This is a genomic window from Erwinia rhapontici, assembly GCF_012271765.1.
Taxonomy (GTDB): Bacteria; Pseudomonadota; Gammaproteobacteria; order Enterobacterales; family Enterobacteriaceae; genus Erwinia; species Erwinia rhapontici.
The window spans coordinates 115,343-172,807 of sequence record NZ_VRKO01000018.1 but is presented as its reverse complement, the minus strand read 5'-3'; the positions used below and the strand labels follow the sequence as shown (position 1 = coordinate 172,807).

Genomic DNA, 57,465 nt, shown 5'->3' with positions numbered 1-57,465 from the left:
GATACAAAGCGATAGCGTGATGTAATTTCCCTCGTCTCAATCCCCGTCCACTGTGAGAACAGCATCAGGAAATCATTGGCTGAGCGCGGCGTAGTAATCATCTGATGACGACTGTCGTTACTTGAGCTGATAAACATCGGCACCTCAAAGTTCTGACGATATTTATCATCGTGAGTCAGATACTCGTTACGCGTCCCTTTCTCTTTCAATGCCAGGCCGTGATCGGAAAAATAGATCATCGAAAAAGTCAGGCCGCTGCTGTGTAACTGCTCCCAGAGCTGCTGCAGGAAACCATCGGTCTGCGTCATGCTGTACAGATAACATGAGGTTTCCAGCGAATGCAGACGTTCGACAAAGCGACCACGCGTGCGATCACAGGCCTTCGGATGCGAGCCGACAAGGTGATACACCAGTAAGCGAGGACGATCGACCGGACGTGCCAGTGCACCTGGCGTAAAACTCAGCAGGTCTTCATCCCGCGTGTTTTTATCCGCTTCAAAGTCGCCGCTTTTAAGGAAATGCACATTTTTGGCTCGCTGAGCAATGCTGGCAATCGGCGTATCATATTGACCAATCTGGCCCTGGTTCGACATCCACCAGGTATCAAAACCAGCGCGGTTAGCGAGAGTAATGATATTGTTCTGGTATTCAGGGTTACCGTCCACCACCTGATTAAGCGTCAAGCCCAGCGATTTCTGAGTGGAAGAGGCCGCCGAGGTATAGCGGGTGAAAAACTGGCCGTTAAGCTGGCTGGCAAAAGGCGTATTATCCCAGTGCCCGCCAAAGGCACCCAGCGCATCACGACGCGCGCTTTCCCCAATGACCACCACATAAATCTGCTGCTGGGGTTTGACGCTTAACACATGCCAGTCGTCTTTCAGCGTGGCCAGCTGGTTCATCCGGTCGATCTCTTTATCGACAGAAAACTTACTCTCCAGCGTATCTTTCACAAAGCGCACCAGTGGGAAACCGGTATCCTTCAGATTAAACACCCCGCCCGTCAGCTGATTCATCACTGGCTGTGTCACCCACGCCACCAGTACGAAAGCGAGGCAGGCACTTTCCGCGTGCCACCAGCGCTGTTTTTCCAGTGGTTTACGCCTGAGCGCCAGCAGCCCGGCGGCCAGAATGGCCATGCCAATAAAATAATCATGCAGTGGGAAGATCAGCATTATTTCACTGGCTTCTTCCACATTGGTCGCGTGCAGTGCCAGCAGGGTATTAAAATTGGGTGGGCCATAAACCTGACCAAAAGGGTAATAGAACCCGGCCATCAGTACACCGACGGCAATCAGCGTTTTCTGTGTCTTCGGGGCAACCGCCGCCAGCAGCACCAGCAGTGCCGTAAAGGCCAGACTGTATAAACCGCTTAACGGGTAACCGAATGCCAGATTAATCAGAACGGATAAAAGTAAATACAGCCCAACGTACGGGCTAACCCAGGCACGATAACGGCCTGCTGTAGCAGTTTTAATTAATGTCAGATTCATTATTGGTTCTTATTAGGGAAAGCTATAGCGACCATTCAGTTCGACGCTGAAGTGGCAAACTGCCTGATACAACTCGTAAGATCATGGGGGAAGGGGTGGGGTGGAGCCCGATCGGCCTGCATTCTTTACGAAAGGCTGGCACGATAATCGCTGTTTTGCCGAAAGGCAACCAGCATCATCAATAAGTTCTGTGAAGTGACAAACAAAATAGTCGGAACAAGGGCTGAGTGGTTAAGAAGCCTGACGGGCAGGCTTCGAATTCACCAGCATTTCCAGCAGCATCAGTCGGAGTGTAAACGGCGAACGGCAAAAGAGTTTTAATAGCAGTGGTGTTTTCATCTGATGTCCCTCCGGTCAATCAGGATATGCGCGAATTATCATCAGGTATAGCACAGGCTATACCCTATAGCCATAGCTAATACGCTAAATTTTGTGCTTGCCTGCGGTTCGTTTACAATGTGGCACACAACAGACCGCTGCCTGCTATAATGCAGCGGTTGATAAGAAGAGGAAGCTGAATGAGTCGTCGCGCAAAAGTGGCAGTGCCCGCGCCACTGAAAGATATTGAAGAGCATGTCGAGGGTTTCCGTCAGGTACGTGAAGCGCACCGTCGTGAATTAATCGATGACTATGTAGAGCTGATTTCTGACCTGATCCGTGAGTTTGGTGAAGCCCGCCAGGTGGATATGGCTGCTCGCCTGGGCGTGTCGCAGCCAACGGTGGCAAAAATGCTTAAACGTCTCGCCACAGGCGGGCTGGTTGAACAGGTACCTTACCGGGGCGTTTTCCTGACACCGGAAGGGGAAAAACTGGCTGAAGAGAGCCGCGAGCGTCACCATATTGTTGAAACCTTCCTGCTGGCACTGGGTATCAGCCCGGATACCGCACGCCGCGATGCGGAAGGGATTGAGCATCACGTCAGCGATGAAACGCTGGCCATCTTTAAAAAATTTAGCGAAAGTCGTTAATCACCTTCTTCCCCCATCACTGGCGTTGCCTGCGACAGCCCTGAAGAACCTTACCCCATCCAGGGACGGTCGGGCGTATGCTGATGCAGCGTCAGGGATAAAGGGGATATCACAGGGCGCGCCAGCATGACTTCTCTGCTCAGACCTTTTTTGCACGATCGTTTTTTGCATCTGTTGGTGGTTCTGGGGCTGCTGCTGGCCTGTTTTGTGCCTTTCCGCCTGGCAGAACTGCCTGGTGCCGTAGACTGGCCCACCATTATCACGCTGAGCGGCTTGCTGATGCTGACCAAAGGCATTGAGGCCAGCGGTTATTTTGATGTGCTCGGGCGTCGTCTGGTGCAGGGCTTTCGCCACCAGCGCCAGTTGGCGCTGTTTCTGGTGGCTGCTGCCGCACTGCTCTCAACGTTCCTGACCAACGACGTTGCTCTGTTTATTTTGGTGCCGCTGACGCTCTCTCTGCGAAAGTATTCCGCGCTGCCGATTGCCCGGTTAATTATCTTTGAAGCCCTGGCGGTGAACGCGGGTTCGCTGCTTACCCCCATCGGTAATCCGCAAAATATCCTGCTGTGGCGCCACGGTGAGGCAGGCTTTGCCGGTTTTATCTGGCAGATGTTACCGCTGGCCGGATGGCTGGTGCTCAGCCTGCTGTTACTGACCGCCTGCTGTTTCCGCGCGAAGAAGATTGAGCAGCATCAGACGTCAGAGGATGCCCCCTGGCAGCGCCGGTTGCTGTTCGCCAGCGCGCTGCTTTATCTGCTGTTTATTACGGCGCTGGAACTGGATATCGCCGTCTGGGGGCTGGTGCTGGTGTTTGCTACCTTCCTTGTGCTGGCGCGTCGCATCCTGTTAAGCATCGACTGGAGCCTGCTGGTGGTGTTTATTGTGATGTTTATCGATGTCTTCCTGCTGACAAAGCTGCCGCTGGTACAGTCCACCCTGCATCTGGCCGGGCAGCTTCCGGCTGGCGGGCAGTTTTTGCTGGCTGCGGGGCTGTCGCAGGTGATCAGTAATGTCCCTGCCACCATCCTGCTGCTCAGCAGCCTGCCGCCGTCGGTGCTGCTGGCCTGGGCGGTGAATATTGGTGGGTTTGGCTTGCTGCCAGGCTCGCTGGCCAACCTGATCGCGCTGCGCATGGCAAAAGATCGCGCTATCTGGTGGCACTTCCACCTCTATTCCCTGCCGATGCTGGTGTGGGCGTTAGTCAGTGGCTGGGGGCTCTATTTGTTTATTCATGCGAACTGACGTCAGGCAATTCCGGATTTGTCAGGAAACCCTGGCATTTGTCAATTTTGGCCCTATGGTTATACCAGACTGAATCATTGCGCTCGCTGAACCCGGGCGCACTCACCGACGGATACTATGGCTAATCAAACCTCCTCTGCACCTGATGATGAATCCCAGCATCAGTCTGATGCTGCGCAAAATGAAGAAACTCCACGCCAACGCCCCGGTAAAAAGCCTCTGGTTATTCTGGCGATAGTGGTTGTCGTGATGATTATCGTGGCGCTGTGGTTCTGGCTGACCACGCGCAATATTGAAACCACCGATGATGCTTTCACTGAAGCGGATGCGGTGACCATTGCGCCGAAAGCCTCTGGCTATGTCACCGAGCTGCGGGTTAAAGATAACCAGCGAGTGAAGAAGGGCGATCTGCTGGTAGTGATCGATCCGCGTGATACCACTGCCCAGCGCGATCAGGCGAAAGCGCAGCTCGGCCTGGCTCAGGCACAGCTGCATCAGGCGCAGGCTCAACTGGAACTGGCACGGGTACAGTACCCGGCACAGAAAGACCAGGCGCTGGCACAGCTCGCCAGTGCGCAGGCCAATTATATGAATGCTCAGGCTGACGATAAGCGCCAGCGTGGCGTCGACCCGCGTGCCACGTCACAGCGCAATATCGATACAGCAAACGCCCAGTTACGCAGTGCCAGAGCTGAACTGGCGAATGCCCAGGCGCAGGTTGAAGTCGCTTCTCAGGTGGCTTTGCAGATCCGTCAGCAGGAAACCAATGTTGAAGCGCGGCAGAGCCAGGTTGAACAGGCACAGGCACAGCTCAATACCGCGAATCTGAATCTCTCTTATACCGAAGTCCGTGCCCCTTACGACGGTTTTGTCACCAAACGTAATGTACAGGTGGGGACGCTGGTGCAGGCTGGCTCGTCGCTGTTCTCACTGGTATCACCGGACGTATGGATTGTGGCTAACTTTAAAGAGTCGCAGCTGGCACGGATGAAACCGGGCGACAGAGTGGAGATTGGTGTCGATGCCTGGCCGGACCTCAAGCTGGAGGGACATGTCGACAGCGTACAGATGGGCAGTGGTTCCCGCTTCTCTGCTTTCCCTTCTGAGAATGCTACTGGCAACTACGTGAAAATCGTGCAGCGCGTGCCGGTGAAAATCGTGATTGATAAAGGGCTGGATCCGAACCATCCGCTTCCGATTGGTCTGTCGGTTGAACCTAAGGTCACGCTGGAATGAATCCCGGCCAGAACTGGAAGCCCGCCAGTAACCCCTGGCTGGTCGCGATGACCGTGACGCTGGCGGTGTTCATGGAGATCCTTGACACCACCATCGTTAACGTTGCCCTGCCGCATGTAGCCGGATCGCTCTCGGCCAGTTATGACGAATCCACCTGGGTGCTGACCTCCTATCTGGTGGCCAACGGCATTGTGCTGCCGATTTCAGCCTTCCTGAGCCGCCTGTTGGGCCGTAAGCAGTTTTTTCTGATCTGTATTGTGATGTTTACCGTCTGCTCATTCCTGTGCGGCATTGCGACTGAACTGTGGCAGATCATTCTGTTCCGCGTATTACAGGGATTCTTCGGCGGCGGGTTACAGCCTGTGCAGCAGTCTGTGCTGCTGGATTATTTTAAACCTGAGGATCGCGGTAAGGCGTTTGGTCTCTCCTCCATCGCGATTATTGTGGCACCGGTACTGGGTCCGACGCTGGGCGGCTGGATCACCGACAACTACAGCTGGCGCTGGGTATTCTTTATCAATATCCCGGTGGGGATCCTCAGCGTGCTGGCGATTTATCAGTTGCTGGAGGATCCGCCGTGGGAGCGTAAATGGGCGAAGGGCAAGCTGCGGGTCGATTACATCGGCATCAGCCTGATTACGCTGGGTCTGGGCTGTTTACAAGTGATGATGGACCGGGGAGAAGATGAAGACTGGTTCCAGTCGGGGTTTATCGTTACCTTCGCGCTGTTGGCGCTGACCGGGATTGTCGGAGCGATTTACTGGTTGCTGTATGCCAAAAAGCCGGTGGTCGATCTGCACGTGCTGAAAGATCGTAACTTTGCGGTGGCCTGCCTGCTGATGGCGGGTATGGCTGCCATCCTGTATGGCAGTTCGGTGGTTATCCCTCAACTGGCACAGCAGGACCTGGGGTATACCGCCACGCTCTCGGGGCTGGTGTTGTCGCCCGGGGCGGTGCTGATTGTGCTGTCGATCCCGCTGGTGCTGAAGCTGATGCCCATCGTGCAGACGCGTCTGCTGATTGCCTTTGGCTTTGCATTGCTCGGGGTGTCGTTTATCTACTCATCGACCCTGACGCCGGATATCGACTTCACCACGCTGGTCATCATGCGCAGTTTCCAGACCATTGGCCTCGGCTTCCTGTTTGTACCGCTGACCACCATCGCGTTTGTCACTATTCCGCAGCGGCTGAATGCCGATGCCTCGGCGCTGTTTACCATGTTTCGTAATGTGGCGGGATCGATTGGTATTTCGCTATCGACGGCGATGATCACCGAACGCTCCCAGGCGCGTAGCGCGCAACTGGTACATAACATGACCCCACTCAATGAGCCGTTTAACCTGACGGTTGAGCGTTGGGCCCAGGGCGTCAGGGACTATGTGCATATGGCGGGTGACCCGGTGACCATCGCCACCGGGCAGTTGTATAAACAGATGATCGTGCAGGCGCGTTTCCTCGCCTATATCGATGTTTTTATGGGCCTCAGTATTGTTGCCCTGGTCCTTATTCCATTTTGTCTGTTACTGGCGCCTATCAAGAGCCAGGGCAGTGCAGGAGCACACTGACATGAACGTTCCTCCTTCTTTTTTGCGTTCGCGCAGTGGTGGGCTGATAGCCGTTGCACTGATGCTCAGTGGCTGTGCCGTTGGCCCGGATTACCAGGCGCCGAAGCCCGCCACACCGGAGCGTTTTAACAGTATGCAGCCGGACGGTATCTCCGCGCCGCTGGCGGCAGCGACTAACCCGAACTGGTGGAAGTCATTTAACGATCCGCAGTTGGACAGCCTGATCGCACGTGCCATTAAAGGCAATTTATCCCTGCAGCAGGCGGTACTGCGTATCGCTGGCGCACGTCAGCAGCTGAACCAGGCACGCGGTGCCTGGGCACCTTCTGTGAACGGTAACGCCCGTTTTACCCGCCAACAGTTGGGCATTAAAGGCGAATTGGAGTCCGAAGGGGTCTACGACCAGATTGACCAGGCGGGAAGCGAAACCGATTTAAAACCGGCGCTAGACAGCCTGTCTAAGCCGGTCGGGCTGTATCAGGGCAGTTTTGACGCTTCGTGGGAGCTGGATCTGTGGGGCAAAGTGCGTCGTCAGGTCGAAATGGCCGATGCGCAGCAGCAACAATCGGTAGAAAACCGTAATGATGCGCTGGTGTCACTGGAGGCCGAAGTGGCGCGGGCTTACCTGCAGCTGCGGGGCGCGCAAGCCATTACCCGTACCCTGCAAACACAGATTGACGTGGCGGAGCAGACACTGGAGCTGACGCAGAGCCAGCAGCGTAATGGGCTGGCACCGCAGACCAATGTGGAGAACTCCCGCGCCCAGGTGAATTCACTGCGCGCTCAACTGCCGCAGTATCAGGCGCAGATCCACCAGGCGATGAACGGTCTGGCCGTGCTGACGGGCAGAGTCCCCGGCGCACTGGATGCGGAGTTAATGACCGCCAAACCGCTGCCGGCTCTGCCGAAAGCGGTGCCGGTCGGCGTACCGTCTGAGCTGGCGCGTCGTCGCCCGGATGTGCGTGAAGCGGAAGCCAGCCTGCACGCGGCGACCGCCAATATTGGTGTTTCTGTGGCGCAGCTATTCCCCAGTCTGTCACTGACCGGGCAGTTTGGCATGCGTAACAGCGATGCCAGCTATCTGGATAACTGGAGCAGCCATTTCTACAGCTACGGACCGTCCGTCACCATCCCGATCTTCCAGGGGGGGCGGCTGGTATCCAGTGTGAAGCTGGCCCGTGCGCAGCAGGCGAGCGCGGCGCTGGGTTATCGTCAGACGGTGCTGACGGCGTTGCAGGATGTGGAAAATGCGCTGGTCAGCTATCGCAGTGACCAGCAGCAGGTGGAAGGGCTGGATGACACTGTGGCGGCGTTACAGCGTGCCTTTACGCTGGCCAGCGACAGCTATCGCCAGGGGATCTCGACCTTTATTGAGGCGCTGGATGCACAGCGTCAGCTGGCGCAGGCGCAACAGCAGGCGGAACAGGCACGGGTACAGAGCACGCTTGACCTGGTCGCGCTGTATAAAGCGCTGGGCGGCGGCTGGGAAGCGTATCAAAACGTGAACATGCCGGATTATTCGGTATTTGGCCCCGCAGAAAACCCACAGTAAGTTTTTATCTTTCTAAAAAAACGCGGCTCTCATCAGGGGCCGCGTTTTTTTGGTTTGAATCTCATCGCCTTTTTTCCTCAAAAAATGCAAGAAATGAGAGTTTACTCCATTTCACTCTTTTAACCTGTGTAAGCCATAACGATGGAATTCCTGTTTATTTTCATTATGTTTGACCATAAATGAGAGGCCTGTTCTGCGAAAAGAGAGTTTTTTATGATTCTATGATAATTGATTATCATTTTCTTAATTTGTTGTAATTAATGGAATTTATGAAAGAGATTTACGAGATTATCTGTTTTTTGGTTTGATATTTTCCTATCATTTCTTTATTTCAAATGAAATGAATAATGATTATTTCATTCTGGATGAAATGTTCTCAAATATTTTTTTCGCCAATTAGATCACATTAATACAACGTCATTGGCATGTTTATGTGATGGGTGTCGCAATTAAAATGAAATAATGCGATGTAACGCTCAAAATTTAATTTTCATTGTTAATTGAAATGAAAGAAATAGTCTAAATTAAGGTTCAGAGGCGGTGAACGGTTGAGCAAAATAATGATTTACCCCCCTGCACCCTACTAACCAGGTCGATGAGAGGTCACTGTAGTCACCATGGCAAAAGAACAATATTTAACACCTAACCGGGCATCAGGGCCCAACAGCAACACCAAAACAGAACCCTTTGTTAAGGTGATTGCGTTGGTTGCCACCCTCGGCGGATTACTCTTCGGTTATGACACCGGGGTTATCTCCGGCGCGCTGTTGTTTATGGGCGACGAATTACACCTTACTCCCTTCACTACCGGACTGGTCACCAGTTCACTGCTGTTTGGTGCAGCCTTCGGCGCACTGTTTTCCGGGCATTTCGCGGCTTCTGCCGGGCGTAAAAAGATCATTATCATTTTGGCGATTATTTTCGCTGTCGGCGCAATGGGCACCGCCCTTGCGCCAAACGTGGAATGGATGATCTTCTTCCGACTGGTGTTAGGAGTTGCCGTTGGTGGTGCATCCGCCACTGTGCCGATCTACATTGCAGAGATCGCCCCCGCGAATAAGCGTGGGCAACTGGTGACGATTCAGGAACTGATGATTGTCTCCGGCCAGATGCTGGCTTATATCTCGAATGCCGGATTTAACGCCGCGTGGGGTGGCCATGAAACCTGGCGCTGGATGCTGGCCGTGGCCACCATTCCTGCGGTACTGCTATGGTTTGGCATGATGTTTATGCCGGATACGCCACGCTGGTATGCGATGAAAGGGCGACTCGCGGAAGCGCGTAAAGTGCTGGAACGTACCCGCGCCAAAGAGGACGTTGACTGGGAACTGGAGGAGATCACTGAGACTCTGGAGGATGAGGACAAAGCCCAGACGCGAGCCAGCGTGCGTGAGCTGAAAAAACCCTGGCTGTTTAAGCTGTTCCTGATCGGTATCGGTGTAGCGGTGATCCAGCAAACCTCCGGTGTAAACACTATTATGTACTATGCACCGACGATGCTAAAAGCGGTGGGAATGAGTACGGATGCAGCGTTGTTTGCCACCATCGCTAACGGGGCTATCTCGGTGCTGATGACCTTCGTCGGTATCTGGCTGTTGGGTAAAATTGGCCGACGAACGATGGTCAAAATCGGCCAGTTTGGCTGTACCGCTTGCCTGTTCTTTATCGGTGCCGTCAGCTATTTCATGCCTGAGACCATCAACGGTCAGGTGGATATGCTACGCAGCTACATGGTTCTATTGGGAATGCTGATGTTCCTGAGCTTTCAGCAGGGGGCTTTATCGCCCGTCACCTGGCTGTTGCTGTCAGAGATCTTCCCAACAAGGCTGCGCGGTGTCTTTATGGGCGGTGCGGTCTTTGCCATGTGGATTGCCAACTTCCTGATATCTCTCGCCTTCCCGATGTTACTCGCCAGTGTGGGGCTGTCAGGTGCGTTCTTTATCTTTGGCTTAATTGGTATTGTCGGGGCGGTATTCGTTATCAAATGCATCCCGGAAACACGCAATCGCAGTCTTGAGCAGATAGAACATTATCTGCATGACTGGCTCAGTAACGAGGAAGAGAGCAAAGCATTAACTGCGTCGAAACGTAAAGCAGAAAGTCATTAACCGCCAGGGCCGGGTTTCTTCCCGGCCCTGATGTTCCCCCTCTCCAGGATTTCCCGCTGTATGCCCCGCGCCTTTTTTTTGGCATAATGCGCGCTGACTCACATACTCACATTAAAAATTAAAGGCTATCTCTGTGCTAGTTTCCAGCAACGTCACCATGCAGTTTGGCAGTAAGCCGCTGTTCGAAAACATCTCTGTCAAATTTGGCGGCGGCAACCGCTATGGCCTGATTGGCGCCAACGGCAGCGGCAAATCCACCTTTATGAAAATTCTGGGCGGCGATCTGGTGCCCTCTGGCGGCAACGTTGCTCTTGATCCGAACGAACGCCTGGGTAAATTACGCCAGGATCAGTTCGCCTTTGAACAGTATTCGGTGCTGGATACTGTGATCATGGGTCACGGCGAGCTGTGGGCGGTGAAAGAAAAGCGCGATGCGATCTATGCGCTGCCGGAAATGAGCGAAGAAGACGGCTACAAAGTCGCCGATCTCGAAGAGAAGTATGGCGAGATGGATGGCTACACTGCGGAAGCGCGTGCTGGTGAACTGTTGCTGGGCGTGGGGATTCCGCTGGAACAGCATTACGGCCCGATGAGCGAAGTGGCTCCCGGCTGGAAACTGCGTGTGCTGTTGGCACAGGCGCTGTTCTCTAACCCAGAAATTCTGCTGCTTGACGAACCAACGAACAACCTGGACATCGATACTATTCGCTGGCTGGAGCAGGTGCTGAACGAGCGTAACAGCACCATGATCATCATTTCGCATGACCGTCACTTCCTGAATATGGTGTGTACGCACATGGCGGATCTGGATTACGGCGAACTGCGCGTCTATCCGGGTAACTACGATGAGTATATGACCGCGGCCACCCAGGCACGTGAGCGTCTGCTGTCGGATAACGCCAAGAAGAAAGCGCAGATCAACGAACTGCAATCCTTCGTGAGCCGTTTTAGCGCCAACGCCTCTAAATCTCGTCAGGCAACGTCACGCGCCAAGCAGATTGATAAAATCAAGCTGGACGAAGTCAAAGCCTCCAGCCGTCAGAACCCGTTTATCCGTTTCGAGCAGGACAAGAAGCTGTTCCGTAACGCATTAACACTGGAAGCGGTGACCAAAGGTTTCGACAATGGTCCCCTGTTTAAGAACGTCAACATGCTGCTGGAAGTGGGCGAAAAGCTGGCGATTCTGGGGCCAAACGGTATCGGTAAAACCACGCTGCTGAAAACCCTGATCGGTGAACTGCTGCCAGAAAACGGTACGGTGAAATGGTCTGAAAACGCGCAGATTGGTTACTACGCGCAGGACCATGCCCATGACTTTGCCGACGACCTTACCGTGTTTGACTGGATGAGCCAGTGGAAGCAGGACGGTGATGACGAGCAGGCCGTACGCGGTATTCTCGGCCGCCTGCTGTTCAGCCAGGACGATATTAAGAAGCCTGCGAAGGTGCTGTCCGGTGGTGAAAAGGGCCGTATGCTGTTTGGTAAGCTGATGATGCAGAAGCCTAATGTGCTGATCATGGATGAGCCAACCAACCACCTTGATATGGAGTCCATCGAAGCGCTGAACATGGCGCTGGAAATGTACGAAGGTACGTTGATCTTCGTGTCTCACGACCGTGAATTCGTCAGTTCGCTGGCGACCCGCGTGATTGAAATGACACCAGGCAAAATCAACGACTTTACCGGTGACTACGAAGATTACCTGCGTAGCCAGGGTATCGTTTAAGGCCCAGTGGCTGCGGGCTGACCGAAACAGAAGGTCAGCCCCTAAGGAAGACCCGCACGGGATGACCATTTTTCCGGTCACCTCCACGCCAAACCCGTAGGGGTCGACCATTTGTTTCGGTCGACCCGTGCCAGGGTTAGCACGATTTATCAGGTCTCTGCCTCAGATTGATTTTCCGCTACCCGGTTTTTCCCCGCCTTTTTCGCTGCATAAAGCGCTTTATCCGCCTCCGCAATCAGTGCCAGACTGATATCAACATTGCGTTCTGCGTTTACCACATGCACTCCCACGCTGATGGTGACCACATTCCCCGTTTTTTCGGCATGCTGATGAGGAATAGCAAGGTTGGCGATGGCCGCGATGGCCTGATGAGCAAAGCGCAGCGCGGCAGCACGATCCGCCCCTGGCATCACCACCGCAAACTCTTCCCCCCCATAGCGCGCAACCAGATCCTCGGGTCTGCGCGGTAAATGCGCCAGCGTATCACCCACCTGTTTCAGGCAGTCATCACCTGCCAGATGCCCGTAGCTATCATTAAACAGCTTGAAGTTGTCGACATCTATCATCAGCAGCGCCAGCGGACTGTGCAGTTTTACCGACCGTTCCGCACTGCGCTGCAGATAGAGATCAAACTGCCGCCGGTTAGCTAACCCGGTCAGGCTGTCCACCAGCGCCAGCGTCTGCAGAGTCCGGTTCATTGAGGTCAGCCTGTCGCGCACCAGGGACAGCTCCTGCTGATTTTTCAGGTTAAGTGAAATATGGCGCAGCACCAGGAATCCGAGCAGGGCGATCACCAGCAGCAGAATGCTGCAGAGCGTAATAAAGATGCTGATATCGGAGAACCACACTTCCAGCAGATGGTTTTTGTCGTAGCCTGCGGCCACAACCAGCGGATACCGTTTCAGGCTGGAGTAACCAAACACCCGTTCGATGCCATCCAGCGTAGAGCCATAAATGGCGGTACCGCTGGTCGCATTTTTGAGCAGGCTGGTAAACAGCGGGCCGCCGGCAATATTGCGATTAATGGTGTCATCGGAGAAAGGACGAACGTACAGAATTGTGCCGTCTTTCAGCATCAGCGCCAGCACATCGTGCTGGCCGAGGTTGTAGTAGCTGTACGCCTGCTTGAAGTAGCTCAGCCTGACGCTGGCCAGCAGCACACCCCGAAAAGAACCATCGTAATTATCCAGGCGCATGGACACTGGGATAATGAGATCCCCGGTCGTTCTGCTGCGGATCACTTTGCCAATGTGCACCTGCGTGCTGCTGTTCTGCTGGTGATAAAGATAATATTCGCGGTCGCTATTATTGGCACGTTTGGGGATATTGCCATCTGAGGTCACCAGCCAGCGGCCCTGGGCGTCAAAGATAAACAGACCATGCAACTGTGGCAGACTGGCTTTACGATTGGTCAGGATCTCACGCAGGTACTCGGTCTGATCGTCGCGCAGGCCGATCAGAGATATGCGGTCACGCAGATCCTGTAATGTCAGATCAACCTGTAAGAAGGTATCTTCCGCCTGGCGGGAAAGGGACTGGGAGAGATTACGCGCATCATCCTTCGAGGTGGAAATCATGCGGTTCCACGAGCTCCACACAATCCAGCTGTTAATCGCAATCACCGCTGTGACAATCACCAATAGAAAAATAATCATCATCTGGCGCAATGATGATTTTTCACTCGCGCTTATCCCACTTTGCTCATCAGTCATGTGCTAATCAATCCTTTACGCATCCAGGCATCTCCCCTAACTATAGTGCTGCTTGACGATGCCACAGACTTCACAATCCGGATCTTTAGCCAGCGTCATACTTCGGAACTGCAAGGTCATTGCGTCATACAACAGCAGTTTCCCTGCCACCGGGCTGCCGTATTGGGTCAGGACACGGATCGCCTCCATCGCTTGCAATGAACCGATCACGCCCACCAATGGCGCCATCACACCCGCTTCCACACAGCTCAGGGTCGCTGTACCAAACAGGCGGCTAACGCAGCGGTAACAGGGTTCATCGTGGCCCCAGGTGAAGACGCTGATCTGGCCTTCCATGCGGATCGCCGCACCGGATACCAGCGGAATTTTGCGCGCATGGCACAACCGGTTGAGCTGTTCACGCGTTTCCAGGTTATCGCAACAGTCCACCACCAGGTGATGCGCGGCGATCTGATCGCCCAGCGGTTGATCGTCCAGCCGGTCGTTGATGGCCTCAAGGGATATCAGGGAATTGATGGCCGCCAGCCGCAGACGTGCTGAGTCCACCTTTGCCATACCGACCTGCGCTTCGCCGTGCAGGATTTGACGTTGCAGATTCGACACCGACACGTGGTCGAAATCGAGCAGTGTCAGATGACCCACACCGGCCGAAGCGAGGTACTGGCTGGCGCTACAGCCCAGCCCGCCCAGCCCGACCACCAGCACCCGGGCAGCCTTCAGTCGCTCCTGTCCGTCAAAATCGAAGCCGCGCAGCACGATCTGGCGATTGTAGCGCAGCATCTCTTCATCATTCAGTTCGGGGAACATATCAGCCTTCCAACAGGGAATTGAACGGTTCGACTTCCACCCATTCTCCCACGTCGACGTTGCCGCGATCCCGTTCCAGAACAATAAAGCAGTTAGCCTGTTGGAAGGAACTGAAGATATGTGAGCCCTGATGGCCGGTGGTGGCTACCTCCAGCTCGCCTTGCCCATTACGCTGCAAAATACCGCGCTGAAAGTCGAGGCGGCCGGGGGATTTCTTGAGAAAGCTGGCGCTCCGCACCCGCTGACGTGGCGGCAATGCCGGGCCTGCCTGCCCCGTCAGCTTCGCCAGTAATGGCTGCACCAGCTGGTAAAAGGTCACCACCGCCGAGACCGGATTGCCAGGCAGACCGCAGAACCAGCTGTTCGGCAGGCGACCGAAAGCAAAGGGCTTACCGGGTTTCATTGCCAGCTTCCAGAAGCCGATTTCACCCAGTTCTTCCAGCATCTGCCGGGTGTAATCCGCTGCACCCACCGATACGCCGCCGCTGCTGATCACCACATCCGCACGACTATCGGCCTCAATAAAGGCAGCACGCAGCGCAGCCGGGTCATCACGGATAATCCCGAGATCGATCACCTCGCAGCCGAGTTTGTTCAGCATCAGCTGCACGGCGAAGCGGTTAGTATCGTATATCTGGCCCGCAGCCAGCGGCTGACCCACCGGCTGTAACTCATCGCCGGTGGAGAACAGGGCAACCCGTAGCTTACGCAGCACCGCGACCTGGGCAATGCCCAGCGAGGCGAGCAGCGGCAGTTCGGCCGCACCCAGTTTTATTCCCGCCTCCAGTACCTGGGTTCCCTGGCGGATATCTTCACCCACCCGGCGGATATTTTGCCCGGCACTGACGTCGGCAGTGATGCGGATGGTCTCACCTTCCTGCTCAGTCTGTTCCTGCATCACTACCGCGTCACAGCCCACAGGCAGCGGCGCACCGGTCATAATTCGAATGCAGGTCCCGGCAGGCCAGTTGCCATTGAACGGGCTACCGGCAAAAGCTCTCCCCGCCACGGGCAGCGCGCATCCCGCGGTGAGATCGGCCATGCGCAGGGCATAACCGTCCATGGCGGAATTGTCGAACGGGGGCACATCGATGGGGGAGATCACCGCGTTGGCGGTAATACGGCCAGCGGCATCCGGTAAAGCCACGGTGTCATGTTGCTGAACAGGGATCACGCGCGCCAGCAACGTGCTGATTGCATCATCAAGCGAGATTAACCCCGCAGTGAAAGCTTCCATTGAGTTATTTCTCCAGGATTCGGGCAAAAAACTGATGGGATCATTATGGCGTGAATCGGTCGCAGGGTCACGTTTGCCCGCCTGCGTAAGCCATAACCGTCTATAAAGTTTATCTTAGAATTAATGGTTATTATCAGGGTGCGAACTTTCTGCTTTACATCGCTATATTGCCTGCCTATAGTCAAAAACTGCTTTTTTTCGACAAATATATTCTAACTCAGTGTTTTTCATGCTGATTTGGCACACAGGGTAAAATGAATTATGGCCATAGCGACGATTGCAATTCACGGTGGTGCAGGAGCTATCGCGCGTGCCAGCATGGATGCAGAGAAAGAGCTGCTCTATCGCCAGGCGCTGTTGCAGATCGTTGCCAGCGGGCAGGCATTGCTGGCGGCGGGGTGCAGTGCACTGGATGTGGTGACCGAGGCAGTGCGCCAGCTGGAAGAGTGTTCACTGTTTAATGCCGGGGTCGGCTCAGTCTTTACGCATGAAGGCACGCATGAGCTGGATGCCAGCGTCATGGATGGCCGCACGCGAGAAGCCGGGGCTGTGGCGGGTGTTACCCGCGTGCGTAATCCGGTGCTGGCGGCACGCACGGTGCTGGAAAACAGTCCTCATGTGTTGTTTATCGGCCAGGGTGCGGAATCGTTTGCGGCATCACATGGCCTCGAAATGGTCGAAAATGCGTTTTTCTCCACGCCAGAGCGCCGTGCACAGCTTGAGCGCGCCATCGCCACACAACAAACTCTGTTGGATCACGATGGTGATGCGTCCGGCGAACCGCTGGATCCTGATCGCAAGTTTGGCACGGTGGGGGCGGTTGCCCTCGACCAGGCGGGCAATCTTGCAGCGGCAACCTCTACGGGCGGCATGACTAACAAGCAGGTGGGTCGTGTCGGTGACTCCCCCTTACCCGGCGCAGGATGCTACGCCAGCGACAGCGTGGCCGTCTCCTGTACGGGCACCGGGGAAGTATTTATGCGCACGCTGGCGGCCTATGATATCGCCGCACTGATGACGTACGGCGGTCTGTCGTTACAACAGGCCAGTGACAAAGTGATCCACGAAAACATTCCCGCACTGGGCGGCAGCGGTGGGCTGATTGCTATCGACGCTGCTGGCAACGTGGTGCTGCCGTTTAACAGCGAAGGCATGTATCGCGCTTATGCCGTGGTGGGTGAACGGCCAGTGGTCGCCATTTATCGGGAGGAGCCCTGATGAGTGAGTTACCCCATCAGGATGATGTGGTGCTGTCGGTAAGCGACCTCAGCGTCAGCTTCCAGCATGAAGGCCAGCGTATTCAGGCCGTCAATAACCTGTCACTGGAGGTCCGCCGTGGCGAAACACTGGCGATTGTTGGTGAGTCCGGTTCCGGTAAATCGGTCACCTCTCTGGCCCTGATGCGGCTGGTGGAGCAGGGCGGCGGGCAAATTGACAACGGGGAGATGTGGCTACGTCGTCGCAATCATCAGTTGGTCAATCTGGCCACACAGTCGCCGTCGCAGTTGCGCACCCTGCGCGGTGCCGATATGGCGATGATTTTCCAGGAGCCGATGACCTCGCTGAACCCGGTATTCCCGGTGGGTGAGCAGATTGCCGAATCCATTCGTCTCCATCAGGGCAAAAACCACGCCGGGGCCCTGGCCGAGGCGCAGCGGATGCTCGACCTCGTGCGTATCCCTGAAGCAAAAAATGTGCTGGCGCGCTATCCGCATCAGCTTTCTGGCGGGATGCGTCAGCGTGTGATGATCGCGATGGCGCTCTCCTGCCGTCCTGCGCTGTTGATTGCCGATGAACCCACTACCGCGCTGGATGTGACCATTCAGGCACAAATACTCCAGCTGATCCGCGTGCTGCAAAAAGAGATGCAAATGGGGGTGATCTTTATCACTCACGATATGGGCGTGGTGGCCGAGATGGCCGACCGCGTTCAGGTCATGTATCGCGGTGATGTGGTGGAAACCGGCAGCGTCGAGGCGATCTTCAGTCACCCTCAACAGCCCTATACGCGTGCGCTGCTGGCAGCCGTACCGAAACTGGGGGCGATGACCGGGCGTCACTGGCCAGCCAAATTCCCGTTGGTCAGTGAAGGTGAATCCGTGGCAGAGCAGCCGCAGGATACGGTAAACCCGCAGGATACGCCGATTCTTCAGGTGCGCGACCTGGTGACGCGTTTTGATATTCGTGGCGGCCTGCTCAACCGGGTACAGCGGCGTGTGCATGCGGTGGAGAAGGTGAGCTTTGATCTGCGCCCCGGCGAAACGCTGGCGCTGGTGGGAGAGTCCGGCTGCGGCAAGTCCACCACCGGGCGTTCGCTGCTGCGGCTGGTTGAAAGCCAGGGCGGCAGCATCACCTTCAACGGCCAGCGCATCGATAATCTTGCAGGGAGCGCGCTGTCGCATCTGCGACGTGATATTCAGTTTATTTTCCAGGACCCTTATGCGTCGCTCGACCCGCGCCTGACGGTGGGGTTTTCGATCATGGAACCGCTGCTGGTGCACGGCATTGCCCGTGGGCGGGAGGCCGAGCAGCGCGTGGCCGCCCTGTTAGAGCGCGTCGGCCTGCTGCCTGAACACGCCCAGCGCTATCCCCATGAATTTTCCGGCGGGCAGCGACAACGCATCTGTATTGCCCGCGCGCTGGCGCTTAATCCGAAAGTCGTGATCGCCGATGAAGCGGTTTCCGCGCTGGATGTGTCGATCCAGGCACAGATTATTAATTTGATGCTCGATTTGCAGCGTGAATTTGGCATTGCGTTTCTGTTTATCTCGCACGATATGGCGGTGGTGGAACGAATCAGCCACCGTGTGGCGGTGATGTTCCTTGGGCAGATTGTGGAAATCGGTCCGCGCCAGGCGGTGTTCGAACATCCCCAGCATCCTTACACCCGTAAGCTGATGGCCGCTGTACCGGTGGCCGACCCTGCGCACCGGAGACGTGAACGCGCACTGCTCGTTGATGAAATACCCAGCCCAATCCACGCCCTCGGTGATGAGCCGGATGTGGCACCGCTGGTAGAGGTGAGCGCCGGGCATTACGTGGCGCGCCATGCCATAAATCGCAGCTAGAACCTGTTTACTCCAGAGTAGAACGACAATAAGGGATGACATGATGAATCACTACACGCGTAAATTGCTGTTAACTGCTGGACTGCTCGGCAGCGTTGTTGCACTGCCTGCCTGGGCGGCGAAAGATGTCACCATTGCAGTCGCCTCAAACTTCACCACCCTGGACCCGTACGACGCGAATGACACGCTGTCGCAGGCCGTGGCAAAGTCGTTTTATCAGGGGTTGTTTGGCTTTGATAAAGAGATGAAGCTGGAAAACGTGCTGGCAGAAAGTTACCAGGCCAGCCCGGATGGACTGAGCTATACCATCAAACTAAAAACCGGTGTTAACTTCCAGGATGGCACCCCGTTTAATGCTGAAGCGGTAAAAGCCAACCTCGACCGTGCCAGTAACCCGGACAATCATCTCAAGCGGTATAACCTGTTTAAAACCATCGCCAGCACCGAAGTGGTGGACGCTAACACGGTAAAAATCACGCTTAAGCAACCGTTCTCTGCCTTTATCAACACCCTGGCTAGCCCGGCAGCGGCGATGATCTCCCCGGATGCGCTGAAGAAATACGGTAAGGATATCGGCTTCCACCCGGTCGGCACCGGTCCTTACGAGTTCGTCACCTGGAATCAGACTGATTTTGTGAAAGTGAAGAAGTTTGCGGGTTACTGGAAAGCGGGCTATCCGAAGCTGGACAGCATTACCTGGCGCCCGGTCGTGGATAACAACACCCGTTCCGCGATGCTGCAAACGGGCGAAGCCAACTTTGCTTTCCCTATCCCGTTTGAGCAGGCGAAACTGCTGGAGAAAAACAGCAAACTGGATCTGGTGACCTCGCCATCGATCATGCAGCGTTACATCAGCTTTAACGTGACGCAGAAGCCGTTTGATAACCCGAAAGTGCGTGAAGCGATCAACTACGCGATTAACCGTGAGGCGCTGGCGAAAGTGGCCTTCGCCGGTTATGCCACCCCGGCAACCGGTATTGTACCGCCGTCGATCCAGTACTCACAAAGCTACCCGGCCCCGGAATACAACCCGGCTAAAGCGCGTGAACTGTTGAAGGAAGCGGGCTATCCGAACGGCTTTACTACCGCACTGTGGTCTTCGCATAATCACAGCACTGCGCAGAAGGTGTTGCAATTCACCCAGCAGCAGCTGGCACAGGTGGGCATCAAAGTGGAACTGACGGCGATGGATGCCGGTCAGCGTGCGGCACAGGTTGAAGATAAAGGCCAGAAAGAGAGCGGCGTGCGCATGTTCTACACTGGCTGGTCTGCCTCTACCGGGGAAGCCAACTGGGCCTTAACGCCGCTGTTCGCCACGCAGTCCTGGCCGCCAACCATCTTTAACACCGCTTTCTACAGCAACACACAGGTGGATAAAGATCTGGCTGATGCGCTGAATACGACTGATGGCGAGAAAAAAGCCGCGCTGTACAAAGATGCGCAGGACCGTATCTGGAAAGATCAGCCGTGGGCACCGCTGGTTGTGGAAAAGCTGGTTTCGGCGAACACCAAAAACCTGACCGGGTTCTATGTGATGCCGGATACCTCGTTCAGCTTTGACGATGCTGACCTGAAGTAATGGACTAACGCGCCTCCCGTCAGGGAGGCGCAGGGTACAAGATGCTTAACTATTTTCTCAAACGCTTACTGGGGCTGATCCCCACGCTGCTGATCGTGGCGGTGCTGGTGTTCCTGTTTGTTCACCTGCTGCCCGGCGATCCGGCGCGACTGATTGCCGGGCGCGAAGCCGATGCCGATGTGGTGGCGATGGTGCGCCAGCAACTGGGGCTGGATTTGCCTTTGCCGCAGCAGTTCTGGCAGTACATCACCCATGCCGTGCGCGGGGATTTTGGCATCTCGATGGTGTCGAAACGCCCGGTCTCGGAAGAGATCGCCCAACGCTTTCTGCCGACGCTGTGGCTGACCCTGAGCAGCATGGTGTGGTCAGTGATTTTTGGTATGGCCATTGGCATTGTCTCTGCCGTATGGCGCAACCGCTGGCCGGACAGGCTGGGGATGACGCTGGCGGTTTCAGGGATCTCTTTCCCGGCGTTTGCGCTGGGCATCCTGCTGATGCAGGTTTTTTCCGTGGAGCTTGGCTGGCTGCCGACCGTCGGCGCCGATAGCTGGCAACACTATATTTTACCCTCCATTACCCTCGGCGCTGCCGTAGCGGCGGTGATGGCACGCTTTACCCGAGCCTCTTTCGTTGAGGTGATGCAGGAAGACTATATGCGTACCGCACGCGCTAAGGGCGTGCGTGAATCGGTGGTGGTGATCAAACACGGCCTGCGCAATGCGATGATCCCGGTGGTCACGATGATGGGCCTGCAATTTGGCTTCCTGCTGGGGGGCTCCATCGTGGTCGAGGTGGTGTTTAACTGGCCAGGGCTGGGGCGGCTGCTGGTGGATTCGGTGGAAATGCGTGATTACCCGGTTATTCAGGCCGAAGTGCTGCTGTTTTCGCTGGAGTTTATCTTGATTAACCTGGTGGTCGATATGCTGTATGCCGCGATCAACCCCGCCATTCGCTACAAGTAAGGATGCATGATGATTAACTGGCGACGTAACGCCGTACTCTCAGCGCTGCCGGGTATCAGTCCCAATCGCGTCCGTACCCCGTGGCGTGAGTTCTGGCGGCGTTTTCGTCGCCAGCATGTGGCGATGATTGCCGCTGTTTTTGTGCTGCTGCTGATCCTGATTGCGCTGTTTGCACCGCTTCTCGCCCCGTTCGATGCCGAGAACTTTTTTGATTACGATCGGCTGAATGAAGGGCCGTCGCTGGTCCACTGGTTTGGCGTGGATGCGCTGGGGCGTGATATTTTCAGTCGCGTGCTGCTGGGTAGCCGGCTATCACTGGTCGCGGGTTTCTTCTCGGTAGCGGTGGGTGCCGCGATAGGCACGCTGCTGGGGCTGTTAGCCGGTTACTACGAAGGCTGGTGGGACCGCATCATTATGCGTATCTGCGATGTGCTGTTCGCGTTTCCCGGCATTCTGCTGGCGATCGCCGTGGTGGCGGTGATGGGCAACGGCATGTCGAATGTGATTCTGGCGGTGGCGATATTCAGTATTCCGGCCTTTGCCCGCCTTGTCCGCGGCAATACGCTGGTGCTGAAGCATTTGACGTATATTGAGTCGGCACGCAGTATCGGCGCATCGGATCTGACTATCATCCTGCGGCACATTCTGCCGGGGACGCTGTCGTCGATTGTGGTTTATTTCACTATGCGTATTGGTACTTCAATCATTTCGGCAGCCAGCCTGTCATTTCTTGGGCTGGGCGCGCAGCCGCCGACCCCGGAGTGGGGGGCGATGCTCAATGAGGCTCAGGCTGATATGGTGCTGGCACCGCACGTGGCGATTTTCCCCAGTCTGGCGATTTTCCTGACCGTGCTCGCCTTTAATCTGCTGGGGGATGGCCTGCGGGATGCGCTGGATCCGAAGCTAAAAACCTGACGCTGACCGCAGTCAGATCAACTATTTTGCTTATCCCGCTGGTGAAAGGTCAGGCGCGCTCTATGCTTGAATAACCTTCACTGAGCAAGGAATTTGGCAATGCAGAATTTGCGTCTCCCTCTGGTCGCCGGGCTGGCAACGTTGTGTCTTGTGCTGGCCGGCTGTTCGTCAAAAGTAGCTGATACCACACAATATTCCGGTTTTTTGCCGGATTATTCCCGCCTGAAAGCATCGGAGTCTCCCAGCGGTCATGAAACGTTGCGCTGGGTTTCACCTGATTTTAAACTGTCTGATTATCGCGGCATTTATTACACCCCGGTGGTCTATTACCCGGCAGCAAAACCGACTGCCCGCGTCAGCCAACCCACGCTGGACCAGGTGCGCAGTTATCTCGACCAGCAGCTGAAAAGTGCGGTTGGGCAGCGTAAAGCGCTGGTGAATCAGTCCGGCCCCGGCACGCTGATCATGAAAACGGCGATCACGGCGGTGAATGCCGAAAATCAGGATATGAAGTTCTATGAAGTGGTGCCGGTGGCGGCGGTCGTTGCCAGCACGATGGCGGCCTCCGGGCATCGTACTCAGAACAGTGTGCTGTTCCTGGAAACGCAGTTGCTGGATGCGAAAACCGGCAAACCGGTGGTGGAAGTGGTCCGCAAGGCTTACGGAAAAACCGTGCCTAACAGCAATGCACCGATCAATCTGAGCGAGCTGAAAAGCGGTATCGATGAGATGGTACGGGACGTTGTGACTTTCCCTGCGCAGTAAAGTACTCGTTGTTGGCCGACCGCAACACTCGGTCGGCCACTTTTATCTTGATGCTGTAACGGGTGAACTTTCTGCCCGGATTTAACGGATCATGCTTTGTAACTGACCGGCGGTTTTCATCAGATCCATGACTAACGGCTGGAGTTTTTGCTGAATGGCATTGTACTGATCCAGAGCTTTCTGGTCGGTAAACTGCACGATATTCCCGGATACGGTGACTTTGTCTCCCTGCTGTTTCAACAGATCCACCTGGCTCACCAGCAGCGTCAGCACCTCCGGGACCTGCGTGGCAACCTGCAACGCCGCATCACTCGGTGCAACAATCACTTTAGCCCACACCTGGTCATAAACCGCCTTCAGATCGTCCGGCTGTTTCAGCGCGGCATGTTTGCTTTCGCTATCCGCACGCAGCTTCTCCAGCACCGGTTTCCAGGCGGCACTTTGATCGGCCATTTTTTTGAGGTCATCGCGCTTAGCCATCAGGTTGCTGACGGTATTCACACCCCTGAACTGGGCAAAAACTTCGCCCAGGGAGGCGCTGAACACGTTGCTCATCCCCTTGTGATAATCCGTCAGTAACGCATAGTCGCTGGCATAGGGGCCGAATGCTTTGGTCTCCTCGTCCGTCAGGGTAGGGACGGCAACCTGCGATTTTGCCAGCACGCGTGTTTGCAGGAATTCAATAAATGCCTTGCGCTGTTCTGGCTCTTTGTCGCCGCAGCCGCTTAATGTCAGCAGCAGGGCCATCATGATCAACGGTAGCAGTAAAAAACGGATGAAACCCGTCTGTGGTAATCGTGAAGTCATCAGACATATCCCTTGTAGTATTGAAAAAATAGCCCGGGGAATATAGCGCACTGAACCGGATAATTCGGCAATTATTGGTAATTTAACTACGTTTAATTAACAAATAGCGATAAGGAGCATAACGATGAGAGGTTGCCTGGCGGCGTTAACGATGGTGTCAGCGTTATTACTCAGCCCAGCGATACGGGCTGAAAAAGTCCATGCTGAGGTGCTACAGGATGGGTTGGATCATCCCTGGTCGCTGGCCTTTCTACCGGATAACCAGGGGATGTTGATCACCGAACGTTCCGGCCAGTTACGCCGCTGGCAGGCCGGAGCGGGGCTGTCTGAACCGATTGGTGGTGTGCCTGAGGTCTGGGCGCAGCGCCAGGGCGGATTGCTGGATGTGGTACTGGCACCTGATTTCTCCAGCAGCCGCCGCGTCTGGCTCAGTTATACCGTCGCCGGGCAGGACGGCCGCGCCGGAGCGGCAGTTGGCTATGGCCGGCTCAGCGAGGATCATCGCCAGCTGAGTGACTTCCGCGAAGTGCTGCGGCAGCAGGGGATGTCAACCGGTGCCAATCTGGGGACACGCCTGGCCTTTGACCGCAGCGGCCATCTGTTTATCGCTTTTGGTGATAATTTCCAGGCTGAAAAAGCGCAGGATTTGTCGGCTCTGCAAGGCAAGATTGTTCGTCTTAACGCCGATGGCTCTGTTCCGGCCGATAATCCACTGACCACTAAAGCAGGGGCTCGGCCTGAAATCTGGAGCTGGGGGATGCGTAATCCGCAGGGACTTGCCCTGAATCCGGCCAGCGGTGAAATCTGGGAGAGTGAACACGGTCCGCGTGGCGGCGATGAAGTGAATATCCCACACCGGGGCAATAATTACGGCTGGCCGCTGGCGACATGGGGGATTGATTACAGTGGTGAAAAAGTCCCCGGCTCGAAAGGAGGCCGCGTGGCGGGAACCGAGCAACCCGTCTGGTACTGGAAAGTTTCTCCGGCGATTAGCGGCATGGCGTTTTACAGCGGCACACGCTTCCCACAGTGGAAAGATTCACTGTTTATCGGTGCACTGAAAGAGAAAAACCTGATCCGCCTGAGCCTTAATGGCAATCGGGTTGAAGGGCAGGAACGTCTGCTGGCCGACCGTGGTGAGCGTATTCGTGATGTACGGGCCGGGCCGGATGGCTGGCTGTATGTGCTGACTGACGAGGCGAATGGCAAACTGCTGAAGGTGGGGTTGCAGCCTTAAGCAACAAAGCAGGGCTGACCGGAAACGATCAGCCCTGAACGTTACCGAAGCCAGTGACAGATTTCCCAGCCGCGCTGCTGAGCCAGCAGGCTTAGCGGTTCCGCAGGGTTAATAACCCAGGCATGGTCCGCATGTTCCAGCATCGGCAGGTCGTTGATGGAATCACTGTAAGCCCAGGTGCGGGAATAGGTCGGCGTTTGCGCCTGTAGCAACCAGTCGTTCAGACGGCTGACTTTGCCCTCTTTATAGGTCATGGTGCCATAGGTCTGGCCGCTGTAGCGGTCATCAACGATCTCCACGCCAATCGCCAGTGCACCGCACGCGCCCAACTGTTCTGCGATCGGTGTAACCAGATGTTCACCACTGGCCGAGATAACAATGACGGTATCGCCACGTTCCTGATGCCAGCGCATTCGCTCGCGGGCGGCAGGGTAGACGCGTGGCAGGATGTCTCGCTGAATAAAGCGGCGGATCCAGCCGGATACCGTGGCGGCTGACATCCCAGCCAGCGGGGAGAGTGTGGTATGCATATAGGCTTCCATCGACAGCGAGCCTTGATAGTATTGTTCCATCAGAGCCCGCTCTTCATCGATCAGAGCGGCAGGGGCAAATCCCTGGGAAACCAGCCAGCGCAGCCACAGGCCGGTACTGTCTTCACAAATCAGTGTTTCATCAAGATCAAACAGCGCTAAATCCATCGTCGTGACTCCTCTTGCAGACTTTTCTCAGATTAGCGGATTTTTGTGACAGGCTTAACTGTTCGCCGATAATTCGGATTTACGCCCGTTTTACACTTTGTGAAAATGACGCTAAATTGTGCCTTATTGCAGGCAAAATCAGCCATATTGAATAAACTGTAGAAATCTTTACGGTAAAATTGTTCTTTTTCAGGATGTAACACCTTAGTGTAGGGCGGTTAGTCTCCTGGCTTTAATTTTAATCATTGTCTTTCAAATGGATACCTGGTCACGACATGAAGAATATTTCCCTGTCATCCCGTGTTTTTACACTGGCTACCACCTCCACGCTGTTGCTATTAACACTGTCCCCCGCCAGGGCAGAGCAGGCACCTGCCGCCCCACAGATTGAGGCGAAAGCCTGGGTGCTGATGGATTATAACAGCGGTAAAGTGCTTACCGAATCTAATGCCGATCAGCGCCTTGACCCGGCCAGCCTGACGAAAATGATGGCAAGCTATGTTACCGGGCAGGCTCTGAAAGCAGGCAAAATCAGCAACGATGATATGGTGACCGTTGGCAAAGACGCGTGGGCCACCGGTAACCCGGTATTGCAGGGGTCATCCCTTATGTTCCTGAAACCCGGCGACCGTATCCCGGTTTCAGAGCTGAATAAAGGCATTGTGATCCAGTCCGGTAACGATGCCAGTATTGCCCTGGCCGATCATGTGGCGGGCAGCCAGGATTCGTTTGTTGGCTTGATGAATAACTACGTGAAGGCGCTGGGGCTGCAAAATACCCATTTCAAAACAGTGCACGGGCTGGATTCCTCCGGTCAGTACAGCACTGCTCGCGATATGGCGCTGATCGGCCAGGCGTTGATTCGCGATGTGCCGGAAGAGTATGCCCTGCACAAAGAGAAAGAATTTACCTTCAATAAGATTCGCCAGCACAACCGCAACCGCCTGCTGTGGAGTACCAATTTGCACGTTGACGGTATCAAGACGGGTCATACGTCCGGTGCCGGCAACAACCTGGTGGCTTCCGCGACGGACGGCGATATGCGCCTGATCTCCGTGGTGCTGGGTGCGGCTACCGATGCGATTCGTTTCCGCGAAAGTGAAAAGCTGCTGACCTGGGGCTTCCGTTTTTTTGAGACCATCACGCCGATTAAAGCGGGGAACGCATTTGCCACCCAGCGCGTCTGGTTTGGCGACCGGAAAGAGGTCAGTCTTGGTGTGGCGAAGGATGCTTCAATTACGCTGCCAAGAGGGCAGATGAAAAATCTGAAGGCCAGTTTCACACTGACCCAACCGCAGCTGACGGCGCCGCTGGCTAAGCATCAGGTCGTTGGGACAATTGACTTCCAGTTGGATGGCAAATCGATTGAGCAACGCCCGCTTGTGGTGCTGGAGGAAGTGAAAGAGGGGGGATTCTTTAGCCGCATGTGGGACTTCGTGATGATGAAGATGAATAGCTGGTTTGGTAGCTGGTTCGCGTAAATCGTCAACGTATTGGGCAAGGCGTGCCTTGCCCCTACATACGACTTCGGGATTTTACAGGGCGAGGTGTGCAAAGCGGTAGGGGTCAGGCATGACTGACCCTGTGAACATCAGATCAGGTCATACGCCACGGCGGAAATTGCCACCAGGCCTACCAGCACGACAAACACATTGCTCAGCTTGCCGCTGTATTTGCGCATCGCCGGGACTTTGTTAATCGCGTACATCGGCATCAGGAACAACAGCACGGCGATGATGGGGCCACCCAGGCTCTCAATCAGGCCGAGAATGCTTGGATCGAGTGTTGCCACAATCCAGGTCGTCACCAGCATAAACAGCGCGGTAAAGCGGTTCAGTTTATGCTCGGCAATGGTTTTACCCCGGCTGCGCAGCATCTTATTCACCGTACCATTAAAGCCTTCACGTGCACCCAGATAGTGGCCCAGGAAGGATTTGGTAATGGCCACCATCGCAATAATTGGTGCCAGCCACGCCATCAGCGGGGTGTCAAAGTGGTTCGCCAGATAAGACAGAATAGAGATGTTCTGGGACTTGGCTTCCGCCAGGTTTTCCGGTGTCAGGCTCAATACACAGCTGAACACGAAGAACATCACGGTAAGCACCATCATGATATGGCTGCGTGCCAGAATGCGTGAGCATTTTGGTTCAGCCTGGTCGCCGTACTCTTCGCGTTTGGCAACGGCAAAGGCAGAGATAATCGGTGAGTGGTTGAAGGAGAACACCATGACCGGGATGGCCAGCCACAAAGTCATCATCAGACCTTTTCCGCTGCCACTCAGGCTGACGTTGTCGAAGATTGCGCTGCTCCAGTGTGGGATCAGGTATAACGCCAGCAGCATCAGTACCAGAACAAACGGATAAACCAGCACGCTCATCGTTTTGACGATGATCTCTTTACCAAAACGCACAATCGTCATCAGACCGACAATCAGAATCAGAGACAGCAGCGCACGTGGCGGTGCCTGAATCTGCAACTGGTGAGTCATGAAGCTTTCCACGGTATTGGTGATCGCCACGCTGTAGACCAGCAGGATCGGATAGATGGCAAAGAAGTAGAGCAGGGTGATCAGCTTACCGGCACCCACGCCAAAATGTTCTTCAACCACTTCAGTAATATCTTCGCCCGGATTACGGCCAGACAAGACGAAGCGGCAGAGTCCACGGTGAGCAAAATAGGTCATCGGGAAGGCCAGTACGGCCATGATGATCAACGGGATCAGGCCACCAATTCCGGCATTGATTGGCAGAAACAGTACGCCCGCACCAATCGCCGTACCATAAAGGCCGAGCATCCACATAGTGTCAGTTTTACGCCACGCGCTGGCATCCTGCGTTGCTTCGGGGCTCAACACCGCCGTTTGGGATGTGTCCATGATTTCTCCAGGGTTGAAATGTTAAAACAATTAACTAAATCGTATTCCTTCCGCGATATCAGAATTAACCCCTGATTACGGCTTTAATTAATTACTCTGATTTTATGGCGCACACTCTACCACTAGAAAAAATAGAAGAAAGCACTGTCTTTGGGGTTACCGGTGATCGAAATCACATTTCCATCACCTTTTTTAGTGTGAACATCTGTAGGGTGGGTTTTTGAAGGGGTTATTGACCAGGTAATGAGTGTTTAAACAGGTATTTACACTGATTTTTATCATTTTGGTATGGTGAAATAGTGAGCGTAGGCGGCGAAAATATCAGCTTTGTTTTTCGTAATTTTTTAATTATCAATGGGTTGTATTTTTTTTAGTGGAGTGGTTTGCGGTTAATTTAAGCGCCTTGCGCAACACGCATAATATCTGGGAGATAGGTTGATGATGTTGCGCAATAAGCAAAAAGTGATTTGCATGAAATAGCCGTGCATTTTTTAAAAAAACAGGGAGAGGTGTGATCTGCATCAAAGTAAAAGAGCCTGAATAATCAGGCCCATCATGTTGGATTAATCGCGTACCCATCCTTTACTGATGGGGAAGGCAAACAACGCCCGATAGAGAGAAGAGAGGCGGGGTAGCAATGTCGCGCCAAACAACTGCCAGAATATTTGCGCAAACAGGCAGGAGAGCAGTCCCACCAGCATGCCACCCAGCATATCCAGCGGCCAGTGTACGCCCAGATAAACGCGCGACCACGCAATGGCTGCGCCAGTCACCATCAAAATCGCGCCTGACCACAGGCGGTGCCAGCAGATAAAGGCAATGGCAAAGGTAAAGATCACCGTACCGTGATCGCTGGGGTAAGAGTCATCCGGCGCATGTGACAGGAACTGATGCCCCAGACCAATAGCAAAAGGGCGCGGGTGTGGGAAGAGTTGCGCCAGGCACCAGGAAATCGCAAGGGCGTAAAGCAGTGCTATGCCGGTTTTAACCACCAGCACACGTTGTGAAGTGAGCTGGCTGCGAGGCCCCCACAGCCACAGGCCCACGATCAGCAGGGGAACAATGGCGATCACATCGCGGGCAATAAAGGTGGCCAGGTCGATCAGCCATTCGGGTGACGCCGCGTTGGCATTGACCCAAAGAAACAGTGCCCGGTTCAGCTCTTCCATCATGTTGATTTCCTCGTCTTGTTAAGCAGATACGTTACGCATCCGAAAGTCACACATTGCGTCAGCCAGACCCACCATGCTGCCCACAGGTTGTGGGAGAGAAAGTGGGCGCCGCGCATAATCTGTCCAAAGCCCATCACCATGCCAACGGCCAGGGCTGCCCACCAGCAGGCCCAGGCCAGGCGTGTGCGTTGTGGGTAGAACAGAAAAAACAGCGCCAGGGCACTGAAGCCGCTGGATGCATGGCCGCCGGGGAAACAGCGTCCCGGCCCGCTGTTCACCGGGACAGCGCCGAACAACGGGTATGAGACCGCCTTCCCCCCAAATTCCACCAGATCCCACGGACAGGAGTGGGCACTGGTGGCCTTGAGTACGCCCACCACCAGCGGGCCAATGCCCATCAACAATGCCACTAATACCCAGCGTGGCTGACGGCGTACCACGCCGGCCAGCAGCAGTACGATACCCCCGCCAATGACCATCTGTTTAAGCAGCCGATGGTTAATCAAATCAAGCCAGTGATTATCTTTCCACGGAAATTGCTGTGTCAGCGGGTCAAACCACAGGCGAGTGATCGCCATATCGATGCTTTCACTGCGCGACAACCAGATAAACACCATGGCGCTGAGGATCAGTAGCACGAATTGCTTAAGGTAAAAGTGTGTGGGCAAGGGGTAAAGAGAATCGCTCTTAATTACACGATTCGTTTGGCTTTTGTTGAGAATTAATGATGATTTCATGACAGTTTGGCGACCAGGGGAGCATGGTGCTACTTTGCCGTGAGGGGCTTAAGGAAACATTAAGAAGGCCGCAGAAAATCGGACAGGAGCAGAAAAGAAAAAAACCCGAAAATCATAAGATTAACGGGCTCCACAATAAGGGGATTTCAAAGAAAAGCAGTGGCATAAATTAAGACTTCACGCCGTCACAAAAGTTCTCTGAAATCGATTAATTATTTTATCCGCCTAAAATCGGCCAGATTATCACGATTAATGTTCCAGCCAGCGTCAGTAAAACGTTAGCAATGGCATAGGTTCCTGCATAGCCCAGTGCCGGGATGTTACTGCGTGCAGTATCGCTGATTATTTCCATCGCCGGGGCGCAGGTGCGGGCACCCATAATGGCGCCAAACAGCAGGGCGCGGTTCATTTTCAGTACCCAGGCACCGAACAGGAAGCAGATAATCACCGGCACCAGACTGACAACCAGCCCGGCACCCAGCATCAGCAGACCGGTTTCGCCTAAACCGTGGGTGATGCCGCTACCGGCGCTTAAACCGACACCCGCCATAAATACCATCAGCCCGAACTCTTTCACCATCGTCAGCGCGCCCTGAGGAATGTAGCCAAAGGTTGGATGATTGGCACGCAGGAATCCCAGCATAATACCGGCAAACAGCAGACCTGCCGCGTTGCCAATGCCGAAACTAAAGCTGCTGAACTGGAAGGTGATCATCCCGATCATCAGGCCGACGATAAAGAAGGCACAAAATGCCAGCAGGTCGGTCATCTGACTGTGAATCGAGATAAAGCCGATGCGGTCGGCGACGGATTTCACGCGTCGTGCTTCACCGCTGATGTGCAACACATCGCCTTTGTTCAGGATAATGTTGTCGTCGATAGGCATTTCGATCTGGCTGCGGATCACCCGGTTAAGGAAGCAGCCGTGGTCTGTCAGCTTCAACTGGCTCAGACGTTTATTCACGGCATTGTTATTCTTAACCACGATCTCTTCATTGACGATGCGCATATCCAGCAGGTCGCGGTCGAACACTTCTTTTCCGTTACGGAAGCTCGGATCCAGGCGGGAATGCGCGTCAGGATAGCCTACCAGCGAGATCTCATCGCCAGGTTGGAGCAGGGCATCGCCGTCGGGGTTGGCGAGAATGCCATTACGGCGAATTCGCTCAATGTAGCAGCCGGTTTGACGGTAGATACCCAGCTCACGCAGATTCTTCCCATCGCTCCAGGCAACCAGTTCCGGGCCAACGCGATAGGCGCGGATCACTGGCAAATAGACTTTGCGCTGGCTGTCCGGGTCCAGCCCACGTTCGCGGGCAATCTGCTGTGCGCTGGTCGGCAGGTCCTGATGCTGTAATTTAGGCAGGTAACGTGCACCAATAATCAAACTTACCAGGCCCATCAGGTAGGTCAGCGCATAGCCAAGGCTAAGATGATCCTGTGCCAGCGTCAGGCTTTTCTCGTCGGTGAGGGTTTGCCGCAGGGTATCGCCCGCGCCAACCAGCACCGGCGTGGAGGTCATTGAACCGGCCAGCATCCCGGCGGTCAGGCCGATATCCCAGCCGAACAGTTTCCCGAGTCCAAGCGCAAGTATCATCGCACTGGTGACCATGACAATCGCCAGCATGAGATAGTTTTTTCCATCGCGGAAGAAAATAGAGAAAAAATTCGGCCCGGCTTCCACGCCGACACAAAAAATAAATAACATAAAGCCGAGATTGAGTGCTTCAGTATTAATCGAAAAATGCTGCTGGCCGAGCAGTAATGAAACAACTAAAACACCAATAGAATTACCCAGTTGAACAGATCCTAACCGAAGTTTGCCTAAACATAACCCCAGGGCGAGTACGACAAATAATAACAGAATGTAATTTCCACTTAACAAATCTGCGATGTTTATATTCACGGTTTAACTTCTTGTTTACCAGTAACCTATTGAAGAAAAGGGGTTTATACGCTAGATTCCACCCTGTGTTCGTCATTCGTCCGCTGTGGGTTAACAGGACTTGCCAACAGCCAGATAAATTGCACCACTATGTTAATCCCTATGCCGATTGACAGCCAGTCTCCGGCACGCTTATTTGTTACCCGTTCTGTTTTTATCGAATAGGCTGACCAAAAACGGCAATTACCCATAGTGACTGAAATGGCTAATTGATGCGTTGAATTGAATTGGGTTTTAAATAACCTGGAGAAAATTCCCGTGTGGATAAAAGGTATCCGTTGGACAGGCCTGATTGCCTGTAGCGCACTCTATGGTGCTATCTATATCGCCGTGCGCTATCCGCTGCCCGCAGGGTACATCGGGCATGCGCAGTTGGGTCTGTTGTTGTTTGTGCTGCCGGGCGCACTGGCCGCGTTGACCTCAAAAGAGTCCCCACTGACCGCAATGGTCATTGCTATCGCACTGGCGTCCCCTCCTTGCCTGGTGCTGATGCAGTCAGACGGTTTTAACTCTGTGGGCCTTGGGCAGGAGATTGCGTTTATTGCCAGTGCGGTATTCTGGTGCGGGTCTGGCACCTTGGGCGTGATGCTGTGGCGCACGCTGATGGATATCCATCACCAGCAGGATGGGAAAGGGCGTTTATAGCATTGCTGCAAAAGCAAAGGGCCGATCTCAACGATCGGCCCTGACAGTCATCATGGCTGCGGTGATGATTACTGGAACAGGCCCAGATTCTCTTTGGCATAGGCTTCGAAATCAGTGCAGCCGCCAATGTGGGTTGAGTCGAGGAAGATCTGCGGCACGGTTTCTACCGGCTTACCCACCGTCTTCTCTAAGTCAGCTTTAGTGATCCCTTCCGCGTGAATATCGATATAGCGGAAATTGAAGTCTTCACGTTCTTCAGTCAGTTTTTCTGCCAGCTCGGTCGCGCGAACACAGTAAGGGCAGCCAGGGCGTCCAAAAATCACTGCAAACATAGGTTTCTCCTCAAAGGGTCAGAATTTTATGTGATTCATATCACATTTCATTGCTCAATGGCGCTTATGATGCCCGCATCCCCCGTTGAAAGGAAGAAGGAATTACCTGTTAGTCTGATTCGCAGCACCTATGCATAAGGGCACAAACTGCGCTTTAATAACCCCCTTTCAGCAGGAATATCGTCATTAGCAGGAGAGCCGTTATGCGTGCCTTTAGTCAGCTGCCCCGGGCGGTGTTAGTTCTCGAAGTATTCGGTATTTTGCTCTTGATCCTGTCTTACCTCACGTTACATGAAATGCTACCCTTGCCGTCGCCTTTTACCGGTAAGCTTGCAGCAACGTTGATGATCTTTGCCGGTATTGCCCTGATGCTGCCTGCTGCCACGGTGATGATGTGGCGGACAGCGAAGGTAATGGCACCCGAACTTTTTAACACGCGCCGTTCGCGTGATAAGCCCAAATCAGGAGATTCCCATGACGCCGACCATTGAACTACTGCGTTCACACCGTTCGATTCGCGCTTACAGCGACCAGGTAATCACCGCAGAGCAGCGTGCCGCGATTCTGGATGCTGCACAGTCGGCCTCCACCTCCAGCTTTTTGCAGTGTTCCTCGATTATTCGTATTACGGATACTGAGACGCGCAATGCGCTGGTCGTTTTGAGCGGCGGGCAAAAATACGTTGCCGAAGCCGCCGAGTTTTGGGTGTTTTGCGCCGATTTCAACCGTAACCAGCAGATCTGCCCGGACGCTGAATTAGGGCTGGCAGAACAGCTGCTGCTGGGCTGCATCGATACGGCTCTGATGGCGCAGAATGCCCTGGTCGCTGCCGAATCGCTCGGTTTCGGCGGCTGCTTTATTGGTGGCATCCGTAACCATATCGCTGATGTGACGGAGCTGCTGGGTTTGCCGAAGTTCGTTCTGCCACTGTTTGGCCTCTGCCTGGGCAGCCCGGAGCAGGATCCTGATCATAAACCGCGTATGCCTGCGGGGCTGTTGATGCATGAAAACTGTTATCAGCCGATCGATCCTGCGTTACTGGCGCAATATGACCGCGAACTGGTGGCCTATTACCAGTCACGCGACAGCAACCGTCGCTCGGAAAGCTGGAGCGAGCACATTCAGAAGACGCTGATCAAGGAGAGCCGTCCGTTTATTCTTGATTACCTTCATCAGCAGGGCTGGGCTACGCGCTAATCCTTTTGGCCCCGGAGGCTATTGGTGAAAATTGCTATTCTTTCCCGTGATGGTTCGCTTTACTCGTGTAAACGTCTGCTGGAGGCCGCGCGAGCGCGTGGTCACAGCATTGACGTCATAGACCCGCTCTCCTGCTATATGAATATCAATCCTGGTGCATCGGCTATCCATTACCGGGGTCGCCAGCTGTCACATTATGACGCGGTTATTCCACGCATTGGTTCGGCCACCACGTTTTACGGCACGGCGGTACTGCGCCAGTTTGAAATGTGTGGCAGCTACCCGCTGAATGAATCGCTGGCGATAGCCAGGGCGCGTGACAAGCTGCGCTCGCTGCAACTCCTGGCGCGAGCGGGGATTGCCATGCCGATCACCGGATTTGCCCATTCACCGGATGACACCCGCGATTTGATCGAGATGGTGGGCGGTGCGCCGTTGGTGGTCAAGCTGGTGGAAGGTACCCAGGGGATTGGAGTGGTGCTGGCAGAAACCCGCCAGGCTGCGGAAAGTGTGATTGATGCTTTTCGCGGTCTGAATGCTCATATTCTGGTACAGGAGTTTATCAAAGAGGCGCGCGGGCGTGACGTGCGTTGCCTGGTGATCGGTGGGAAAGTGGTGGGTGCGATCGAGCGTGAGGCAAAAGAAGGTGATTTTCGTTCTAACCTGCATCGCGGCGGCACTGCCCGGCGTGTGACGATCAGCGACAGCGAGCGAGAGATAGCGATTAAAGCGGCCACCACGCTGGGGCTTGATGTGGCCGGCGTCGATATTCTGCGTGCCAGCCGGGGACCGCTGGTGATGGAAGTTAACGCATCTCCTGGATTAGAAGGTATTGAGAAAACCACCGGCCTGGATATTGCGGCGATGATGATTGGTTGGATTGAAGAGCAGGCCCAGCCGGGTTTTTGTTTGAAAACCGGTGGTTAACCTCAAGAAGCGATCTTATTCAACAGAGGGGTGACGCTGTAAAAGGGTAATGCAGAGAGTACCGTGAATAAAATCATGCGGTCAGGTGTTTACGCAATGACGTCTAAAGAGAGGTTTACCCATGATGCGTTCTTGCTGCTTTCTGAGTTTTTTACTGCTGATCAGCCCGGTTCTGTATGCTGCGCCTGAAACCTATGTCATCTCGACGGACAAAACTGCCATCGGGCTTTCCTGGCGCGCGTTTGGCCACGCGTTTTCTCAGGCGCATTTAGAGGGGGTGACGGGAACGGTGATACTGGATCCCATGGCGGACTGGGACGATCATATTGAGGTGAAAATACCGGTCGCCACGCTGGTTGCGTCAAACATCCTCCTCACCAGTCAGATGAAAAGTGCCCTGTTTTTTGATGCGGTTCATTATCCCTGGATACGCTTTACCAGCAGCCGCGTGGTGGCACTGGGGCAGGGGCAGTTCAGAATTTTCGGTCTTTTATCCGTCAAAGATGTTCGTCGTCCGATCATCATGGAGGCGACGCTGGATAATCACGGTGTGTTATCGCCAGAGGCACAAACGCTGGCACTGCATGCATCCACCGCGATTTCGCGCAGTGCATTTCGGGTTGATCGCCTTGTCGGCATTGTTGACGATCGGGTGGCAATTGACCTGACGATTGCAGCGCACGCCACGCGGCCATAATATTCGTTGGTCTGAATGCTGCAGCGGCAGGGGGCGTTCTGTTGTTGCCTCAGGCGGCGTGGCCAGGAAGTGTCTCCCTGAGTTAATGCTTAAAACCAGCTGCTGGCGTCATATTTCTGTCGTAATCATGGTTTTTGGCGGCGTTTTTACGTAAGCTAGGGCGCAATTTTATTGCGGCATGAGACAAAGAATATGGATTCACTCGTCGTTCCGGATCTCGACGTATTGCGACGTTGGCTGGATCAGCAAAGCATCACCTGGTTTGAGTGTGATTCATGCCAGGCACTACATCTGCCGCATATGCAGAATTTTGATGGGGTGTTTGATGCCAAACTCGATTTGGTGGATAACGTCATTCTGTTTTCGGCTCTGGCTGAAGTCAAACCCACGGCCCTGATCCCGCTGCTGGGCGAATTGTCACAGATCAATGCCAGTTCGCTGACGGTGAAAGCGTTCCTTGATATTCAGGACGATAATCTGCCGAAACTGATAGTCTGCCAGTCGCTGAGTGTGACCGCCGGGTTGACCTATGGCCAGTTTGTCCATTTTATGAAGCAGAGCGAAGAACAAATTTCGATGATCGTCATGGAGGCTTTTGCCAATAATCTACTGATGATCGGTGAAGATGACGATCGGACACCCGTGAGCACGGGGCATTCGGTTCTGCATTAATCGGCATTTTTACACCTCATGCTTTCTTCCGGGCGGATACTCTTTCCGCCCGTTTTAATCCTGTTTCCTCTGTTCATTCCACGCCCCTGAATCAAATGCTGTTTTAAACACCAACTTCAGCATGATCATAACCACTTTTTATTCTGCATTTTGCCCTATATTGCCAGATATCTGTCGCTGTTTATGCCGTGAATGGCGTATCACATAGAGGAAACATGCATAAAAAATCGATAAAAGGCGTTTTTTACGCTAGGGGCTGGTCTGATCCTGATACTGGGGCTATTCTTGCGTGGCTGCATTACGCGTGCAACGTCCCCAGATATATAGGTTTTTAGTATTAACGGGCCGGTGAATAATGATTCATTCTTTAGCCTTAATTCTTCAAACTTTATCTATCAAGAAAGCAGGTGTTCACCGGTTCACCTGCCCGGCAAAATGTTTATCTCTGTTCATGAGGATGGAAAATGTTCAACCAACGTAAAAAATGGTTGTCAGGTGTGGTAGCGGGTACGCTGATGGCGATCTCTGCTGGCTCACTGGCCGCAGACAAGACGCTGCACGTTTATAACTGGTCTGATTATATTGCGCCGGGTACGGTGGCGGATTTTGAAAAGCAAACCGGTATCAAAGTGGTGTACGACGTATTCGACTCCAATGAAGTACTGGAAGGCAAACTGATGGCCGGTAGCACCGGTTATGACGTCGTTGTGCCGTCCTCCAGCTTCCTTGCGCGTCAGCTTCAGTCGGGTGTGTTCCAGCCGCTGGACAGAAGCAAACTGCCGAACTACAAAAATCTCGACCCTGATTTGATGAAAAAGCTCGAGCAGCACGATCCGGGCAACAAATATGCGATCCCTTATCTGTGGGCGACCACCGGGATTGGCTATAACGTTGAGAAAGTGAAAGCCGCTCTGGGTAAAGATGCCCCGGTCGACAGCTGGGATCTGGTCCTGAAGCCGGAAAATCTCGAAAAGCTGAAGAGCTGTGGCGTCTCCTTCCTCGATGCACCTGAAGAGATCTTCGCGACTGTGCTGAACTACATGGGCAAAGATCCGAACAGCAGCGATGCAAAAGATTATACGGCGGCGACCGATCTGCTGTTGAAACTGCGTCCGAGCATTCGCTATTTCCACTCTTCCCAGTACATCAACGATCTGGCAAACGGCAATACCTGCGTGGCGATTGGTTGGGCAGGTGATATTCTCCAGGCGAAAAACCGCGCTGTAGAAGCGAAGAACGGCGTGAATATCGCCTACAGCATTCCTAAGCAGGGCGCGCTGGCGTTCTTCGATATGCTGGCGATCCCGAAAGATGCGAAAAACGTCGATGAAGCCTATCAGTTTATTAACTATCTGATGGAGCCGAAAGTGATGGCGCAGATTTCCAATACGGTGTTTTACGCCAGCGGTGTAAAGGCTTCCCTGCCGTTTGTTGATGCGGCTATTCGCGACAACCCGGGAATCTATCCAACCCCTGAAACCATGGCGAAACTGTTCACCCTGAAGGTGCAGGATCCGAAACTTGACCGTGTGCGTACGCGTGCATGGACTAAAGTTAAAAGTGGTAAGTAAGCCATAACCGTTTCACACTCGTTAAGCAGCAGAGGCGCGGTTACCGGCCTCTGTTTTGTTTTTTTTAGGGCAGGGCAGACGTCAACCCGCACAGCGGCCCCGCCTTTTAGCGCCGGAGTATAATGGTAGTGAATGACGCGATCCCCCGTCCTCAAAGCAAAGCAGGTAAGGCGCTGACGCCACTGCTGGAGATCCGCAATCTGACCAAATCGTTTGATGGTCAGCATGCGGTGGATGATGTGAACCTCACCATCTATAAAGGCGAGATTTTCGCTCTGTTAGGTGCCTCAGGCTGCGGTAAATCAACGCTGCTGCGTATGCTGGCCGGTTTTGAAGCGCCAACGCAGGGGCAAATCGTGCTGGATGGCCTGGATCTCTCCCATGTGCCACCGTATCAGCGCCCCATTAATATGATGTTCCAGTCCTACGCCCTGTTCCCCCATATGACGGTGGAGCAGAATATCGCCTTTGGACTGAAACAGGACCGTCTGCCGAAAGCCGAGATTGCCGAGCGTGTGGCTGAGATGCTGACGCTGGTGCATATGCAGGAGTTTGCCAAACGTAAGCCTCATCAGCTCTCTGGCGGTCAGCGTCAGCGTGTCGCACTGGCCCGTAGCCTGGCAAAACGCCCTAAACTGCTGCTGCTGGATGAACCGATGGGCGCGCTGGATAAAAAACTGCGTGACCGCATGCAGCATGAAGTGGTGGATATCCTTGAGCGTGTAGGGGCGACCTGCGTCATGGTGACCCACGACCAGGAAGAAGCCATGACCATGGCGGGCCGCATCGCGATAATGAATCGTGGCAAGTTTGTGCAGATCGGTGAACCGGAAGAAATTTACGAGCACCCGACCACGCGTTTCAGTGCCGAATTTATCGGTTCAGTTAACCTGTTCGAAGGACTGCTGCGTGAACGTCTGGAGGATGGGCTGATTATTGAGAGTCCGGGCCTGATCCATCCGCTGAAAGTGGCCTCTGACGTGTCGGTGGTTGATGGTGTTCCGGTGTCCGTGGCGCTGCGCCCGGAAAAAGTGATGTTATGCGATGAGATCCCGGCCGATGGCTGCAACTTTGCCGTGGGTGAAGTGGTGCATATTGCCTACCTGGGCGATCTGTCGATTTATCATGTCCGTCTGCATAGCGGGCAGATGATCAGTGCCCAGTTGCAGAATGCCTATCGCTTCCGTAAGGATACTCCGACCTGGGGTGACGAAGTGCGTCTTTGCTGGGATGCCGATAGCTGTGTGGTCTTAACGGTATAATCATGAGCCAATTTTCTGAACGCCCTCCCGAGCCGCCAAGCGGCCAGCAAACCGGCATTAAAGGCCTGTTGACGCGCCTGTCGATGGCGCACGGCCGTAAGCTGGTGATTGGACTGCCTTACCTCTGGCTGTCGCTGCTATTTCTGCTGCCGTTTCTGATTGTTCTGAAGATCAGTTTTGCCGATATCGCCCGTTCAAGCCCGCCCTATACCGAGCTGTTAAGCTGGGCGGACGGCCAGTTGAACATGGCGCTGAACTTCGGCAACTACCTGATGCTGACTGAGGACCCGCTGTATATCGATGCCTACCTGCATTCATTGCAGGTGGCGGGGATTGCCACGCTGATCTGTTTAGCGATTGGTTATCCGCTGGCATGGGCGGTAGCACATGCTTCACCTTCTACGCGCAATATCCTGCTGTTGCTGGTGATCCTGCCGTCCTGGACCTCGTTCCTGGTGCGCGTTTATGCGTGGATGGGCATCCTCAATAATAACGGTATTCTGAATCGATTCCTGATGTGGACGGGGGTGATCGATCATCCGATCACCATTCTTTATACCGACCTGGCGGTGTATATCGGTATTGTTTACTGCTATCTGCCGTTTATGGTGCTGCCGATTTACACCGCGCTGACACGTATTGATTACTCGCTGGTGGAAGCCTCGCTCGATCTCGGCGCACGTCCGATAAGAACTTTCTTCAGTGTGATTGTGCCGCTGACCAAAGGCGGCATTATCGCCGGGTCGATGCTGGTGTTTATTCCGGCGGTAGGGGAGTACGTGATCCCGGAACTGCTGGGCGGCCCGGACAGTATTATGATCGGGCGCGTGGTGTGGATGGAGTTCTTTAACAACCGTGACTGGCCGGTCGCATCGGCCCTGGCGGTGATTATTCTGTTGATCCTGATCCTGCCGATTATCTGGTTCCATAAACATCAGAATAAAGAGGGGGATAAAGCGTGAGTCAGCTACCGGTTATTCGCTCAAAGTGGCGCACGGCTATCCTTGCCGTCTGTTTCTTCTTCCTGTACGCACCAATGCTGTTGCTGGTGATTTATTCGTTTAACTCATCGCAACTGGCGGCATGGGAGGGCTTCTCGCTGCGCTGGTATCAGGTACTGTTTAACGACGATGCCATGATCCGTGCGGTAACGCTTAGCCTGTCCCTTGCCGGGCTGTCGGCGACGGCAGCAGTGATCCTCGGGACTATCGCTGCGATGGTGATTGTGCGCTTCGGCCGCTTTAAAGGCTCCACTGGCTTTGCCTTTATCCTGACGGCACCGCTGGTCATGCCGGATGTGATCACCGGGCTTTCGCTGCTGCTGTTGTTTGTGGCCATGGCGAATGCGTTCGGCTGGCCTGCTGAGCGCGGGATGCTGACGATCTGGCTGGCCCACGTCACCTTCTGCACCGCCTATGTGGCGGTGGTGATTAACTCGCGTCTGCGTGAGCTGGATCGCTCGATTGAAGAGGCGGCGATGGATCTGGGGGCGACGCCACTGAAGGTGTTTTTTGTGATCACGGTTCCGATGATTGCGCCTGCCATTGTCACCGGCTGGCTGCTGGCATTTACCCTGTCGCTTGACGATCTGGTGATCTCCAACTTCGTCACCGGGCCAGGTGCTAATACGTTACCGATGCAGATATTTGCCACCGTGCGCCGTGGGATTAACCCCGAAATTAACGCGCTGGCAACCTTGATTCTGCTGGTGGTGGGGATTGTTGGCTTTATTGCCTGGCGTTTGATGGCCAGTAAAGAGAAGCAGCGCCTGAAAGACATTCAGAGGGCGCGCGCCGGGCATTAATCCGCGTTTAAGCAAGACCTGTCGTGGCTGACCTTCTGTTTCTTCCAGCCTGCGACGTTATGCCGCAATGAAAACGGGACGACCGGAAAAAGGTCGTCCCGTTATCTCTACGAGGTTCCTTGGCGATCAATCACCCAAGCACCTTCTTCACACAGGCTTTGAAAATCTTAATCCCCACCGGCAATGAATTCAGATCAAAATGCATATCCGGATGGTGCAATCCAGGAACTAACCCGGTGCCCAGGCCCCAGAAACCGGCCTTCACTGAAGGACGCTGCACCGGATAGTGGAAGAAATCTTCACTGCCCGGCGTGGAGCGCGGTTCAAGTAAAGCGTCCTGACCCAATACCTCGACAATCGCGCCGGAGATCAGCGCACTCATCTCATCATCAATTTCGGCTGCGGGCATGGCTTTCAGTACCTGCACTTCAGCCTGTGCGCCAAAGGCGGCAACGCTGTGCTCAATGGCACGCTGCACACGATGTTGCAGTTCGATCATATCCTCGTTCTTTGCGGCCCGAAGATCGAACACCACGCGTGCTTCATCCGGGATCGAGTTAGTCACGCCTGCATCGCAGAGGAAACGCGTGGCTTTAACGCTCCACACGCTGTTCGGTGCCATATGAATCGCATTTACTGCCTGCACTGCGCTAACGCCAGCATCCAGCGCATTGACGCCAAGGTGTGGGCGAGCGCCGTGCGCGGTCTGGCCGCGGATAATGGCTTCAACGGTCACACAGGCTGAGTAATACACGGCAGGGATAGCTGTGCCAACCGCGCACTCTTCCGCCGGACGGACGTGGAAACCGAGGATCATATCGACATCATCAATTGCCCCGCCGTCGATCATCGCCAGCGCGCCGGTTCCCAGTTCTTCAGCAGGCTGGAAAATCAGTTTCAGGCGACCTTTTTTAATCGCCTGCTCGGCGATCAGTTCCTGGGCGGCGGTGAGCACCACTGAAGAATGACCGTCGTGGCCGCAGGTATGGCGGGCGCAGGGAATGCCGTTGATGATATGCCCCAGCGCATCCATATCGGCACGCAGTGCCAGAGTCGGGCCTGGAACACCGCTGTCCAGCACAGCGACAATGCCGGTGGTGGCATTAAAATGATCCTGAACCTCATAACCGGCGGCTTTAAGCTGCTGGCTGATGTAGGCCGAGGTCTTAAACTCCTGGAAACCCAACTCCGGGATTTCGTGCAGGTAGTGGTAATGTTCTAACACTTTTGACACGTTATACACTCCATTCAGCTTCTGTTACGCAATGACTCGCATCACCAGCATCGCGATGACCGAGTTCATAATGCTGGTCAGCATTAACAGCGGCCAGTATTTTTTCGGCACGTCGGAAACACCGAGCAGGCGGCCCATATACTGTAACTGAGAACCCATTAAAAAGATCGCCGGGGCCAGAATAGTGATATCTCCCCCGGTCAGCACGCCTTTCGCCAGCAGGCTGATAGCAACGCCGGTTCCGGCAGAGGAGGAGAGCCAGGCGGTCAGCAGTACGGTAACCGCTTCACCGGGCAGGCCGAACAGCCCCATGACGGGCGCGAAAACGGTACCAATCAGTTTCATCACGCCGAGCAGGTTCAGCACTTCAGCAATGACATAAGCCATCACCACGTTCGGCATTAAATTATGAATGGCAATATGAAAGCCTTTACGTGCACCAATCACAAAGATATCGAAGGGATTATTAGAAACGCTAACCTGAGGGTTATTCTGCATGTTGGAAATCTCGCTTGTAAACGGTATTCAGCATCAGACGGACAAAAGCGCCGCCAACAAATTTCAGTACGAACATCAGCACCAGCGGGACCAGTACCGGTGTGGCCAGCGAAGCAAATAACGCCGACCCGATAGAGAAGTAGTTATTAATCAGCCCTGCGCCGGAATATTGCCAGGCCGCCATGATCACTACATCTTTTTTCGTCACCTGTTTGTTGTCGTACAGCTCTTTCGTTAATGCCGCACCTGCATCGGTGCTTTGTAAATCGGTAATTAAGGCCAGCCCTGTGCGTCCTGGAATACCTAACAGGGGACGTAACAGTGGCGTCAGCAATTTGTGGGCCGCGCGAATGGCGCCGTAATGAGTGAAGATCTCCAGTAGCCCCAGCGCCAGCATCACGGTTGGCACCAGCGACAATGCAAACAGGAAGCCGGCTTTGGCACTGAGTCCGCCCGCACCGACAAAGGTATTATGGGCCGGATCTTTCATGGTGCCGAAACTGCCACCCAGTGTGGTGAAATCAAATGCACCCAGCCATGCCATGCCGTCGACGTTAAACAGCAGGCCGGAAAAAAACAGTATGGCTAATATTAATGCCAGCCAGGCCCCTTTGCCGACTGACCACTTTTCACCCGACAGGGTTATTTTATCTTCAGACATCTGGTTCCTACTCCCCGGTATTCATCAAAGGTTATGCAAATAGCCCATAGCGGATTTTTCGTTCCATATAGTGGAATTATTGACCGACCTGGACTAAAAATAATGTGGTTGCTGCCGATAACGATCGAACCACCGGGTTCGGATTGCAGATATCGTGCCAGAATGCATTCATATCATTAATCTTACGGAATGAACTGAGGCAGGGCGGGTTAATTTCGCTATAAGATAAAAGTGAAAAACCGATTATTTATTTTCAACGATGAAATAAAAGACACTTTTTTTCTTTTCTCAGTGGGAATATTCTTGTGAGTGCAACCGTAAGACACCATGATGGATCAGTTGCACCATCACAGGGCGTGACAGCAGCAGGAGGGAAGAAATGTCTGAAGTGATAAGAGAGAGCAAAACGCTGTTCAGCGGCGCGGCAAGCATTCCGGTGCCCGTATGGATTGCGGGTATCGCCATTATTGCTACCCGCTGCCTCGGCGTATTGCTGCTCGCTAACGAGCTGGGGTTGATGGAGCTGATGAACTTTGTGCATCGCAGTGCACAGGCCTGGGATTCAACGCTGATCTTTATTGCCAGCCAGCTGATCTTCTTTATCGAGCTGCGCTGTGCCATTGCCCTGATGCGCGGGCACAGCTGGGGGCGCTGGGGTTTCCTGGCAGCTCAGGTGCTGGTGCTGATCTATATGTTTGTGGCGTCTATGGGCTGGGTCTATCCGGAGATTTTCAGCATTAATAGCGATAATGATAGTCAGGTCGTTCCCTCTCTCCTGGTACAAAAGCTTCCCGATATCTTGGTGTTGTTGCTGCTTTTTGTGCCGCAAAGTAGCCGACGGTTTTATCGTTAATCCTCCACTGCTATACTGTCCGACTGCATTTCGCTTCCCAGATCAGGCTTCCATCATGCATTGCGCGCTTTATGACGCCGGCCGTTGCCGTTCCTGCCAGTGGCTGGAGACACCTTACTCCCGGCAAGTTTCTCAAAAACAGTCACATTTACAGCAATTGTTGGCATGTTTTCCGGTTGGTCAGTGGTTGCCGCCTGCGCTCTCTCCGCTACAAAAATTCCGCAATAAAGCCAAAATGGTGGTCAGCGGCAGCGTCGAACGCCCTCTGCTGGGTATGTTGCATCGTGATGGTACGCCAGTCGATCTGAGCGACTGTCCGCTCTATCCTGACAGTTTTGCCAGCGTGTTTGCTGAACTACGCCCGTTTATTGCCCGTGCCGGGCTGACGCCCTATAACGTGGCACGCAGGCGAGGTGAACTGAAATATATCCTGTTGACCGAAAGCCGGCATAACGGGCAACTGATGCTACGTTTTGTTCTGCGCTCAACCACCAAACTGGCGCAGCTGCGCGCCGCACTGCCCGAGCTTCAGCGCGCATTGCCTCAATTGGCGGTGATTTCTGCCAATATTCAACCTGTGGCGATGGCGATTATGGAGGGGGAGGAAGAGATTCCATTAACGGATAATCAGGTCCTTGCCGAACAACTCAACGACGTGCCGCTGTCAGTACTGCCGAAAAGCTTTTTTCAGACCAATCCACGGGTGGCGGCCGAACTGTATGCCACTGCGCGAGTCTGGGTCAGAGAATTGCAGGTGAGTGCTATGTGGGATCTGTTCTGCGGTGTGGGTGGTTTTGGTCTGCATTGTGCGACGCCCGAGATGCAGTTGACGGGGATCGAGATCAGCCAGGAGGCGATTGCCTGTGCGCAGCGGTCTGCGGAACAGATGGGACTGAAACAAGTGAGCTTTGCAGCACTGGACTCCACCGCTTTTGCCACCGGAGAGGGCAGCGTGCCGGAGCTGGTGCTGGTCAATCCACCGCGCCGCGGAATTGGTGCCGGGCTTTGCGCGTATCTGGAAAAAATGGCACCGCCTTGGATACTCTATTCCAGCTGTAATGCCGAAACGATGGCCACCGATATCGGACGTCTGAAAGCCTATCGCATCATCAAAGTTCAGATCTTTGATATGTTTCCGCACACCGCGCATTACGAAGTGTTGACGCTGTTGCAGCGGGTGTAAAGTGGGTCGGGCATGCCCGACCCCTACGATGATACCACTATATGGGGCGGGGCGTGGCACGCCCTGATGCCTTACGATGACGTCAGCATGTGGGTAGGGGCGTGGCATGCCGCGCCCTGATGCCGAAAATTACTCGGGGAACCACTGCTTATTGAGTTTATCAATCGTTCCGTCAGCTTTCAGTGCAGCCAGCGCGGTGTCCAGCTTCTTCAGCAGCGCATCATTATCTTTACGTACCGCAATACCCAGACCCGTGCCGAAATAACTGCTGTCCGTAATATGCTCGCCGACGGCGCTGAGATTAGGGTTGGTCTTAAGCCAGGCGCCGACCACTGCGGTGTCACCCAAAATGCCATCCAGGCGATTATTTTTCAGGTCGAGGATCGCGTTCTGGTAGCTGTCATAGGCCACCGCCGTGATGTCCGGCTGCTTATCATGCAGGTACTTCTGGTGAGTGGTGCCGTTCTCAATACCCACACGTTTACCCTTCAGCTGATCCAGGCTGGTGAACTTGCCTTTCTGCGCAATAATAATCGCTGAGTTGGCGTAGTAAGGTTGAGTAAAGCTGACCTGTTTCTGGCGCTCTTCAGTGATATCCATACCGGAAATCACGGCATCGTAGCGGCGGAACTTCAGCGCAGGAACCAGACTGTCAAAGGGATTATTGGTGAAGCTGCACTCCGCCTGCATCTGTTTGCACAGTGCTTTCGCCAGATCGATATCGAAGCCGACAATCTGGTTATCGCTGTTCAGGGATTCAAAGGGAGGGTAGGTCGCGGAGGAGGCAAAACGAATCTTGTCTGCAGCCTGCGTTCCTAAGGCAACGCTGGCCAGCAAGGCTGCCAGAACGAGTTTTTTCATCTATTAATTCCTTTAGGTCTCATTGTCCTGACCAGTATCGACGACAGAAGCTGTTCGTTATCCGTTGATTAAAGAGCTACGAAGGCTTTTTTTTCATGAATGCCCGAGGCGCGGGTGCGGGTCGGGCATCGGTAAGCATCAATTCCGCTGTTCGAACGCCAGTGCCCGGCGCTCAATCATGCGCATCATCAGGGTCAGTAATCCGTTTACGCACAGATAAATCACCCCGGCGGCGGCAAACACGCTGACATCGTAGGTGCGTCCGTAAAGCATTTGCCCGTGACCCATGACTTCCATCAGCGTAATGGTGTAGGCCAGCGAGGTACTTTTAAACACCAGCACCACCTCATTGGAGTATGAGGAGAGCGCACGTTTGAATGCATACGGCAGCAAAATTCGCAGTTGATCGCGGCGGTTCATGCCCAGCGCCGCACAGGACTGCCATTGCCCGGCAGGAATAGCACGCACCGCGCCGTGGAACAGCAGTGTGGTATAGGCCGCGCTGTTCAGTGACAGGGCCAGCAGCGCACACAACCAGGGTTGTGAAAGCAGGCTCCATAACCAGTGAATATTCTGGATCGCCGGGAACTGTCCTGGTCCGTAGTAGATCAGGAAGATCTGCACCAGCAGTGGGGTGCCGGTAAACAGGGTGATATAGGCGCGAGTCATCTGGTTCAGAACCGGGACTTTTAACGCCAGGATCACGGTAAACACCAGGGCCAGAATCAACGCCAGCAGCAGTGACGCTACGGTGAGCATCAGGCTGGTATTCAAACCTTTCAGCAGTTCAGGGAAATAACTCAACATCAGCAGTCTCCCCGCTCAAAGCGTGTGGTGCGCAGTTCAATGCGTTTCAGGACGAATTGGCTGAACAGGGTGATCAGCAGGTAAATCCCCGCCGCGATAACGTACCAGGTAAAAGGTTCCTGGGTGCGGGTCGCGATGCTTTTGGTCTGCAACATAATATCGTTAACGCTAATCAGGGAGACCAGCGCGGTATCTTTCAACAGCACTAACCACTGATTGCCGAGGCCGGGCAGCGCATGGCGCCACATCTGCGGCATAATCAGGCGGAAGAAGATAGCGGTCTTCTTCATTCCCAGCGCTTGTCCTGACTCCCACTGGCCTGACGGTACGGCTTTCAGCGCACCGCGCAGGGTTTGTGATGCATAAGAGGAGTAGAGGATAGCCAGCGCAATCACCCCGCAAAGAAACGGGCTGACGTCAAAATTCTCAATGGCGACCTGAACCGGGATTTGAACGAACCCCAGGTTAACGGTGAAGCCGTCCGACAGCGTCAGCAGCAACTGTGAGGCACCGAAGTAGATAAACAGCACCACAAGGATTTCCGGCAGGCCGCGAAACAGCGTGACCAGTCCGGTTCCCAGCCAGGCGAGGGGACGCCAGCGCGCAGATTCCCAGACGGCGAAAATCATCGCCAGTATTAAACCGGCAATCAGTGCACAAACGGCCAGGCCGACGGTCATCCCGGCGGCGCTGGCGAGAGTATAAAGTTCGCTCATTAATTACTGCTGAAACCACTTGCTGTAGATAGTCTTATAGGTGCCGTTGGCTTTCACCTTGTCCAGCGCCGCGTCGAATTTGCTCTGAAGCTCGGTATTACCCTGACGCACGGCAATGCCGAGGCCGGTGCCGAAGTAGGCTTTATCCGTCACTTTCTCGCCCATTGGCGTCAGATTTGGGTTCTGTTTCAGCCATTCGTTGACCACCGCTGTATCACCAAATACCGCATCGATACGGCCATTTTTCAGGTCGAGGATCGCGTTCTGATAGCTGTCGTATGGCACAACGTTAATAGCAGGCAGCTTTTCGCTCAGGTATTTCTGGTGTGTAGTGCCGTTCTGCACACCCACGCGTTTGCCTTTCAGTGCATCTACGCTGCTGACTTTATCTTTCTGGATAATAAACAGCGCAGAGTTGTCGTAATAGGCTTTGGTGAACAGGACCTGTTTTTCACGCTCAGGCGTGATATCCATACCGGCCATCACCGCATCAAAACGACGGAATTTCAGACTGGGGATCAGGCTGTCGAACGCCTGGTTGGTGAAGGTACATTCGGCACCGATTTCGCGGCACAGCGCGTTGGCCAGATCGACATCAAACCCCTGGATCTTATTATCAGAATCCACGAATTCGAAAGGAGGGTAAGACGCCTCAGTAGCAAAACGAAGGGTTTGAGTGGCGCTGGCGCTCAGGCTGCAACCGGCTAACAGTGCGGCAATGACAATTTTTTTCATCGTTATGTCCTGCAATTAATGCGAAAGATAATGGGCAAACGCCTCGGTTTGCGGCTGTGTAAAGCGGCTGGCATCACCCTGTTCGACAATATAGCCATTTTCCATATACACCACGCGGCTGGCCGTTTTACGCGCCACTTCCACTTCATGGGTGACGATCACCTGGGTGATATTGGTCTGCGCCAGTTCACGAATGATGCTGACGATCTGGGCGGTGATTTCCGGGTCCAGTGCAGCGGTGGGTTCATCGAACAGCAGCACAGCCGGTTCCATCATCAGAGCACGAGCAATGGCTACGCGCTGCTGCTGGCCACCGGACAGGTGCAGAGGATAACGGTCGGCAAAGGTCGTCAGACGCAGGCGATCGAGCAGTTTCGCAGCACGTTCATGTGCCTGCGCTTTGCTTAAGCCCAGCACGCGGCAGGGGGCTTCGATCAGGTTCTGAACGACAGTCAGGTGAGGCCAGAGATTGTACTGTTGGAACACCATGCCGACGTTTTGACGCAGTTCGCGTATTGCCGCGTCGCCAGGGGGTTTTGTGAAGTCAAAGCGATTGCCAGCGATTTCCAGCGTACCGGAACGCGGCATCTCCAGCAGGTTTAACACACGCAGGAGAGAGCTCTTCCCGGCACCGCTTGGCCCCAGCAATACCAGCGTCTCACCCTGAGGGCAAGCCAGCTGAATGTCAAAAAGCGCCTGGTGGGCACCGTAGTAGCAGTTAATACCGTTTAGTTGAATACTCATGCGCAAAAAGTGAATAGCAATTGATGCCGCGAATCTTAACGTCGACAGCATAGTTATGCAATCATTGTGCGTTAAAATTTATTTATGCGGGCAGGGTGAGTAAATAGTAGCACAAGATAGCGCGATGTTACGGTTTTCACTGAAATGTATCGGGGCTGTTATGCAATTATGTGCGCGGGATCGGATCAATGACTGTGCTACAGAAGGATGGCGAGCCCGTGAACCTTCATGAGCATAGATCACTATGTGGCTGGGGCGAATGGGTGTAGAAAACGCATCTGCATCTTAAAGTATGAAGGGTATGCCTCTGATTATTAAAATACGCCATCGAATTCTTAACGTGAATGCATGCGATAATCAGGGATTACTGGTTGTGGCTAGAAATTTAATCATGATAATAATTTACGCTCATTGAACTAATTAAAAGTTACGGTTACAATATCCACGTGATTGCAGATGTCGTATTTTTATGGCTTTCATAGAATCGGATCTCAAGCAAAGTAATGATTTATTGTTTCAATTATGATTTTTTCGAAATGCAATTTTTTCTGATAAACCATGACGGTTCGTCACTTCCGGGATCAGGTGGATTACATGTAATATGCTATTTGCATGTCGAAATCATTAAGGTGAGAATAACTTACAGGAGTTATATTGAATGGATTCAAAAAAGCACTTTAAAATGTTCATGGTTTTTATCTCTTTTCTTTTTTTTGCTTTTTTTTGCTTTGTTTTTGTTAGCGCTATTTTTTCAATAAAAAGAATTGTCGAGGATGGTGGTATCTATTCTTTTAACTCAGGAGATCTGATTGGTCACCTGTTAATATTGCTGATTATAGTAGGCTGTCTTTATTTTTCAATAAAGACATCATTGTTAATGTAATAATATATTTTCTCAAAATATTGGTGTTAGGGAGTGGGCTAACGCCGTTGATGAATTTTTTGGGTGTTGTTGTTTTTTTATCGAACTTTGATGGCACTAATTGATAGATTTAAGATAATAGATATGCTAATTTCTAATTAATTAAAATGACATTTAGTTAATTCCACTTAAAATATTTTTTATTATCTCATGAAATTCCTCTTCATTATTTTCCTTTATTGATAGTGCGTCAATAAAGGGTTCCAGGTAATCATCGACAAGAAAATAAAACAGGTCGAGGTCATCTTTTTTTCTCATCATATAAAACAATGAAGGTGACTTGTTTTTTAATTTTCTCGAAACATATAAAGATCTTGCTCTGGCTCCAGCTATTGTAACACTCAGTGTGAATGTTGCGTTGAATATAATCTTGGGAAGTAATTTACTGGTAAAGTAAGATGCCATGTCCTGAAGCAGAATGCTGTTTATAAATATTCGCCCAGAAGCCTTTCCTGCTTGTTCAGCGATAATGTCTGTGACGTGTTTTCTCGAGTTTCTTGTAAATTCGCCCACAACTAATACTATTATTTTTCTTATCTCATCATTAGAAATACCGAATTTAATTCGTCTAAATAACCTGTCTGAATCCAATCTATTTATCCATCTGTTTTCGGTATCAAAGTATTCATAAGAAGAATATCCGATATCTCTTGAGAAGTCCTTGACGATATTACCAGCGAAGGTTGTGTATTTTATATAAAATGGTTTGCTGTCAGTTTTCATTAACGCTATTATTTGTTTTGAAATTCTTTCTGTATCACTCATTTTACATCCTTTTTTGTGTTTTTTTCATTAGGTTGAAGTGACATTGTTATTATTTTAACTGAGTAATTATAATGTGTTTCATTGGTGCCTGCCTGCTTGGTTTGTTTTGCGCCAGTGTGACTTTCTGAATAAACCATCTGCTCGGCGAATTTTACGTTCAATGAATTAGATTGGAAATAGTAATAATACGATTATAAATCAGGGGGCAGGAGGCGATCGTATGAATTATGCTATGGGGATAAAGACGGCATTAAACATCGTGCCGCCAGCCAGCGGCACGTATTCGTGACTTATTTTTGCAGCAGTTGGACGAGTGAGCCGCCGGAAAGATGCGGATTAGGGCCCAGATAGCGCACATCACTGACGGACCAGCAGGTGCCCTCACGAACCATCAGCACTTCATCCTGCCAGCTTGTATCACCCCGTTTCAGCGTGACGCGCAACGGGATGTTACGGGCATCGGTATTCGGGATAGTCGAAGCATCCGCCACGCTGGCGTCCGTAGCACCCTGGCTCTGACTGGAGAAGATATCTCCCGTCAGCAGTGCGGTTTTATTCGGTTTCGTTTGTGCGTTAATCAGAGACTGATAGAGCGCATCACTGAGTAGCGGGCGGTACTTTGCCAGCAGTTGAGCATCCGGCAATCCCGGTGAAGGTTGTTGTGTACGCAGATCGTAGAACTGCTGCGCTACGCTGTCCGGGCCACCATCAGCACAGGGCCCCACCCGGGTACCAATGTCCTTATAGGCAGGTTCTACGGTAGTACAGGCACTCAGTAACAGCGCAAGGGGTACCACGGAAGCAAAGGGTAGGTATTTCATTCTGATTTCCTTATTGTTATCAGCGAGTGTGCTTTATCATTGATTATAGCCGCTGAGTATAGTTGCAAGAGCGAAGTGAACACTGAACAAGGAGAGCGACATGAAATTTTCCACAACGCCAACGCTGGAAGGCCAGCCCATTACTGAATATTGCGGTGTCGTCACCGGCGAGGCGATTCTTGGCGCCAACATTTTTAAAGACTTTTTTGCCGGCATCCGCGACATCGTCGGCGGCCGTTCCGGGGCGTATGAGAAAGAACTGCGTAAGGCGCGCCAGATAGCGTTTAGCGAGCTGGAAGCACAGGCGAAAGCACTGGGGGCCGATGCCGTTGTCGGAATCGATATTGATTATGAAACCGTGGGCAAAGACAGCAGTATGCTGATGGTCAGCGTCAGTGGCACCGCAGTGAAACTGCATCACTGATGCGTCCGTTGTCTATCGTTCGCCCGCTGTTGCTGCTGCTGGCGGTCTTTCTGTATACCTCTATTACCCCGAAAGGGCTGCAACCGCATCAGGGATACACGGTGGATACCCGGCAGGAAGCTTACGGTGCGCGCCCGCGCGTCAAAGTGCTGGTGATCCACTATACGGCCGGGGACTTCCCGCGTTCACTGAATACGCTAACCGACCGTCGGGTAAGCGCTCACTATCTTTTACCGGCAACGCCACCGAAATATGATGGTCAGCCGCTGGTATGGCGACTGGTGCCGGAGGCGATGCTGGCGTGGCATGCCGGGGAGAGTTTCTGGCGCGGCGCAACCCGGCTGAATGATACCTCCATCGGTATTGAGCTGGAGAATCAGGGCTGGCACCGTGAGGGCGGCGTTGTGGTCTGGCAGCCGTTCCCACAGTCGCAGATGGATGCACTGTTGCCGCTGGTGCGTGACATTGTGCAGCGCTACGGTATTCAGCCACAGGACGTGGTGGCGCACAGTGATATTGCTCCGCTGCGTAAACAGGACCCTGGCCCGCTGTTTCCCTGGCAGTGGTTTGCCGGGCAGGGTATTGGTGCATGGCCTGATGCAGAAAGGGTGACATTCTGGCTGGCGGGTCGCCCACCGACACAGCGCGTGGATAAAACCCGCCTGCTGGATCTGTTAGCCCGTTATGGTTATGAGGTGACGCCGCAGATGAAACCGTATCAGCAGCAGGCGTTGATCGCCGCCTTTCAAATGCACTTTCGCCCGTCAGATTACAGCGGCGTGGCCGATGCTGAAACCGAAGCCATTGCCGCTGCGTTACTGGAGAAATACGGTTCTGACTAATTTACTGCGCGGCTAAAAATGCCTGCCACTGGCTGACCAGCTGTTGCAGTGCATCACGGTCGGCATCCAGGTGGGTTACCAGACGCGTCACGGGCCCGGGGCTGAGGAGAATACCGCGTTCGCGCATCCACGGCCCCAGCGTGGCAACCTGCGCTTCTGGCAGCCGCAGGAACACCATGTTGGTATCGTGACGGGTGACATCCACGCCGATGCCACGCAGTGCCTCTGCCAGCCAGGCGGCATTGTCGTGGTCATCTTTTAAGCGGGCGACGTTATGCTCCAGCGCATACAGCCCGGCGGCGGCCAGAATTCCCGCCTGACGCATGCCACCGCCTGTCATCTTCCGCCAGCGGCGAGCGCGATGAATAAATTCCTCACTGCCGCACAACAGCGATCCTACCGGCGTTCCCAGCCCTTTAGACAGGCAGATCGTCAGCGTATCGCAATAGCGTGCAAGTGCCTCCAGCGGCACGTCCAGCGCCACCGCCGCGTTGAAAATACGTGCACCATCGATATGCAGCGCCAGTTGACGTTCGCGGGTAAAATCCCACGCCTGTTTCAGATAGGCAATCGGCAGCACCTTGCCGTTATGGGTATTCTCCAGGCTTAACAGGCGAGTGATAGCGAAATGGACATCATCGGGTTTGATAAACTGCGCCACCACATCCAGCGGTAACGATCCGTCAGCGGCTGCAAGGATCGGCTGGGGCTGTATGCTGCCCAGCACTGCCGCGCCGCCTGCTTCGTATTTGTAGTTATGTGCCAGCTGACCGACGATATACTCTTCACCACGCTGACAGTGGCAAAGCAGGGCGACCAGATTCGCCTGGGTACCTGTGGGCAGGAACAGGGCGGCGGCCTTGCCGCTCAGGCGAGCAGCCTCTGATTCCAGTTGATTGACGGTGGGGTCATCACCATAAACATCATCGCCGGTTTCAGCCGACATCATTGCATTCAGCATCGCCTGGCTGGGGCGGGTCACGGTATCACTACGCAGGTCAATCACGCTCAACTCTCCTGTCAACAGTAAAACGGACGCCGCAGCGTCCGTGAAAAGGCCTTCACTCTTTTTTACCGCAGCCAGTTGGTTTTTGCCAGATCAACCACTTCGTCACCGCGACCATTAATAATTGCGCGCAGCATATACAGGCTGAAGCCTTTCGCCTGTTCGAGTTTGATTTGCGGCGGCATCGCCAGCTCCTCTTTGGCGGTGACCACGTCGATCAGTGCCGGGCCATCATGTGCCAGCGCCTGTTGTATGGCGTCGTCCAGTTGCGATGCCTGTTCAACCCGAATGCCTTTCACTCCGCAGGCGTTAGCAATCGCCGCGAAGTTGGGGTTTTCCAGGTCGGTGCCGTCGGTGAGATAGCCGCCAGACTTCATCTCCATTGCCACAAACCCCAATACGCTGTTGTTAAACACCACGATTTTGACCGGCAACTTTAGCTGTGCCAGTGAGAGGAAATCGCCCATCAACATGCTGAATCCTCCGTCACCACACAGCGCGATGGTTTGACGGCCAGGATCTATGGCCTGGGCACCAATGGCCTGCGGCATCGCATTGGCCATTGAACCGTGACTGAATGATCCAAGCAGGCGGCGTTTGCCGTTCATTTTCAGATAACGGGCTGCCCAGACGGTTGGGGTGCCGACATCACATGTGAAGATCGCATCTTCGCTGGCGTAGCGACTGATCTGCTGTGCCAGATACTGCGGATGGATCGGTTGTTTATCGTTAGCGGTGGCCAGCGCATCCAGCTCTTTACGCGCTTTGGCGTAGTGCTCCAGCGCCTGATCGAGGAAGCCGCGTTCGGTTTTCACACTGAGCTGTGGCAGTAAGGCCGTGAGCGTGGCCTTGACATCACCGACCAGCGCCATATCCAGCGCACAGTGGCTGCCCAGACTGCCGGGATTGATATCGATCTGAATGATTTTCGCATTGGCCGGATAAAAAACCCGGTAAGGGAACTGGCTACCGAGGATCAGCAGCGTGTCAGCATTCATCATTGCGTGGTAGCCGGAGGAGAAGCCGATTAATCCGGTCATACCCACGTCGTAGGGATTATCGTATTCGATATGTTCTTTGCCGCGCAGGGCGTGCACCACCGGGGCTTTCAGGGTTTCAGCCAGTGCCAACACTTCGCTGTGCGCGCCTGCACAGCCGCTGCCGCACAGCAGGGTGATATTGCCGCCCTGATTGAGCGCAGCAGCTAGTTTCTCCAGCTCAGCGGCAACGGGCTGCACCTGCGGTAACTGCGGAGGATACCAGTCGGCACTGGCGGTTTCCGGGGCCAGCTGGAGAGCAATATCCCCCGGTAACACCACCACGGAAACGCCTTTATTGAGGATCGCTTTACGCATGGCAATCCCCAGCACCTGAGGGAGTTGCTCAGGGTTAGAGACCAGTTCGCAGTAGTGGCTGCATTCACGAAACAACTCTTGTGGATGTGTTTCCTGAAAGTAGTTGCTGCCGATTTCCGCTGACGGAATATGTGCGGCAATCGCTAATACCGGCACGTGGTTGCGGTGACAGTCGAACAGACCATTGATGAGATGCAGGTTACCGGGCCCACAGGATCCGGCACAGACCGCCAGTTCTCCAGTAAGGTGAGCTTCAGCGCCAGCGGCAAACGCCGCCACTTCTTCGTGACGCGTGGGCATCCAGCGAATGGTTCCCATACGATTAAGGCTGTCACTCAAGCCGTTCAGTGAGTCGCCCGTGACGCCCCAGATACGTTTTACGCCCGCACTTTCCAGTGTTTTTGCGACCAGGGCTGCAACAGTTTGCTTCATGCGTTCTCCTCAGTGATGGGGATGTCCTTTGACGGGAAGATAAAGTTCACGGTTACAAGCTTAGTTTAGGATGCGCCGGGCAGGTGATACCGTGTGAAACAAGCGGTTTCACACGGGAGTCAAACGTGAGATCAGGCGAGGACGATATCGCTTTCTGGATAGCAGCTGCATGCCAGTACGTAACCCTGGCTAATCTCGGTGTCACTAAGTGTCTGCTGGCTGCGGGTTTGGTAGTGGCCTTCCGTCACGCGGGTTTTACAGCAGCCGCACACGCCCGAGCGACAGGCAGCGGCAACGGGGAGTTTATGGTGTTCCATCGCGGCCAGCAGTGACCAGCCTGACGGAAAGGTGTCAGCCTGTAAGCGCATCGGGCTGCGCAGGGTAAACTGCGTCTCTTCTTTGGCGACATCGGCTACCGGGGTGAACTGTTCTGTGAAAATCGTCTTTGCCCCCAGTGCCTTCACATCATGTTGCAGGCTCGCCATATAGGCCTCGGGTCCGCAGATCATCACGGTACGCCGAACCATATCAGGCACCAGTGCGGCCAGGCGCATACGATCAAGGCGGCCGGATAGCATCGCTTCCGTGCCGCTATTTTCAGCGATAATCGTCAACGTTAACCACGGCTGCATGGCGCTGAGTTCATGGGCAAAAATGACATCCTGCGGTGAGCGAACGCTGTACAGTAGTTGCACATTGCAGGCCGGGCGCTGCGCATGTAGCCAGCGGCACATCGACATCATCGGTGTGATGCCGCAGCCTGCCGCCAGAAAGAGATAATGGCTGGCGGGATGGCGCTGACAGCTGAAATCTCCCTGAGGATCGGACAGCCAAATATCGTTTCCCGGGCGAACATCTCGCGTCAACCAGCCCGAGCCTTTGCCCTGTTCGATCTGCCGCACGGTGAGCGTGATAAACGGGCTTTGTCCTGGGGTGGATGACAGCGTATATGCGCGCATTTCATCGCTGTTACCGATTTTCACCAGCGCGAACTGGCCCGCCTGCCAGCGATAGAAGTCATGGTTAATCAGCGCAAGCGTCCAGACATCGGGGGTTTCCTGCTGCACATGGTGAACCTGCATGCGCCAGGGGCATA

At 53.9% G+C, this 57,465-nt stretch carries 54 protein-coding genes (2 of these 54 only partly in view); 29 read left to right on the top strand and 25 right to left on the bottom strand.

Annotated features, from left to right (window positions below; translation table 11 throughout):
* Both FVB43_RS23670 and FVB43_RS24960 read right to left on the bottom strand, forming a co-directional pair.
* On the bottom strand, positions 1-1,490 hold the 5' portion of the coding sequence (locus FVB43_RS23670; protein ID WP_159338098.1) for a phosphoethanolamine transferase. Its footprint begins 91 nt before the window's first position; only the first 1,490 of its 1,581 coding nucleotides appear in the window; it begins with the start codon at positions 1,488-1,490; its stop codon lies beyond the left edge, outside the window.
* Between the two features lie 231 nt (positions 1,491-1,721).
* On the bottom strand, positions 1,722-1,829 hold the full coding sequence (locus tag FVB43_RS24960) for a hypothetical protein (protein WP_475395194.1): 108 nt from the start codon (positions 1,827-1,829) through the stop codon (positions 1,722-1,724).
* A 179-nt stretch (positions 1,830-2,008) separates the two neighbouring features.
* Between FVB43_RS24960 and mntR the strand changes: the two genes are divergently transcribed.
* The 7 genes from mntR to FVB43_RS23635 all read left to right on the top strand — a co-directional run bounded on the left by mntR (position 2,009) and on the right by FVB43_RS23635 (position 11,887).
* On the top strand, positions 2,009-2,458 hold the full coding sequence (gene mntR / locus FVB43_RS23665) for a manganese-binding transcriptional regulator MntR (protein WP_133841108.1): 450 nt from the start codon (positions 2,009-2,011) through the stop codon (positions 2,456-2,458).
* Between the two features lie 126 nt (positions 2,459-2,584).
* Complete coding sequence (locus tag FVB43_RS23660; RefSeq protein ID WP_167864883.1) at positions 2,585-3,700, top strand: SLC13 family permease; 1,116 nt, start codon at positions 2,585-2,587, stop codon at positions 3,698-3,700.
* A 117-nt stretch (positions 3,701-3,817) separates the two neighbouring features.
* Positions 3,818-4,936 carry an HlyD family secretion protein gene (locus tag FVB43_RS23655; RefSeq protein WP_167864882.1) on the top strand — a complete coding sequence of 373 codons (1,119 nt, stop codon included), beginning with the start codon at positions 3,818-3,820 and terminating at the stop codon, positions 4,934-4,936.
* Positions 4,933-6,501, top strand: coding sequence for a DHA2 family efflux MFS transporter permease subunit (locus FVB43_RS23650; RefSeq protein ID WP_167864881.1), 1,569 nt, complete (start codon positions 4,933-4,935; stop codon positions 6,499-6,501). The genes FVB43_RS23655 and FVB43_RS23650 overlap by 4 nt, the downstream gene beginning before the upstream one ends.
* A gap of 1 nt (position 6,502) precedes the next feature.
* The gene (locus FVB43_RS23645) at positions 6,503-8,053 is read left to right on the top strand and encodes an efflux transporter outer membrane subunit (RefSeq protein WP_159338100.1); all 1,551 of its coding nucleotides are present in this window, start codon (positions 6,503-6,505) and stop codon (positions 8,051-8,053) included.
* A gap of 617 nt (positions 8,054-8,670) precedes the next feature.
* A complete protein-coding gene (locus FVB43_RS23640; protein WP_159338101.1) occupies positions 8,671-10,161 on the top strand; it encodes a sugar porter family MFS transporter in 1,491 nt (496 codons plus the stop codon).
* Between the two features lie 133 nt (positions 10,162-10,294).
* Positions 10,295-11,887: an ABC-F family ATPase gene (locus FVB43_RS23635; protein ID WP_167864880.1), complete on the top strand. Its 1,593-nt coding sequence runs from the start codon at positions 10,295-10,297 to the stop codon at positions 11,885-11,887.
* 149 nt (positions 11,888-12,036) lie between these two features.
* On the opposite strand, the gene FVB43_RS23630 is transcribed toward FVB43_RS23635, so the two are convergent.
* Genes FVB43_RS23630 through moeA form a run of 3 tightly spaced genes read right to left on the bottom strand, consistent with a single transcriptional unit; the run spans position 12,037 to position 15,643 of the window.
* Positions 12,037-13,599 carry a sensor domain-containing diguanylate cyclase gene (locus FVB43_RS23630; RefSeq protein WP_167864879.1) on the bottom strand — a complete coding sequence of 521 codons (1,563 nt, stop codon included), beginning with the start codon at positions 13,597-13,599 and terminating at the stop codon, positions 12,037-12,039.
* A 36-nt stretch (positions 13,600-13,635) separates the two neighbouring features.
* Positions 13,636-14,406, bottom strand: coding sequence for a molybdopterin-synthase adenylyltransferase MoeB (gene moeB, locus FVB43_RS23625; protein WP_167864878.1), 771 nt, complete (start codon positions 14,404-14,406; stop codon positions 13,636-13,638).
* A 1-nt stretch (position 14,407) separates the two neighbouring features.
* Positions 14,408-15,643 carry a molybdopterin molybdotransferase MoeA gene (gene moeA, locus FVB43_RS23620; protein WP_167864877.1) on the bottom strand — a complete coding sequence of 412 codons (1,236 nt, stop codon included), beginning with the start codon at positions 15,641-15,643 and terminating at the stop codon, positions 14,408-14,410.
* Positions 15,644-15,904: 261 nt separating this feature from the next.
* Here moeA and FVB43_RS23615 point away from each other — a divergent pair, with 261 nt between their 5' ends.
* From FVB43_RS23615 to FVB43_RS23590, 6 genes are all read left to right on the top strand, one after another.
* Positions 15,905-16,861, top strand: coding sequence for an isoaspartyl peptidase/L-asparaginase family protein (locus FVB43_RS23615; protein ID WP_167864876.1), 957 nt, complete (start codon positions 15,905-15,907; stop codon positions 16,859-16,861).
* Positions 16,861-18,711, top strand: a complete 1,851-nt coding sequence (gsiA, locus tag FVB43_RS23610) for a glutathione ABC transporter ATP-binding protein GsiA (protein ID WP_167864875.1) — start codon at positions 16,861-16,863, stop codon at positions 18,709-18,711. Before FVB43_RS23615 ends, gsiA begins: the two co-directional genes overlap by 1 nt.
* A gap of 40 nt (positions 18,712-18,751) precedes the next feature.
* Positions 18,752-20,290: a glutathione ABC transporter substrate-binding protein GsiB gene (gene gsiB, locus FVB43_RS23605; RefSeq protein ID WP_171149364.1), complete on the top strand. Its 1,539-nt coding sequence runs from the start codon at positions 18,752-18,754 to the stop codon at positions 20,288-20,290.
* A 41-nt stretch (positions 20,291-20,331) separates the two neighbouring features.
* The gene (gsiC, locus tag FVB43_RS23600) at positions 20,332-21,252 is read left to right on the top strand and encodes a glutathione ABC transporter permease GsiC (RefSeq protein ID WP_133841096.1); all 921 of its coding nucleotides are present in this window, start codon (positions 20,332-20,334) and stop codon (positions 21,250-21,252) included.
* A 9-nt stretch (positions 21,253-21,261) separates the two neighbouring features.
* Positions 21,262-22,167 carry a glutathione ABC transporter permease GsiD gene (gene gsiD, locus FVB43_RS23595; RefSeq protein WP_133842091.1) on the top strand — a complete coding sequence of 302 codons (906 nt, stop codon included), beginning with the start codon at positions 21,262-21,264 and terminating at the stop codon, positions 22,165-22,167.
* Between the two features lie 99 nt (positions 22,168-22,266).
* Positions 22,267-22,932, top strand: coding sequence for a DUF3313 domain-containing protein (locus FVB43_RS23590; RefSeq protein WP_159338107.1), 666 nt, complete (start codon positions 22,267-22,269; stop codon positions 22,930-22,932).
* 81 nt (positions 22,933-23,013) lie between these two features.
* On the opposite strand, the gene FVB43_RS23585 is transcribed toward FVB43_RS23590, so the two are convergent.
* Complete coding sequence (locus tag FVB43_RS23585; RefSeq protein WP_167864874.1) at positions 23,014-23,739, bottom strand: DUF3053 domain-containing protein; 726 nt, start codon at positions 23,737-23,739, stop codon at positions 23,014-23,016.
* A 124-nt stretch (positions 23,740-23,863) separates the two neighbouring features.
* Between FVB43_RS23585 and FVB43_RS23580 the strand changes: the two genes are divergently transcribed.
* On the top strand, positions 23,864-24,976 hold the full coding sequence (locus FVB43_RS23580) for a PQQ-dependent sugar dehydrogenase (RefSeq protein WP_133841093.1): 1,113 nt from the start codon (positions 23,864-23,866) through the stop codon (positions 24,974-24,976).
* A 41-nt stretch (positions 24,977-25,017) separates the two neighbouring features.
* Here the strand turns inward: FVB43_RS23580 and FVB43_RS23575 are convergent, their stop codons facing one another.
* Entirely contained in the window at positions 25,018-25,674 is a 657-nt protein-coding gene (locus FVB43_RS23575; RefSeq protein WP_167864873.1) for an HAD family hydrolase, read from the bottom strand.
* Positions 25,675-25,949: 275 nt separating this feature from the next.
* Here FVB43_RS23575 and FVB43_RS23570 point away from each other — a divergent pair, with 275 nt between their 5' ends.
* A complete protein-coding gene (locus FVB43_RS23570; protein ID WP_167864872.1) occupies positions 25,950-27,155 on the top strand; it encodes a serine hydrolase in 1,206 nt (401 codons plus the stop codon).
* Between the two features lie 110 nt (positions 27,156-27,265).
* On the opposite strand, the gene FVB43_RS23565 is transcribed toward FVB43_RS23570, so the two are convergent.
* The 4 genes from FVB43_RS23565 to FVB43_RS23550 form a co-directional block, all read right to left on the bottom strand.
* Entirely contained in the window at positions 27,266-28,549 is a 1,284-nt protein-coding gene (locus tag FVB43_RS23565; protein ID WP_159338109.1) for an HAAAP family serine/threonine permease, read from the bottom strand.
* A 563-nt stretch (positions 28,550-29,112) separates the two neighbouring features.
* Positions 29,113-29,718, bottom strand: coding sequence for an undecaprenyl-diphosphate phosphatase (gene ybjG / locus FVB43_RS23560; RefSeq protein WP_159338128.1), 606 nt, complete (start codon positions 29,716-29,718; stop codon positions 29,113-29,115).
* Positions 29,718-30,458, bottom strand: a complete 741-nt coding sequence (locus FVB43_RS23555; protein ID WP_133841089.1) for a phosphatase PAP2 family protein — start codon at positions 30,456-30,458, stop codon at positions 29,718-29,720. The genes ybjG and FVB43_RS23555 overlap by 1 nt, the downstream gene beginning before the upstream one ends.
* Before the next feature lie 217 nt (positions 30,459-30,675).
* Entirely contained in the window at positions 30,676-32,364 is a 1,689-nt protein-coding gene (locus tag FVB43_RS23550) for an aspartate:alanine antiporter (protein WP_133841088.1), read from the bottom strand.
* Between the two features lie 297 nt (positions 32,365-32,661).
* Here FVB43_RS23550 and ybjM point away from each other — a divergent pair, with 297 nt between their 5' ends.
* On the top strand, positions 32,662-33,048 hold the full coding sequence (ybjM, locus tag FVB43_RS23545) for an inner membrane protein YbjM (protein WP_159338111.1): 387 nt from the start codon (positions 32,662-32,664) through the stop codon (positions 33,046-33,048).
* Between the two features lie 68 nt (positions 33,049-33,116).
* Here the strand turns inward: ybjM and FVB43_RS23540 are convergent, their stop codons facing one another.
* Complete coding sequence (locus FVB43_RS23540; protein ID WP_133841086.1) at positions 33,117-33,380, bottom strand: GrxA family glutaredoxin; 264 nt, start codon at positions 33,378-33,380, stop codon at positions 33,117-33,119.
* Positions 33,381-33,583: 203 nt separating this feature from the next.
* Between FVB43_RS23540 and FVB43_RS23535 the strand changes: the two genes are divergently transcribed.
* From FVB43_RS23535 to potI, 9 genes are all read left to right on the top strand, one after another.
* Positions 33,584-33,871, top strand: a complete 288-nt coding sequence (locus FVB43_RS23535) for a YbjC family protein (RefSeq protein ID WP_133841085.1) — start codon at positions 33,584-33,586, stop codon at positions 33,869-33,871.
* A complete protein-coding gene (gene nfsA, locus FVB43_RS23530; RefSeq protein ID WP_133841084.1) occupies positions 33,855-34,577 on the top strand; it encodes an oxygen-insensitive NADPH nitroreductase in 723 nt (240 codons plus the stop codon). Before FVB43_RS23535 ends, nfsA begins: the two co-directional genes overlap by 17 nt.
* Positions 34,578-34,601: 24 nt before the next feature.
* Entirely contained in the window at positions 34,602-35,504 is a 903-nt protein-coding gene (gene rimK, locus FVB43_RS23525; protein WP_133841083.1) for a 30S ribosomal protein S6--L-glutamate ligase, read from the top strand.
* Between the two features lie 121 nt (positions 35,505-35,625).
* The gene (locus tag FVB43_RS23520) at positions 35,626-36,201 is read left to right on the top strand and encodes a YceI family protein (RefSeq protein WP_133841082.1); all 576 of its coding nucleotides are present in this window, start codon (positions 35,626-35,628) and stop codon (positions 36,199-36,201) included.
* Between the two features lie 192 nt (positions 36,202-36,393).
* Complete coding sequence (locus FVB43_RS23515; protein WP_133841081.1) at positions 36,394-36,873, top strand: YbjN domain-containing protein; 480 nt, start codon at positions 36,394-36,396, stop codon at positions 36,871-36,873.
* 464 nt (positions 36,874-37,337) lie between these two features.
* Complete coding sequence (gene potF / locus FVB43_RS23510; protein ID WP_133841080.1) at positions 37,338-38,444, top strand: spermidine/putrescine ABC transporter substrate-binding protein PotF; 1,107 nt, start codon at positions 37,338-37,340, stop codon at positions 38,442-38,444.
* 128 nt (positions 38,445-38,572) lie between these two features.
* A complete protein-coding gene (potG, locus tag FVB43_RS23505) occupies positions 38,573-39,706 on the top strand; it encodes a putrescine ABC transporter ATP-binding subunit PotG (protein ID WP_159338129.1) in 1,134 nt (377 codons plus the stop codon).
* Positions 39,707-39,708: 2 nt separating this feature from the next.
* On the top strand, positions 39,709-40,668 hold the full coding sequence (gene potH, locus FVB43_RS23500; RefSeq protein WP_133841078.1) for a putrescine ABC transporter permease PotH: 960 nt from the start codon (positions 39,709-39,711) through the stop codon (positions 40,666-40,668).
* Positions 40,665-41,510 carry a putrescine ABC transporter permease PotI gene (gene potI / locus FVB43_RS23495; protein WP_133841077.1) on the top strand — a complete coding sequence of 282 codons (846 nt, stop codon included), beginning with the start codon at positions 40,665-40,667 and terminating at the stop codon, positions 41,508-41,510. The genes potH and potI overlap by 4 nt, the downstream gene beginning before the upstream one ends.
* A gap of 130 nt (positions 41,511-41,640) precedes the next feature.
* Here the strand turns inward: potI and FVB43_RS23490 are convergent, their stop codons facing one another.
* From FVB43_RS23490 to FVB43_RS23480, 3 genes are read right to left on the bottom strand one after another with little or no spacing between them, the layout of a single operon-like run.
* The gene (locus FVB43_RS23490) at positions 41,641-42,744 is read right to left on the bottom strand and encodes an amidohydrolase (RefSeq protein WP_167864871.1); all 1,104 of its coding nucleotides are present in this window, start codon (positions 42,742-42,744) and stop codon (positions 41,641-41,643) included.
* A gap of 24 nt (positions 42,745-42,768) precedes the next feature.
* Entirely contained in the window at positions 42,769-43,242 is a 474-nt protein-coding gene (locus FVB43_RS23485) for a YjiG family protein (RefSeq protein ID WP_133841075.1), read from the bottom strand.
* Positions 43,232-43,903, bottom strand: coding sequence for a nucleoside recognition domain-containing protein (locus FVB43_RS23480; RefSeq protein ID WP_133841074.1), 672 nt, complete (start codon positions 43,901-43,903; stop codon positions 43,232-43,234). The genes FVB43_RS23485 and FVB43_RS23480 overlap by 11 nt, the downstream gene beginning before the upstream one ends.
* A gap of 379 nt (positions 43,904-44,282) precedes the next feature.
* On the opposite strand from FVB43_RS23480, the gene FVB43_RS23475 reads away from it, so the two are divergent.
* Entirely contained in the window at positions 44,283-44,756 is a 474-nt protein-coding gene (locus FVB43_RS23475) for a YbjO family protein (RefSeq protein WP_133841073.1), read from the top strand.
* A 55-nt stretch (positions 44,757-44,811) separates the two neighbouring features.
* Positions 44,812-45,939: a 23S rRNA (uracil(747)-C(5))-methyltransferase RlmC gene (rlmC, locus tag FVB43_RS23470; RefSeq protein ID WP_133841072.1), complete on the top strand. Its 1,128-nt coding sequence runs from the start codon at positions 44,812-44,814 to the stop codon at positions 45,937-45,939.
* Positions 45,940-46,068: 129 nt separating this feature from the next.
* On the opposite strand, the gene FVB43_RS23465 is transcribed toward rlmC, so the two are convergent.
* The 7 genes from FVB43_RS23465 to FVB43_RS23435 form a co-directional block, all read right to left on the bottom strand.
* A complete protein-coding gene (locus FVB43_RS23465; RefSeq protein WP_133841071.1) occupies positions 46,069-46,800 on the bottom strand; it encodes an arginine ABC transporter substrate-binding protein in 732 nt (243 codons plus the stop codon).
* A 138-nt stretch (positions 46,801-46,938) separates the two neighbouring features.
* Complete coding sequence (gene artM / locus FVB43_RS23460; RefSeq protein ID WP_159338114.1) at positions 46,939-47,607, bottom strand: arginine ABC transporter permease ArtM; 669 nt, start codon at positions 47,605-47,607, stop codon at positions 46,939-46,941.
* On the bottom strand, positions 47,607-48,323 hold the full coding sequence (gene artQ / locus FVB43_RS23455) for an arginine ABC transporter permease ArtQ (RefSeq protein ID WP_133841069.1): 717 nt from the start codon (positions 48,321-48,323) through the stop codon (positions 47,607-47,609). Before artQ ends, artM begins: the two co-directional genes overlap by 1 nt.
* Before the next feature lie 3 nt (positions 48,324-48,326).
* Positions 48,327-49,058 carry an arginine ABC transporter substrate-binding protein gene (artJ, locus tag FVB43_RS23450; RefSeq protein ID WP_133841068.1) on the bottom strand — a complete coding sequence of 244 codons (732 nt, stop codon included), beginning with the start codon at positions 49,056-49,058 and terminating at the stop codon, positions 48,327-48,329.
* Positions 49,059-49,073: 15 nt separating this feature from the next.
* Positions 49,074-49,802, bottom strand: coding sequence for an arginine ABC transporter ATP-binding protein ArtP (gene artP / locus FVB43_RS23445; protein ID WP_159338116.1), 729 nt, complete (start codon positions 49,800-49,802; stop codon positions 49,074-49,076).
* A 1,036-nt stretch (positions 49,803-50,838) separates the two neighbouring features.
* Positions 50,839-51,489, bottom strand: coding sequence for a hypothetical protein (locus tag FVB43_RS23440; protein ID WP_159338117.1), 651 nt, complete (start codon positions 51,487-51,489; stop codon positions 50,839-50,841).
* Between the two features lie 290 nt (positions 51,490-51,779).
* Positions 51,780-52,310 carry a lipoprotein gene (locus FVB43_RS23435; protein WP_159338118.1) on the bottom strand — a complete coding sequence of 177 codons (531 nt, stop codon included), beginning with the start codon at positions 52,308-52,310 and terminating at the stop codon, positions 51,780-51,782.
* A 100-nt stretch (positions 52,311-52,410) separates the two neighbouring features.
* Here FVB43_RS23435 and FVB43_RS23430 point away from each other — a divergent pair, with 100 nt between their 5' ends.
* Together FVB43_RS23430 and FVB43_RS23425 are read left to right on the top strand one after the other, a co-directional pair.
* The gene (locus FVB43_RS23430; RefSeq protein WP_159338119.1) at positions 52,411-52,734 is read left to right on the top strand and encodes a heavy metal-binding domain-containing protein; all 324 of its coding nucleotides are present in this window, start codon (positions 52,411-52,413) and stop codon (positions 52,732-52,734) included.
* The gene (locus tag FVB43_RS23425) at positions 52,734-53,576 is read left to right on the top strand and encodes an N-acetylmuramoyl-L-alanine amidase (RefSeq protein ID WP_159338120.1); all 843 of its coding nucleotides are present in this window, start codon (positions 52,734-52,736) and stop codon (positions 53,574-53,576) included. Before FVB43_RS23430 ends, FVB43_RS23425 begins: the two co-directional genes overlap by 1 nt.
* Before the next feature lies 1 nt (position 53,577).
* Here the strand turns inward: FVB43_RS23425 and ltaE are convergent, their stop codons facing one another.
* From ltaE to hcr, 3 genes are all read right to left on the bottom strand, one after another.
* Complete coding sequence (gene ltaE, locus FVB43_RS23420) at positions 53,578-54,582, bottom strand: low-specificity L-threonine aldolase (protein ID WP_167864870.1); 1,005 nt, start codon at positions 54,580-54,582, stop codon at positions 53,578-53,580.
* Positions 54,583-54,647: 65 nt separating this feature from the next.
* Positions 54,648-56,369, bottom strand: coding sequence for a ubiquinone-dependent pyruvate dehydrogenase (gene poxB / locus FVB43_RS23415; protein ID WP_167864869.1), 1,722 nt, complete (start codon positions 56,367-56,369; stop codon positions 54,648-54,650).
* A gap of 131 nt (positions 56,370-56,500) precedes the next feature.
* Positions 56,501-57,465, bottom strand: partial view of an NADH oxidoreductase gene (gene hcr, locus FVB43_RS23410; RefSeq protein ID WP_133841060.1) — the 3' portion only. The gene runs 16 nt beyond the window's last position; the window shows 965 of its 981 coding nt (coding positions 17-981); the start codon falls outside the window, past its right edge — the gene reads right to left on this strand; it ends in the stop codon at positions 56,501-56,503.

Bases quoted from the DNA above. Each gene is read 5' to 3' on its own strand.
- artM (WP_159338114.1), bottom strand. From the start codon at position 47,607: ATGTTGAGTTATTTCCCTGAACTGCTGAAAGGTTTGAATACCAGCCTG.
- gsiA (WP_167864875.1), top strand. From the start codon at position 16,861: ATGAGTGAGTTACCCCATCAGGATGATGTGGTGCTGTCGGTAAGCGAC.
- moeB (WP_167864878.1), bottom strand. From the start codon at position 14,406: ATGTTCCCCGAACTGAATGATGAAGAGATGCTGCGCTACAATCGCCAG.
- FVB43_RS23655 (WP_167864882.1), top strand. From the start codon at position 3,818: ATGGCTAATCAAACCTCCTCTGCACCTGATGATGAATCCCAGCATCAG.
- FVB43_RS23575 (WP_167864873.1), bottom strand. From the start codon at position 25,674: ATGGATTTAGCGCTGTTTGATCTTGATGAAACACTGATTTGTGAAGAC.
- artJ (WP_133841068.1), bottom strand. From the start codon at position 49,058: ATGAAAAAAATTGTCATTGCCGCACTGTTAGCCGGTTGCAGCCTGAGC.
- FVB43_RS23615 (WP_167864876.1), top strand. From the start codon at position 15,905: ATGGCCATAGCGACGATTGCAATTCACGGTGGTGCAGGAGCTATCGCG.
- mntR (WP_133841108.1), top strand. From the start codon at position 2,009: ATGAGTCGTCGCGCAAAAGTGGCAGTGCCCGCGCCACTGAAAGATATT.
- FVB43_RS23555 (WP_133841089.1), bottom strand. From the start codon at position 30,458: ATGAAATCATCATTAATTCTCAACAAAAGCCAAACGAATCGTGTAATT.
- FVB43_RS23645 (WP_159338100.1), top strand. From the start codon at position 6,503: ATGAACGTTCCTCCTTCTTTTTTGCGTTCGCGCAGTGGTGGGCTGATA.
- FVB43_RS23535 (WP_133841085.1), top strand. From the start codon at position 33,584: ATGCGTGCCTTTAGTCAGCTGCCCCGGGCGGTGTTAGTTCTCGAAGTA.
- gsiC (WP_133841096.1), top strand. From the start codon at position 20,332: ATGCTTAACTATTTTCTCAAACGCTTACTGGGGCTGATCCCCACGCTG.
- artQ (WP_133841069.1), bottom strand. From the start codon at position 48,323: ATGAGCGAACTTTATACTCTCGCCAGCGCCGCCGGGATGACCGTCGGC.
- nfsA (WP_133841084.1), top strand. From the start codon at position 33,855: ATGACGCCGACCATTGAACTACTGCGTTCACACCGTTCGATTCGCGCT.
- potF (WP_133841080.1), top strand. From the start codon at position 37,338: ATGTTCAACCAACGTAAAAAATGGTTGTCAGGTGTGGTAGCGGGTACG.
- FVB43_RS23485 (WP_133841075.1), bottom strand. From the start codon at position 43,242: ATGCAGAATAACCCTCAGGTTAGCGTTTCTAATAATCCCTTCGATATC.
- FVB43_RS23475 (WP_133841073.1), top strand. From the start codon at position 44,283: ATGTCTGAAGTGATAAGAGAGAGCAAAACGCTGTTCAGCGGCGCGGCA.
- FVB43_RS23480 (WP_133841074.1), bottom strand. From the start codon at position 43,903: ATGTCTGAAGATAAAATAACCCTGTCGGGTGAAAAGTGGTCAGTCGGC.
- gsiB (WP_171149364.1), top strand. From the start codon at position 18,752: ATGATGAATCACTACACGCGTAAATTGCTGTTAACTGCTGGACTGCTC.
- FVB43_RS23565 (WP_159338109.1), bottom strand. From the start codon at position 28,549: ATGGACACATCCCAAACGGCGGTGTTGAGCCCCGAAGCAACGCAGGAT.
- FVB43_RS23465 (WP_133841071.1), bottom strand. From the start codon at position 46,800: ATGAAAAAACTCGTTCTGGCAGCCTTGCTGGCCAGCGTTGCCTTAGGA.
- FVB43_RS23570 (WP_167864872.1), top strand. From the start codon at position 25,950: ATGAAGAATATTTCCCTGTCATCCCGTGTTTTTACACTGGCTACCACC.
- FVB43_RS23660 (WP_167864883.1), top strand. From the start codon at position 2,585: ATGACTTCTCTGCTCAGACCTTTTTTGCACGATCGTTTTTTGCATCTG.
- FVB43_RS23590 (WP_159338107.1), top strand. From the start codon at position 22,267: ATGCAGAATTTGCGTCTCCCTCTGGTCGCCGGGCTGGCAACGTTGTGT.
- FVB43_RS23580 (WP_133841093.1), top strand. From the start codon at position 23,864: ATGAGAGGTTGCCTGGCGGCGTTAACGATGGTGTCAGCGTTATTACTC.
- FVB43_RS23585 (WP_167864874.1), bottom strand. From the start codon at position 23,739: ATGACTTCACGATTACCACAGACGGGTTTCATCCGTTTTTTACTGCTA.
- potH (WP_133841078.1), top strand. From the start codon at position 39,709: ATGAGCCAATTTTCTGAACGCCCTCCCGAGCCGCCAAGCGGCCAGCAA.
- gsiD (WP_133842091.1), top strand. From the start codon at position 21,262: ATGATTAACTGGCGACGTAACGCCGTACTCTCAGCGCTGCCGGGTATC.
- ybjG (WP_159338128.1), bottom strand. From the start codon at position 29,718: ATGGAAGAGCTGAACCGGGCACTGTTTCTTTGGGTCAATGCCAACGCG.
- FVB43_RS23520 (WP_133841082.1), top strand. From the start codon at position 35,626: ATGATGCGTTCTTGCTGCTTTCTGAGTTTTTTACTGCTGATCAGCCCG.
- FVB43_RS23440 (WP_159338117.1), bottom strand. From the start codon at position 51,489: ATGAGTGATACAGAAAGAATTTCAAAACAAATAATAGCGTTAATGAAA.
- FVB43_RS23540 (WP_133841086.1), bottom strand. From the start codon at position 33,380: ATGTTTGCAGTGATTTTTGGACGCCCTGGCTGCCCTTACTGTGTTCGC.
- FVB43_RS23650 (WP_167864881.1), top strand. From the start codon at position 4,933: ATGAATCCCGGCCAGAACTGGAAGCCCGCCAGTAACCCCTGGCTGGTC.
- FVB43_RS23640 (WP_159338101.1), top strand. From the start codon at position 8,671: ATGGCAAAAGAACAATATTTAACACCTAACCGGGCATCAGGGCCCAAC.
- FVB43_RS23515 (WP_133841081.1), top strand. From the start codon at position 36,394: ATGGATTCACTCGTCGTTCCGGATCTCGACGTATTGCGACGTTGGCTG.
- poxB (WP_167864869.1), bottom strand. From the start codon at position 56,369: ATGAAGCAAACTGTTGCAGCCCTGGTCGCAAAAACACTGGAAAGTGCG.
- artP (WP_159338116.1), bottom strand. From the start codon at position 49,802: ATGAGTATTCAACTAAACGGTATTAACTGCTACTACGGTGCCCACCAG.
- FVB43_RS23425 (WP_159338120.1), top strand. From the start codon at position 52,734: ATGCGTCCGTTGTCTATCGTTCGCCCGCTGTTGCTGCTGCTGGCGGTC.
- FVB43_RS23435 (WP_159338118.1), bottom strand. From the start codon at position 52,310: ATGAAATACCTACCCTTTGCTTCCGTGGTACCCCTTGCGCTGTTACTG.
- FVB43_RS23430 (WP_159338119.1), top strand. From the start codon at position 52,411: ATGAAATTTTCCACAACGCCAACGCTGGAAGGCCAGCCCATTACTGAA.
- FVB43_RS23630 (WP_167864879.1), bottom strand. From the start codon at position 13,599: ATGACTGATGAGCAAAGTGGGATAAGCGCGAGTGAAAAATCATCATTG.
- rlmC (WP_133841072.1), top strand. From the start codon at position 44,812: ATGCATTGCGCGCTTTATGACGCCGGCCGTTGCCGTTCCTGCCAGTGG.
- FVB43_RS24960 (WP_475395194.1), bottom strand. From the start codon at position 1,829: ATGAAAACACCACTGCTATTAAAACTCTTTTGCCGTTCGCCGTTTACA.
- moeA (WP_167864877.1), bottom strand. From the start codon at position 15,643: ATGGAAGCTTTCACTGCGGGGTTAATCTCGCTTGATGATGCAATCAGC.